We start from the raw sequence: 43,238 nt of genomic DNA on the forward strand, positions 1-43,238 counted from the left end.
GCTGCTCAGGACCGGGCCGATAGTCGGCGCACTTGGGACTGGCGGGACGTTGTGCTCACCACCATCGTGCTAGGCCTCGTCCTGGCCATCTACCTCTACTTCTCCTTCTGGGTGTGAAATGCAGCACAAAAAATGAACGTGCAAAAATTTTCTACGGAAGCTGTACAGGAGGCCTTGTGGGTGCCTAGCGAGCTGGATACGCTGTGCATTAATGCCATCCGCTTTTTAGCCGTTGATGCGGTTGAACAAGCGAAATCAGGGCATCCGGGGATGCCGATGGGGGCTGCTCCCATGGCCTATGTGCTCTGGATGCGGCATTTGCGGCATAACCCGCGTGATCCAAAGTGGCCGAATCGGGATCGGTTCGTGCTTTCGGCTGGGCATGGCTCCATGCTGCTTTACGCGCTACTCCATCTGACGGGCTATGACCTTCCGATGGAGGAATTACAACGGTTCCGGCAGTGGGGCTCGCGTACGCCTGGCCATCCAGAGTACGGTCATACGCCAGGGGTAGAGACTACGACTGGACCGTTAGGCCAAGGACTAGCCAATGCGGTTGGCATGGCTATCGCTGAGCAATATTGGGCGGCACACTTCAATCGCGAGGGCTTCCCCATTTTTGACCATTTTACTTATGTCATTGCTTCGGATGGGGATCTGATGGAGGGCATTTCGCACGAAGCGGCTTCGCTAGCTGGGCATTTGGGCTTGGGGAAGCTCATTGTGCTTTATGACGATAATGACATTTCAATTGACGGTCCTACAGATCAGACGTTTACAGAAGACATCGGGGCTCGCTTTGAAGCCTATGGTTGGCATGTGCAGCACGTGGCCGATGGGAACGATCTGGTAGCGATTGATGCAGCGCTTAGGCAGGCGCAAGCAGAAACCGAGCGTCCCTCGCTCATCATCGTACGTACGCATATTGGCTATGGAAGCCCAAATAAGCAAGATACAGCGGCTGCGCACGGTGCACCTTTAGGTCCCGAGGAGGTGCGCCTGACTAAGCGTAACTTGGGCTGGCCTGAAGATCAGGTGTTTTATGTGCCGAAAGAGGTCTATCGGCACATGCGTCAGGCTATTGAGATAGGTCGGCAGCATCAGGAAGCCTGGGAGTCGCTGCTGGCGCAGTATCGAGAGCGTTATCCCGAAGAGGCCGCTGAACTGGATCGATGGCTTGCTCGCCGTTTGCCCAAGGCTTGGGATGCGGGGCTGCCCACCTTTGAAGCAGGCAAAGCCGTAGCTACGCGTAACGCGGGAGGGGCGGTGCTTGATGTGTTAGCTGCGCGCCTCCCAGAGCTGGTAGGGGGCTCGGCTGATCTAGCTGAATCGAACAAGACGCACCCGAAGGGCCGCGCGGCATTTAGCCGAACAAACCGCCAAGGCGGCTACATTCACTTTGGTGTGCGGGAGCATGCTATGGCGGCCATCTGCAATGGCCTGTCGCTCCACGGCCTGCGCGCTTACGCCAGCACGTTTCTGGTCTTTAGCGACTACTTGCGGCCTTCGCTGCGCTTAAGTGCCCTGATGGAGCAACCTGTTATCTACGTCTTTACCCACGATTCGATTGGTTTGGGCGAAGATGGCCCAACACATCAACCGATCGAGCACCTAGCCAGCCTTCGGGCGATTCCTAACGTTGTGGTGCTGCGCCCAGCCGATGCAACCGAAACGGTAGAGGCCTGGAAAGTGGCCTTAGAACGTGAACATGGACCCACGCTTTTGATGCTTACGCGGCAAAACGTGCCCGTACTCGATCGCAACCGGCTAGCGTCGGCCGAAGGGGTGCGGCGCGGCGGCTATGTACTCAAAGAAGCCCAGCGGCCCTTACAGGCGATTTTGCTGGCTTCAGGTAGCGAAGTGCACCTGGCACTGGCGGCTGCCGAACAGCTTGAGGCCGAAGGCCTCGGTGTACGCGTGGTCAGCATGCCTTCGTGGGAACTCTTTCGTCAACAAGACATCGCCTACCAGGAGCTTGTGTTACCCCCAGAAGTAACCGTACGCGTGGCCGTAGAAGCTGGCGTGGGACAAGGCTGGGAGCAGTTTGTGGGATGTCGTGGACGTATCGTGAGCATCGAGCGCTTTGGGGCTTCAGCTCCTGCTCAGGTGCTCTTTCAGCAGTTTGGCTTTACGCCAGAGCGGGTAGCCCAAGAAGTGCGGGCGCTGCTTCATCAGCAGCCGTAAGACAGGGAGCCTTATCGAATAGCAGGGGTAAATTGTAAAAACTAACCAAGCGGCGTAAGTCATGAAATTCTTTTTAGACACAGCGGACCTGGATGAAATCCGCGAAGCAGCGAGTTTGGGCATTCTTGATGGGGTTACCACCAACCCCACCCTGATCCGTAAAGCCGGTGCACGGGATTTCCACGAGCATATTTATCGCATCTGCGAGCTGGTTGAGGGCGACGTTTCGGCCGAGGTAACGGCTACGGATTATGAAGGGATGCTACGAGAGGCGCGAGAGCTGGCCCGCATTCATCCGCACGTGGTGGTCAAAATCCCGCTGATTACCGAAGGGATCCGGGCCATTCGAAAACTTTCGAGTGAAGGCATTCGGACCAACTGCACGTTGTGTTTTTCACCTACGCAAGCCTTGGTTGCGGCCAAAGCAGGCGCCACCTACATCAGCCCTTTTGCTGGACGGCTAGACGACGTTTCGGCCGATGGCATGCAGGTCATTGAGCAGGTGGTCCGAATTTACCGGAATTACGGCTTTAAGACGCAGGTGCTGGCTGCTTCCTTGCGGCACCCTATGCATGTGTTGCAGGCGGCCTTAATGGGGGCCGACGTAGCCACCATGCCTTTTAGCGTCATGATGCAGCTGCTCAAACATCCACTCACCGACATCGGACTGGAGCGCTTTCTCAAAGACTGGGAAGCTTACCTGCAGGCGCAGCAAAGCGCGAAGGTGTAATTGCCGCGTTACGTCTATCAAGATATCAACAGGGCAGACGCATGGGTCTGCCCTGTTTTGTATTTTGTCTAGGCAAGAAGTCGCTACACCGCAAGCCAGTACGCTAAACTTCAGTCGCTCTTGCCATGGCTCGACGCTTGCGCATTGGTCTGTTAACCGGAGGCGGGGATTGCCCAGGTATGAACGCTGTCATCCGGGCTGTTACCAAAAGCCTTATTCTGCAGGCCAATGCTGAGGTTATTGGCTTTGAGGATGGATACGAAGGGTTGATTGAAGGGCGTTTTCGCACCTTGGAATATGGAGATGTGAGTGGGATCCTGACGCGAGGAGGCACCATTTTGGGGACCAGCAACCGGGCTAATCCGTTCCGCTACTACCGTCGCGGCGAAGCCGATGTGTCGGCCGAGGTGGTGGCGCTCTACCGAGAGCTGGAGCTCGACGGCATTGTGGCTATCGGTGGAGATGGGACAATGACCATCGCACATGGTCTTTCAGAACGTGGCCTGCGCTTTGTGGGTGTACCTAAGACGATCGATAACGACATTTGGGGTACCGAGCACACGTTGGGTTTTGATACAGCAGTGCACGTTGCTACAGAAGCGATCGATCGGCTGCACACTACAGCCCAGAGCCATCACCGGGTGATGATTTGCGAGACGATGGGACGCTATGCGGGCTGGATTGCCCTCTACGCTGGGGTAGCAGCTGGTGCCGATGTGATTTTAATCCCGGAGCTGCCCTTCGACATCGAGGTCGTAGCCGAAGTGTGCCGGGAAAGAGAAAGCGATGGTCGGCGCTTTACGATCATTGTGGTAGCTGAAGGTGCCCGACCTGAAGGAGGTGCAATGCACGTGCATACGCAAGTCCCCGAAAGCCCTGATCCGCTTCGCCTAGGAGGGATTGGCTATGAAGTAGAACGCCAGCTTCGGGAGCGGCTGCGCAGTGAAGTGCGCACGACGGTGCTGGGTCATGTGCAGCGTGGCGGTACACCTACACCCTATGATCGCAACCTGGCTTCTGTCTTTGGGACCTATGCAGCGGCTTTGGTTCAAGCCGAGCATTACGGCCATATGGTGGCGCTGCAAGACGGTAAGATAACCACCGTGCCTTTGGCAGCAGTTGCAGGGCGCACGCGCACCGTGCCTCTAACAGCACCTATGGTGGGTGCAGCGTTGGCCGTGGGTACTTCTCTGGGCGTACGTGCGCCCCACTTGCCGCTGCTTGCCCCTGAGCCCACGGCTCCACTTGCCTAAAAAGGGTATGGCGATGCAGGTGTACTTGACCGGCGCCACAGGTTTTGTCGGTACCTACGTCCTACGGGCGCTTCGGGCAGCCGGGTACCGCGTGCGTTGTTTAGTGCGTAGGCCTGATCGACGTATGCCTTTTGAGGATGAGGGCGTCGAAAAGGTGGCCGGCGATCTATTGCGCCCTGAAACCTTTGAAGGCACGCTTGAAGGATGCGAGGCCGTCGTGCATTTGGTGGGTATTATCCAAGAAAAGCCTCGGCAGGGCATTACGTTCGATGCCGTGCATCGCCTGGGTACGCTGCATGTGGTAGAAGCAGCACGGCAAGCCGGCGTTTCACGCTTCATCCACATGAGCGCTAACGGTGCACGTCCTCATGGGGCAACGGCCTACCAGACGAGCAAATGGCAAGCCGAGGAAGTTGTCCGAAAGGCGGGCTTTACCCATTGGGTCATCTTCCGCCCCTCGATCATTTTCGGTGATCCGGGACAAGCGCCTCTGGAATTTGTCACCCATCTTGCCCGAACGCTGGTTAAGCCCTTCCCGGTGCTGCCGGTCTTTGGGGATGGAGAATATGCCTTGCAACCGGTGGCCGTCGAATCCGTTGCTGCCGCTTTTGTCCAAGCGCTGACGCATGCCCAGGCCTGTGGCCAAACCTACTGCGTTGCTGGGCCGCAACCGCTATCCTACAAGGCCGTGCTGGACGTGATTGCCCAAGCGCTGTTTGGGCGAACAAAGCCCAAGCTGCATGTCCCTCTAAGCTTGGTGCGGCCGCTGGTGCACACCCTTGGACGCACGGGGCTGCTGCCTATCACGCCGGAGCAGCTGACGATGCTGCTTGAAGGAAACACCTGCGATCCAAAGGCCTTCTACCATGATTTCGATGTGCCCCAAACGCCGTTTACGCCCGATACGGTGGCCTACGTGCGGCGCTACGTCTGAAGTCGCCGCCAGTGGACGCGATAGACCCCAGCACTCAGCAGTACAAGTGCCAAGTTGACGATAAACCCCCGAATTGCTTGGCGTTTGCTGCGTTGCTGCTCGAGGTGCGCCATTTTTTCTTGCTCAACCCGATATTGCTTAGCCAGCACGCCGCTTGTGTCGCTAGGCACTGATGCAACAACCATCGGCGGATCGGGCAGCAGCAAATTTAATCCATGCCGCACCAGCTGCACGCTGCCAATGAGCAGCAGCAGTAGCGCGATTAGGCAAACGAGGTGCAAGTAAAGGCTGCGGGCGTCTAGCGAGGCCATGAGCAAAAATTTATAAAGCAAAATAATCCGCTACCGCATAAACGGCAAGTTGCCCAAACAAAACGAGAGGGATTCCTGTCTTTGCCAGCGGCATCTTATCTTGTTGCCGAAGTTTCCAAAACGGAATCAACGTCCATGAGCCTTTCGTCGCCTTCTTCGAAAAGATACGTCGCTATTGCCGGAAATATCGGTGCTGGGAAAAGTTCGCTCACCCAAGTGCTTAGCGAATACTTCAAATGGGAAGCGGTCTACGAACGCGTTGACGACAACCCGTATTTGGCCGATTTCTACAACGACATGCGGCGCTGGTCCTTTAATCTGCAGATCTTCTTTCTCTCTAGCCGCTTTCGGCAACAGCGCCGCATTGAAGAGCTGCCGCATTCGGTAGTGCAAGATCGCTCGATCTACGAAGACGCCGAGATCTTTGCCCGAAACCTTTACGAAATGGGCCTAATGTCGCAGCGCGACTATGAAAACTACATCGCGCTCTTTGAGATTATGACTTCTTACCTAAAACCGCCGCACCTTTTGATTTACTTGCGTGCTTCTGTGCCTACGTTGGTGCGGCATATCCAGGCGCGAGGTCGGCCATACGAGACAGCAATTCGGATTGAGTATCTCGAGCGGCTTAACCGCCATTACGAGGACTGGATTGCCCGATACGATCTGGGACCGAAAATGATCATCGATGTGGATGAACTGGACTTCGTAAACCGGGAAGAAGACCGGCAAGAAGTGATCCGTCGTATTGAAAGCCGGTTGTTTGGCCTGTTTCCGGATGAATAGTCTGTGGTTTTGGAGCGGTGTGGTGGCGCTGCTAACGCTGCCCGTAGCAGCCCAAGTGCCTGCCGATACGGCAGGCCGCCGGGTCGTTGGATGGCCCTTGGCTGCAGAAGGGATGTTGCTCAGCGATACGCTGCCTGTCCGGCTACCCCTACTTCAATTCACCGATTTGCTAGGACGCGTGCCGGGATCATTCACCTATGCCTTTCGCCTCTTGGGGTGGCCCGACGGCTGGAGCCCCTGGGGAATGCCCCCACACCTGGTTGGGTTGCGCCTCGATGGACGCGCCTTTACGGATTTACTCACCGGTCGACCCCTGTATGAATGGCTTCCACTGTTTTTTCTAGAACCCGTCCGGTTAGGGCAAGGCTTTGAAGGAAAACCGGTTACGGTTTACACCATGTTGCGCGCCTACGACACCCCTCGGCCGCTGACGGAGCTGCGCTACCGTACCGGCGGCGATGGCCTGCAAAGCATCATGGCGCTTCATGTCCAAAACCGAAGACAGGTGCTTTGGGGGCAGCCCGGGCTACTCCAGCTAGCTTTTGGCTATGGCGGACATGCTATGCAAGGGGCGTATCCAGGTAGCCGGTTGCGGCGTGGGCGCCAGGTGCTCTTGCGCCTACGCTATCAGCAAATAAACTGGGCCTTAGAGCTACTCGCGTTGCACAATCGGGGGCAGGTTGGGGCACATGGGGGCGTGCTGCCCCACGTAGGCGGCCCTTTTGAAAGCATTTATGAGCCATTCGGCGCCTCGGTGCGCTACAGCTCGGCCCGCCGCCAGACGATCCGCACCGATTTGGCCCTGACGCTCCGCGCCCGCACAGGTTTAGCCCCTGCCCCTTTCACCCTCACGGCTTATAGTACCGTGCAGCATTTCCGCTATCTCAACCCAGAGCTCGATACCCTTGCTGCTCAAGCAGACCGTTACGGCTTTTACGTGCAGCAGCCGTTGCTGGGCATCACTTGGCGTGCAGAAGCCACGCTGGAACGTCTGCGCAGCGGCCTTACGGGCAGGCGCACCGCCTTTCAGCTTTTGGGAACCGATACCCTGCGCTTGGGCGCTTGGCAGCTTGCCTTGCGGGGACAAGTGCGTCGACGTGCCACCCAAACAACCTTAGATGCTGCGTTGCGATGGCAGCAAACCTCTGGTCGCGTGCAACCTTGGCTTGAGCTCGCTCTGGACCATCCCGAGCTACCCTGGCTTGCGCAGACCGGCCTAGGCGCACTGGTTGTGCCTGCCACCCTTGTCGAAAGGGGACGCATCGCTCAGCTGCGGCTGGGCCTCAAGGTCACCACAGACGTTTGGGGACTGTCGGCAGAGACCTTTGTGCACCAACGCAAAGGCGTTCCCGATATTTACGCCGTTGGGGCTGCCGATACAGTGCGTTTCGAAGCACCTGCAAGGCCGATCCTGCAAAACGGATTGGCCTTACGCCTAGAGTGGCGGGACGCGACGTCTCGAGGAGTTTATGCACACCTCCAGCCCACACTGCTGCGCACGCTCAACCCAGCAGCTTCAATGCTGCATCGCCAGCAAGCCGAGACCTTGCCTAAGCTCTTGGTGCAGGTGCGCTTGGGTGCCCGAATGCTTCTCTTTCAGGAGTTGGGTACGGATGCATATCTGCTGGGGCAGTTCTGGACATCTTTTCGCAGCCGTGTGCTACATGCGCCTACAGGACTTCTGGCAGTTCCCGAACCCGACGCGCGGCGCTTTGGGCCCTCGGGTACGTTGGACTTTTGTGTCGAGGCAAACCTGCGTACGGCTAAGCTTTTTCTCGTGTGGGAAAACATCACCAGCGGCACCGTGCTGCAAGCAGGAACGCTGCTGGTCCCTGTCTACCCCTTGGCGGCCCGCCGCTTGCGTTTTGGCGTTTACTGGCCCATCTGGGATTAGGAGGCCAACGGGTTTAGCCGCTGGCGTAGTCTGCGGGCTGCTGTGACCATATGCCGCAGGGCCGGCTCGACTTCAGCCCAGCGGCGCGTTTTGAGGCCGCAGTCCGGGTTAACCCAAAGCCGCTGGGCAGGAATGGTCGCCAATGCCCGCTCCAACAACCCTTCCATCTCTTCCACCGAAGGCACGCGCGGGGAGTGGATGTCGTAGACGCCAGGACCGATCGCGTTGGGATAGGCAAACTGCTGAAACGCCTCCAGCAGTTGCATGCCCGAACGGGCTGCTTCGATGGAGATCACATCGGCATCGAGGGCAGCAATGGCCTCCAAAATGTCTTCAAAGTCGGCGTAGCACATGTGCGTGTGGATCTGCGTTTGGTCACGCACGCCGCAAGAAGCCAACCGAAAGCATTCTACAGCCCACGCCAAATAAGCCGGGCGGTCGCGACGACGTAACGGGAGGCCTTCGCGGAGCGCGGGCTCGTCGATTTGGATGATCGCAATGCCGGCAGCTTCCAGATCAGCAACTTCATCGCGCAGCGCCAGGGCAATTTGACGACAGGTCTCAGCGCGCGGTTGGTCGTCACGGACAAACGACCACTGCAACAGGGTGATGGGACCGGTCAAGATGCCTTTTACCGGTCGAGCAGTGCAGCGTTGGGCATAGGTGATCCAGCGCAGCGTCATGGGTGCGGGTCGAGATACGTCACCGTAGAGAATGGGCGGGCGCACGCAGCGGGTGCCGTAGCTTTGCACCCAACCGTTTTGCGTAACCCAAAAGCCTTCGAGCTGCTCGGCAAAATATTCGACCATGTCGCTGCGCTCCGGCTCGCCATGTACAAGCACATCCAACCCTATGGCCTCCTGGCGCGCAATGGTTTCGGCAATGGTAGCCTCTAGGAATTGCTCATAGGCTTGACGGGAAAGGGTGCCGCGGCGAAAAGCGGCGCGTTTTTGCCGCAGCTCTTCGGTCTGTGGAAAAGAACCAATCGTGGTTGTGGGGAGCAGCGGTAAGCCAAGGCGTTGGCATTGGAGGGTATACCGCTCGGGAAACGGAAGCTTGCGGCAGGTCATCTCAGGCGTGCGCTGCGCTAGGCGTTGGCGCACAGCCGGGTTAATCCTTCGGGGAGATGCCATGCGTTCGGCCCGGGCTTGGCGTGCTGCTTCAAGCTGCTGGCGCACAGCGTGTGGGCCTTCACGCACTAGGCGTTTCAGTGTCACCAATTCGTCGAGTTTCTGACGGGCAAAAGCCAACCAGGGGCGGATCTCCGGATCCAGGTCAGGTTCAGCCTCCAGATCGATCGGCACATGCATCAGGGAGCAAGAAGGCCCCACCCAGACGCGGTCTTGACCCAAGGCAGCAACAGCTTGCTGCAAAAGGGCGGCTGCAGCGTCTAGGTCGGTTCGCCAGACATTGCGGCCGTCGACCAGGCCGAGCGAGAGGATGCGGTCTGGAGGCAACTGCGCCAGTGCCGGCTGGAGCTGCTCCGGTGCGCGTACCAGGTCGAGGTGCACCGCGACTACAGGCAGAGACAGCGCCAGCGGCAAATTCTCTTCCAACGCGCCAAAGTAGGTGGTGAGCACCAGCCCAGGAAAGTCCGCCCCTGAAAGGACCTCATAAGCGTGCCGATAAGCGTTGCGGGCGTTTTCAGAAAGGTCGAGGACCAGGCAGGGCTCGTCGATCTGAACCAGCTGCGCACCCGCTGCTTTGAGGCGACGCAACAGCTCAGCATACACCGGAAGCAGACGGTCCAGCAATGCCAACGGATCGAAACCCGGCACCACCGACTTGCCCAAAAGCAGAAACGATACCGGCCCGAGCACTACGGGTCGCGTTTCGATGCCTAATGCTTTGGCTTCCAGGTATTCGTCCAGTGGCTTTGTAGAGGCCAGGCGAAAGGTTTGTTCAGGGTGAAATTCTGGCACCAGATAGTGGTAATTTGTGTCGAACCATTTGGTCATTTCCAGCGGGGGGATGCCGGTCCCTTCTACCCCTCGAGCTGCGAGCTCTTTTTCTTGGGCGCCCCGCGCCATGGCAAAGTAGGTGTCGAGATCCACGCTTGGGCCATGCCAGCCAAAGCGTTGGGGAACGGCACCCACCAAAGCGATGGTATCGAGCACGTGATCATAGAGGGAAAAATCATTCGAAGGAATCTGATCGATGCCCGCTTGCTGTTGCCATTGCCAATGCTGCATGCGGAGCTGACGTGCGGTTTCGTACAGCTGCGCTTCCGTATGGCGACCGGCCCAGTAGCCTTCGACAGCCCATTTGAGCTCACGTCCGAGTCCGATACGGGGAAAACCTAGATTAACTGCTTGGATCATGATCGGCAGGGGTTTAATCGTCCCAGGAAAGTGCGGCCGCTTGCTGATACTCAGTGACGCGCGTTTCAAAAAAGTTCTTTTCCTTGGCGAGGTCGATCGTTTCACTCATCCAAGGGAACGGATTTTTGGAGCCGTAGCGTGCCCGCAAACCGATGCGTTCCAGACGCCGGTCGGCAATGTACTGGACATATTCGCGAAACAGAGGTGCCGTTAGGCCCAGCACGCCCCGCGGCAGGCAATCATAGGCGTAGGCGACCTCGAGTTCGACCGCTTCTTCGATCAGGCGCTCGACTTCTTGCTGAAATACGGGTGTCCAAAGCTCGGGATTTTCGGCTTTGATGCCATTGATGAGGTCAATGCCAAAGTTCAGATGGATGGTTTCGTCGCGCAGGATGTACTGAAACTGCTCGCCGATGCCGGTCATTTTGTTTTGCCGGTGGAAGGAAAGGATCATGGCAAAGCCACTGTAGAAAAAGATCCCTTCCATGATCACGTAATAGCCAATCAGGTTTTTGAGAAAAGCTTGCGCTCCTTCGGGGGTTGCGGTGGTGAAGTTGGGCTGGAGCACCTGGCGCGTCAGCTCCATCTCGAACTCGTCTTTGCGGGCTACCGCCGGAATTTCCCGATACATGTTGAAGACTTCACCCTCGTCGAGCCCAAGACTTTCGACAATGTAGAGAAAGGCATGGGTGTGAATGGCCTCTTCAAAGGCCTGGCGCAGTAAATACTGGCGGCATTCCGGATTGGTCACGTGCCGGAAAATGGCCAGGACGATGTTGTTGCCCACGAGGCTTTCTGCTGTGGCAAAAAAGCCCAGGTTACGCAGGATGACGAGGCGTTCGTCTTCGCTGAGCTGGCCAGAGCGCCACAGCTCGATGTCGCGCGCCATAGGGATTTCATGGGGCATCCAATGATTTTTGCACCCATTGAGGTAATGCTCCCAGGCCCAGGCATACTTAATGGGCATGAGCTGGTTGACGTCCACCTCGTGGCAGTTGATCAAGCGTTTGTCCTGGACGTGGATGCGGCGCGATCCAAAAGCAGGCAGTTCCATCATGGCGTTGTGGGGTTGGGATTTTTTCGGGTTTACTGGCAAGCTTCGCAGTTTTCGCGATCGGCAGCGCAGGCCGGACCTTCCCGCTGAACGACAATATCGCTGGAAGGCGATCGGCTTTTCATCCAGCGGGGCTGGATACCGCGGCGGTTGATGTCGAGCGTGGACTTTTCGATCTGCGTGGCAGCCAGGGTGCGGAGGTAATAGGTGGTTTTCAGGCCAAGCTGCCAGGCCAGCAGGTACATTTCGCTCAGTTTGCGGCCGCTGGGTTCGGCCAGGTAAAGGTTGAGCGACTGGCTCTGGTCGATCCACTTCTGGCGTCGAGCGGCGCAGGCAATCAGCCACTGCGGCTCGATCTCAAAAGCGGTGCGGTAGCGCGCTTTGAGTTCGGGCGGGATGCGATCGATTTCCTGAACCGACCCGTCGTAGTATTTCAAGTCTTCCAGCATGGCCTCGTCCCAAAGCTCCAGTGCCTTGAGGTCGCGCACCAGGTAGGGATTCACCTGCGTGAATTCGCCCGAGAGGTTGCTTTTGACGTAGAGGTTTTTGTAGGTGGGCTCGATCGACGGGCTGGTGCCGCAAATGTTCGCAATGGTGGCCGTGGGCGCAATCGCTAGCACATTGGAGTTGCGCATGCCCTGGCGCCGGATTTTTTCACGCAGCGCGTCCCAGTCCAGCCGCGCTGTACGTGGGACGGGCACAGGCTCGCCGCGCTCAGCTTCCAGCAGGTCGAGCGTATCCAAGGGCAACAGCCCTCGGTCCCACTTGGAACCCTTGAAGCTTGGATAAGCCCCCCGCTCGGCCGCCAGGTCGGAGGAAGCTTCGTAGGCCCAATAGGCAATAAGCTCCATCACCTCATCGGCAAAAGTCACCGCTTCCTCGCTGGCATAGGACAAGCCGCGCCGATAAAGCGCGTCCTGAAAGCCCATCAACCCAAGCCCAATGGGACGGTGACGCAAATTCGACGTGCGGGCCTCGGGGATGGGATAGAAGTTGAGATCGATGACGTTGTCCAACATGCGAACGGCTGTGCGGACGGTCTGCCGTAGCTGGTCGCGATCCAACGCGCCGTGCTCGTCCAAATGGGCAGCCAGATTGACCGAACCCAAGTTGCAGACCGCAACCTCTTCGGGCGAGGTGTTTAGGGTGATTTCGGTGCACAAATTCGAAGAGTGAACCACGCCGACGTGGTCTTGGGGCGAGCGAATGTTGCAGGGGTCTTTGAAGGTCAGCCAGGGGTGGCCGGTTTCGAAGAGCATAGAGAGCATTTTGCGCCAAAGCTCCGTGGCAGGCAGGCGGCGCCAGTTGCGAATGCGGCCGGCTTCCGCTTCGCGCTCGTAATGTTCATAGCGTTCCCGGAAGGCCCGGCCATAAAGGTCGTGCAGGTCCGGGACTTCATCGGGCGAAAAAAGCGTCCAGTGACCGCCCTGACGCACCCGCTGTAAGAACAGGTCCGGGATCCAGCAGGCTGTGTTCATGTCGTGCGTGCGGCGACGCTCGTCGCCCGTGTTGCGGCGCAGTTCGAGAAATTCTTCGATGTCCAGGTGCCAAACTTCTAAGTAGGCACATACGGCTCCCTTGCGTTTACCGCCCTGGTTGACGGCCACGGCCGTGTCGTTGACAATCTTCAGGAAAGGGATGACGCCCTGGCTGCGGCCGTTGGTGCCTCGGATATGGGCACCCAAGGCGCGGACAGGCGTCCAGTCGTTGCCCAAGCCGCCGGCCCATTTGGAGAGCAACGCATTGTCGCGGATGGCCTTGAAAATAGCTCCCAGGTCATCTTGCACAGTCGTGAGGTAACACGAAGAAAGTTGGGGGTGTGGCGTGCCCGCATTGAAGAGCGTAGGCGTGGAATTCATGAAGCGGAAGCTCGAAAGCAGCTCGTAGAACTCGATGGCGCGGCGGGTTGGGTCGTCCTCTTCAAGGGCCAGGCCCATGGCCACGCGCATCCAGAGGTACTGGGGCAGCTCAAAGCGACGGCCTTCGGGCTCGTGCAATAGGTAGCGGTCGTAGAGCGTCTGAAGCCCAAGAAAGGTGAACTGCCGATCGCGCTCAGGCTTTAGGGCTTCGGCCAGCCGATCCAGGTCAAACCGGCGCAGGCGCCCATCCAGCCGCTCGAGTCGGATGCCGTGCTCTACGTAGGTGCGAAACCCTTTGCGGCAGGCTTCGGCCTGTTGGGCAAAAGGGATGGCGTAGCCAAAAACCTCTCGGTAGAGCGCGTCGAGCAAAAGGCGGGCCGCCACGTAGGTATAGTTTGGCTCCTGTTCGATGCGTGCCCGTGCCGCCAAGATCAAGGCGCGGTCCAGTTCGTCTTCGGAAATCCCCGGGTAAACGGTCCGCAGCAGTTCTTCGTAGATGCACGCGGCGTCGACGTCCTCCAGTTCCGCGCAGGCCGCTTCGATGCGTGTGCGAAGCATTTCGTGTGGGAAAGGCGCCTCGCTACCGTCGGCACGCCGATAGGTAAGCTGCTGACGGCGGCGGGCTTCCGCACGGGCCTCGCGGTAGAGGATGTAGCGCCGGGCCACAGCATAGCGCCCTGCCCGCATGAGCGTGCGTTCCACTTCGTCTTGAATCTCCTCGACGGTGACCTCAGGCCTTCCTTGGCACCAGCGTACGACGGCACCAGTAAGCGCATCGAGTTCTTCGGCCAGTTCAGGCGCCAAGGGTGCATCCGAAGGCAAAGCCAGGGTGGCACGGAAGGCGCGTTCCAGCGCAAAGCGAATTCGGGAAGGGTCAAAAGCCACCCGGCGGCCATCCCGCTTGAGGACTGTAGGCGGTGATGGGGGCGAAATGAGCAATTCGGCCATCGTGGTACCTCGGGGTTTGGGTTCTAAGGTGAGGTTCCCGCGGCCAAAGGTGGGAAAGGCAGCAGCAGCCGATGCGAAAGGCAAGTGCAGTACCTGAGCGCAGCAGCCACACGCAGCCGATCACCACCCTGTGACGCGCAGGGTGTGCCCGCTTGTGCGGGCCGTGATCGCGCTTTCGGGCAGGCATTCGGGCTGTTACCGTTGCGCGACAGCGCCGGAATTCCACCGGACTTCCCCTGAGACGCTGGCACCACTTGAGGCGGTCGCCAGCCGCCGTGCCACGACAGCACGGCCCCGAAAGCGGCATGGGTCTCTAAAAAAAGTAGAAACGCCTGCATAGCTTAGGCAAGAGGTGTGGAAGAGGTGTGGAAAAAAACAAACGGTATTCCGTTATGCGTCACTTTAGAAGAAGTTTTCAACAGGATCCAGTGGAGTGTGCGTCATTAATGCCGTTATGACAAATAACGGAAATTGGCTTTTGTGCAGGTCTGGGTATTGTGAGGGATTCCCTGACAGGGCTTTTCAGGAAGGCCGCACTTGTGCATGCAGGTTTGCCTTTCAGCGCTGCATTGTGGTAAGGCGTTATTTGCTAGCGTGATTAAAAAACCCATTGGAGAGCAAGTTATGCGGAACATACGCTTGGGGTTGGTCCTGCTGAGCCTAATGGGGGTGGTTTTCTCTACAAGTGCCCAACCGGTAACGCTGGTGTTGCCTCCGGAGGGGGGTACGTTTCGGGTGACGGGCACGTCGAGTTTGCATGATTGGGAATGCCGGGTGACGAACTGGCGGGGGAAAGTAACCCTAGAGCGGCCAGCGGAGCTGGCTTCACTTCGGGCAACGGAAGTTATCGTGCCGGTTGCGGCCATCGCGTGCAAGAACGGCACGATGGATGGTAAGATGCGTGAGGCACTGAAAGCCGAGACGCATCCGGAGATTCGTTTTGAGCTCACCAGAGTGGATTCGATCGTGGCGCAAAGTAGCGGCTATCGATTGACGGTTGAGGGTCGCTTAACCATTGCTGGCACCACTCGGCCGGTAACGCTTCAGGTGAGTGCTGTTCCGGCAGGTGAGGGGTGGCGCTTTCGGGGGCAGCAAGCGCTCTCCATGAAAGCGTTTGGCATCCGACCACCGACAGCCATGCTGGGCACGCTGCGTACGGGTGATGAAGTCGTGGTACACTTCGACGTACTGGCGCGTCCAGCTACGGCTTCAGGCTTATAAACTGCGCAAGGAGCTATGCGCTACGCAGTCTGGGGTTTTGCGTTGTTTCTGGCGGGTTTTCACTTTAGTGGGCTGCCCTGCTATGCGCCGGATTCTGCAGCAAGTCGGGTTTGGATTGAAGGGCGCTCTACGGTCAATGCGTTTACCTGCGAGGCTCAAGAAATAGAGGGGTTAGGCGCTGTGGAAGCAGGGCAAGCTGTGCAGGGCCAGCTTTCCGTTCCGGTACGCGCCTTTGACTGCGGAAAGGCGGCCATGAACCGTGATTTGCAGGTGGCGCTCAAAGCCGAGCAGTTTCCAACGATACGCTTTGTACTGGGCAACGTTCGGGTGCTAGAAGCCGTAGGGGAAGGGGCAGCGCAGTTAGTCGTGTGGGGCCAATTGACGATTGCTGGCCAAACGCGGCCAGTGCAATTCACGGCAATGGGTAAGTTGCTTCCTTCGGGTAAGGCGCGACTAACGGGCTCGTTACCTTTACGGCTTAGCACCTTTCACATTCCGCCGCCCACGGCGCTGCTAGGGTTGATTCGGGTGCGGGACCAGATCACGGTGCATTTTGATCTGCTTGTGCGCCCGCTGCCTATGCAGCCTTGTGCAGTGGTTGCGGCGGATTCCATCAACCAAAATCAACCTTAAAACCAAGGAGGTAACCGATGATGCGTGCACGGTTAACGCTTGGGCTGGTATCTGTCCTGCTCTTATGGGCATTGCCCGCAGTAGGTCAAGATAAGCCTAAAAATGAAGGTCCGGTGGTGCATGGCTTTATCCGGCCCGACTGGCTCATCCAGAAGGTAGATGATCCGTTCCGGGATGACCTGCGCGTGTTTCACTTTTTGAGCCGCACGCGCCTGTACTTGAAAGGAACCTATGAAGGCGTACGCTATCGCGTTGAAGTAGGTCTTTCAGGCCCAGAAGCCGAGATTCCCGTCTCGCGTACGGGTTTCTGGGGTATGCCGCAACTTTTGCAGGACTTCTATGCGGACGTGCCCTTCCCGGGCGTTGAGAACGTCTATGTGCGTTTGGGACAGTTTAAGGTGCCCGCTGGAGCCGAAGGGCTGACCTATTCTGCCGAATTACCCTTTGTTGAGCGCTCGATTGCCCACAAGTTCTTGGGCCTGATGCGCGATTACGGCGCCGCGCTGCATGCCTATCCGAGCGAAAATGTCTCGCTGGCATTGGCAGTGCAGACCGGCCTCGGGCGAAGCATTCCCAATCGGTACTTGCCAGAGGTGTTCGGTTTCCCGTTTGTGACCGCACGTGTGCAGTTCGGTCCCAATCAAGGTCATGACCTCTTCCGGCTCAAACCTGCCCCTTCGGGCGATGCGGTTGAGTTTCGGTTGGGTGCCAACCTCACCTATTACAAAGATGTGATTGCGGGCCATTCGACAGCACTGAACGTGTGGAATAAGGAGAAGCCCATTTTGCTGCAAGGGAGCTGGAACGCCTTTGTCGGACGGCGACCTTTTGAGGCCGGTACGCTGCTTATTGCTGGAGGGGACGTAGGGCTGGGCTATCCGACAGCTCAGGGGGCGCTCTGGGTTGAAGGTCAGCTTACCTACGGCCAGTACAAAAATGACTATGGTGACGTGACAGCCACAGCGGCGCGCGTGCAGGCGACCTACAGCCTGCAGACCGTGGCCTTCGGGTTGCGGTATGCGTTGGTGCAGCTAGACAACTTAGGAACCGACAAGATCGGCGATGATCCGATCCATGAACTCTCGCCCATGCTTTCCTACCGGCTGCGCAAGAACGTGAAGCTGATTCTAGACGGGAGCCTGCTCTTCGATGCTCCAGTGGCCGTTGAAAACGGCGTAGGTGCTTATTTGCTGACCGACCATCCAGAGGAGATTAGCCTCGAGACCATCGAGCGGCAGCAGGTGGTAAACGTGCGCGCCGCCGTTCAGATCAACTTCTAAACTCTCGTAAGGACCAGGTCTTTGAGGAAGGGGGAGCAATCCCCCTTCCGTGTTTAAAGCGACAAAAAAAACCCGCTGGCTCCGGGGGCAGCCAGCGGGGCATAGCACGTCCACGGGGGTGAGGCGCACCTATAACAATAGCACATGACAAGCATCTCGTCAAGCGTTTGCGTGTAAATGACCCCAATAAATGCGCCTAAAGCGCAGTCTGAAAGGAGATTCTGGCTTAGAGCTGAAAGCGAAGCGTGAGGTAGTGCAGAACGCCGAGGGAAGACCAGGAGCTAAAAGCATAGTCCACGTACACTGCTGCGATAGCGAGGCCGAAGCCTGCGTTTAGTCCAGCCAAGTCAAGGCGGGGGCGCATTTTCAATATGTCGTGTTGGCGGTAGCTATAGCCGAGGCGCAGTTGCAGGGCTGAACTCGGAGTGAGCTCAGCTCCTACGTTCAGGTAGTAGAGCAAGCGGCCAACAAGGGGTTGGTCGGTGGGTGGCCGGGAAAGGTGCGGCAAGTCGTAGGCGGTAATCAGGAGCGTGAGAGGGAGGTAACGTAGGCGTTTTCGGAGACTTAGGCGTATGTCGAAAGGCAGCCGGTCGGCGGTAGCGCCCAGGTGTTGCAGGGTTATTCCAAGCGCATGCAGGGTAGCGCTCAAAGAAAGCAAATGCTCAGGAAAATTGTAAAGTACGCCGGCATCAAAAGCCAGGGCTGTCGCCCGTCGATTGGCTAGGGCTGTATGGATGAAGTGCAGCGCGATCCCATAGCGGGTATTTGCCCCATAGGCGCGGCCAAATCCAGCGCTTAAAGCTACGTCTAAAGGGCGAAATGTACCTAAACGGTTGCCAGACGCATCGGCTTCGTCGATGCGTCCCCAGTCTACAAAGCGCAGTCCGAGGCCTAGCGTTCCCCAGCGGCCTTGGTCCCAGCCGTAGGCCAGCGTTGCAAAGCGCACATCCGCCACATGATTTAAATATCCAAGATGCAGGTACCGGTGCTGGCTGGGGTGGAGCAAGGCAGGATTGAGCAGAAAGAGCGCTACATCGCTATCTTGCACGGCAGCAGGTGTTGTGCTCAGCGCCGCTGCCCGTGCTGAAGGGGGAAGGCGTAGAAACGCAAACCCCCCCAGTTCGCTTTCTTGGGCTTGCGCTAAAGGGCTTACGCTGAGCAGCAAAGCCGACAGGAGACGCCGTATCCACATAAGGATAAACACTGCAGGTGACTTCGGGCGTAGCAATAGGGCAATTCCTGCCGGTTGTGGATTAGACTTTGCCCAATATACCGCCTTTTCAGAAAGAAAGCGAGCCGGTTGCGCCAGATCTCCCATACGCAGACGGCCAAAAGTGCTAAGCGGTAAGTCTGCTGCCGCATAGGTTTAAGCATGTAACCCAAGCACAACGTTCGAATGCGACGATCAAGCTTTGTCGGCTTGTGCCTTTGCGGACATCTGGGCGTGGTGGCGGTGTTGGTTGATGGGGTCAGTTACCTGGAGGGTAATCCTTTATCCCTACTGGAAGCATTTTTGGTGGCGATATGGACGCTTCCCTGCACAGTGTTCGCAGCTTGGTTTCTCGCCGAGGAGCTTTTGAGCCGGATGCCACGCACACGATCGTCAAAGCCGTACAGGTCGCGCTCGAGGGCCTCGCGCCCGCCATTGAATACACATCCACAACCGCAAGCGAGATATCCCGCAGGTACAACCACAAGCAGTATTGGTCTTTAGCCTAGTCGCTTAAAGCAGCTCATATTCCGTGGTTTCTCAAGCACGTTAGGGTTGACAGCTACGGTTGCGTGGAACGATGCGTTAAGCGACGACGCTTCTTAAGCACGTCGGGGTTGGCTTTTAGGGCCCAGAAGTAAGCAGTGTGGCAGGGGTTGTGATGAACAATGAATCGCTTTCGATTTCATTTCTTGACGCTTTCTCTATTGAACTAAAGCGACAAATCGTGTATTCTCTGTTAACCTGATGATCGGTTAGGTCGCCATGTTACTTCTGGGATTTGATCTTGGGAGTTCATTTATTAAAGCTGTTTTGCTGGATGCCGAGCGGGCAGTCCCGCTTGCTTCTGTAACGGTTCCAGAGCAGGAATTAAAAATTGAATCGATTCATTCTGGTTGGGCTGAGCAGGATCCGGAAGTTTGGTGGCGGTGTGTGCAGGAAGCGGTTGTTGCGTTGCGCGCTCAGCGGCCGTTTGCAGCGGCTGATGTGCGGGGGATTGGGCTTTCCTACCAGATGCATGGCTTGGTATTGATCGATCGCCAAGGTCGGGTGCTGCGCCCGGCTATCATCTGGTGTGATAGTCGGGCTGTGCCTATAGGGGAGCGGGCTTTTCGCACGTTGGGGCCAGAGCGCTGCTTGCGTTCTTTGCTCAATAGCCCGGGTAATTTTACCGCTGCCAAGCTGCGCTGGGTGCGTGAAAACGAGCCCGAGCTTTACCGCCAGGTCTACAAGTGGCTGCTACCGGGCGACTATATCGCCTTTCGCATGACAGGTGAGCCAACTACCACGGTTTCGGGGCTTTCTGAAGGGATTTTTTGGGACTTCTTGGAAGAAAAACCGGCCTATTGGCTGCTTGAGCATTTAGAAATTGACCCAGAGCTTATGCCGCAGTTGGTTCCTACGTTTGGGTTTCAGGGAGCGCTGACCCGTGAAGCGGCTGAAGCGCTGGGGCTGCAGCCAGGAATTCCGGTAACGTATCGGGCAGGTGACCAGCCTAACAATGCCTTTTCGCTTGGGGTGCTGCATCCTGGTCAGGTGGCAACAACAGCTGGAACATCAGGGGTCATTTATGCGGTGGACGACACGCCCCGTTATGATCCGCAGACCCGCGTCAACACGTTTGTGCACGTCAACCACACCCCTGAGCGGCGGCGTTACGGTATTTTACTGTGCCTAAACGGTACGGGCATTTTGTACCGATGGCTGCGTCAGGAGCTGCTAGGAGGCGCCCTCAATTATGAGGCTATGAATACGCTTGCGGCTTCGGCGCCAATTGGTGCCGATGGAGTGCAGGTGCTGCCCTTTGGTAACGGAGCTGAACGGATGCTTCAAAACCGCGATCCAGGAGCGTCGATCCATGGCCTGAATTTTAACCGGCACGGGCGTGCGCATGTGCTTCGCGCAGCCAAAGAAGGTATCGTGTTTGCCCTGGCTTACGGGTTGGAGGTAATCCGGCAGATGGGGCTTACAATTGAAACTGTTCGGGCGGGTCGTGCCAATTTGTTTTTAAGCCCGCTGTTTGCGCAAATCTATGCCACGGTTAACCGTACGGTCGTCCAGTTGTACGATACCGACGGTGCTGCCGGGGCAGCGCGTGGTGCAGGCGTAGGCGCAGGTGTATATGCTTCGCCTGAAGCGGCCTTCCAAGGAGTACCCCCGGTTGCGGTCGTGGAACCCGTTGCCGCTTGGCAAGAAGCCTATGCAGCAGTGTATCCACGCTGGTGTGAAACGCTTTCCCGTCAACTTCAAACCTGAACGCACCAATGGCCAACACACAGACGTTTCACAGCATCTGTCGCTGGACGTTTAATGCGGGCAAGGGCGGTTTCGTCCCTGCCAACGTACGCCCAGCTTGGGCGTCGAATAGCTTTAGTACCGTTGATTTCATCTATCTGGTGAAAGAAAAGATTGCCCCCCGTTTGCCTGAAACCATTACGCTGGGGGTCGAGCTGCACTATGACAACGAGATCAATGAGCAAAATGCGGCAGCAGTGGCACAGGCGCTGGCCGATACAGGTCTGTATCTGGCCATGATTACCCCTGGAGCGCACATCCACTTTGCCTATGGCGGCATTTGCTCACTGGATCCTAGAGAACGCAGGGCTGCTGAGGCGCTCGGGCAGCGCACGGTAGCGCTGGCTTATGGTCCTTTGCGCCAGGCCTGGCATCCTGATCCGGAAAAAGCGCCCACGCTGGTGATCTGGAATGGATCGTTTGGCTATGACCTGGCTACCGTGGGCGTCCGCCAAATGTACCGCAATCTGAAAGAAAGTCTGGCCCGGCTGTGCCAGTTTGAACAAGAGCAAGGTGGGGCGCTGTATATCGGTATCGAGCCCAAGCCGAACGAGGGGCACCCGGCCATGCTGCTCCCTACCGTAGCCAGTGCGCTGCTGCTTTGGCGCCAGCTTGCCGATGAGTACGGCATTGCACGCGCCAAAAAAGGGGTCAACATGGAGATTGGTCATTCGGAAATGATTGGTCTGGATGCCGTCTATGACGTGGTAGAGCAGCTCGAAGAGCGGGCTATGGTGCATTTTCATTTGAATAGCCAGGGCTACAACGACGGCATTATTCTGGGCGGACCTGGGCGTTACGATATCGATCATGGCACGCGCGTTAACGGCATGAACATTGCGCTCGCTGGATTGCTGGAGCAGGAAGGTTATCGTCGCTGGCTAGGGCACGATATGCAGCCGCGTCCCTACGACAATGAAGCGCAGGCTATCGATCGGGTTGTGCGCAGCATCCTAAGCTGGGAAGCCTGTCGCCGTGCTGCGCAGCAGCTTGACGTGCCGCAGCTTTTGGCGCTGTTAGCGGAGCGGGAAACCGCACGGGCCGAAGATCTGATGCGTGCGGCGCTGGTTGAAGCCCAGCGGCAGTTCGATGCGCTCTATGCGCAGGCCGTAAGTGCTTGAGGCGGATTGTTTACGTACCAAGGGGCAGGCTGAGCCTGCCCCTTTTTTGTGTGGGTTAAGGGCTATTCCTGCACAGACGGAGTTTTTAGGGATTGCAGCAAGCTTAAGGCTTCTTGGTAATGCTGCATGCGTGCTGTTTCTGTGGTCTGGGGAGCGTAGCCTAGGATTTCACAGGTTACAAGTAGGCGAAGCAAATGTTGTAGGGTTGGGGAAGGAAGGCCCTGTCGTTCCAAACGTGCCTTCAGCTGAGCATGAGAGAGACCGCGTACGTCTTCCCCTAGATAGCGGCTGATGGCCCGCCGGAGCGCAGCATCAAGCTGGGGATAAAAAGCACGGGGGGAGAGTTGGGGGGAAGGCAGATCGAATGTCTGCGAAAGGGGGTAGTTCTGGCGCAACGGGCGATGCGTGCGGTACAGCAGCAGCGCAAGCACCAGCAGCGCAAGCAGGCCTAGGCTGCTGTAGAACGCCCAGCGGTAGTTTGGTGTTGGAGAAGCCGTCGGAATGGAAGTCAAGGAAGGGGTCGCAGGGGAAGCTTCCTCAGGTGCTGCCGTCACCCGGAGGGGAGGAAGCGTAGCTTCAAGGGCGCGAAAGGTCTGGCTTTCGGGGTCAAAGTAGTGCAAGCGCACGGGAGGAAGTTCAAAGCGTCCAGCTGCCCGGGGTACGAGGGTGTAGGTTTGGGTGCGGATGCCGTAAAGCTGGTCCTTTTGTCGATCATAGGTGATCTCATGGCCGGCAGCGTAGATGGCAAAGGTGGTATCCACCGAAGGCGGGGGGAGCGTGAGGGTGGCCAGGTTACCACTGCCGGATAGGCGTAGGGTGAGCGTTACCGGCTCGCCCACGTGCACGGTTGTCGGATGTGCAGCTGCTTCTAAGCGAAAGCGTCCTACCGCACCAGAGAAATCCGTCGGGGCATTGGGTGGTAGCGGACGCACGTGTACGGTCTGGGCTGGCGCTTCAAGACGCAGGTACTCAACTTGTGTGGGTCCTGAAAAGAAGGCGGCAAAGGGGTCGCGTGGATCAGGACGGCGGGCCACTTCGCTTTCGATGATGAACGGGTCAATGCGCAGCGTTCCGCTGCGGGTCGGAAACAGGGCGACGCGCTTGAGCACAAAGGTGTAGTAGGGTTGACCATTACGAAGCACGCGCTCCGGCAACGGCCGATCGTCTACATGCAGCTCTTCACGCCAGAAGCCCTGCGTTTCCCAGGAACCAACCATACGGCTGCGCCACACCTGCAGCCCTTCATGAAAAAACAGGCGGTATTCCAGTACGACTTGCTGCTGCTCGTAGGGATTAGCGGGGGTTAAGTAGGCTTCAATGAACAGCTGGTGGGGTACAGGGGGCTCCTGGACAGGTTCGTTCATCGGTGAAGCAGTGGCGGCGTGTACAATGGTGAGCTCGATAGGCTCGGTAGCCAGCGTCTGCCCGCCAACCGTGAGCTGCGTAGGACCAATCCAGGCTAAGCCAGGCTGAATGGGGCGGAAACGCCAGGTATATCGCAGACGCTGCTGGATACGTCCGTCAACAAGCGTATAGTACCGCTGCACTGCGGGAAGCGGCTGTAGGAGCGAGAGGTTTCGAGTATGGGGCGGATCGGGTGTGCGCAGTGGCGGAGAGGTGGCCCCAATGAGCTCGACGGTGTAGACAACCGTTTCGCTCAACCCCAGTTGGGTTGCTTGTACCTGCGCTTGTACGGTAAGGGAAGACGTTTGGGCCCATGCAGCTGCACTGCTTGCAAACAGCCACAGGCTCCACAGCCAGTAGGGCATGGGCTTTACCAATCTTTTTCTACAGCTTCGGGGCGTGCGGGAAGTTGCATCGCGCGGCGCAGCGCTGCTTGTTCTTGCTGCTGCAGCGCTTCTAAAAGTCGGGCTGCCATTTCGGGCGACAGTCTGCCCATGGGTTCCTCAAAGGATTGCGCTGAGGAAGGTTGTTGCACATTGAGGGAAGCTTCAGGTGAAGCTTGGGGGTTGCCTTGATCTTTAGCGCCAGTTTCCGGTTGAGGAGAGGGGTTGCCCAAGGCAGAGGTTCCGGTATTGGGAGGAGGTGGGGTAGGTGGCTGGTGGCGCAGTAGGTATTCGTAGTTAAAGCGGGCGTCTTCAAATGCGGGGTCGGCCAGTAGGGCTATGCGGTAGTAGCGCAATGCCGCGCCAATATCCCCGTCGGCTACCGCAGCATTGCCAGCGTTGTAGGCCGCGCGGGCACGCTCGGTTTCCGAAGGCGCCAGGCGTAGGGCTGCTTCAAAAGCGGCCCGCGCTTCTGCTACATGCCCCAGCTGCAGCAGGGCTACACCTAGATTATGCTGCAAACCGAAGCGCACCGCAGGGTTTTGGGTAAGCAGTAAGCCTTGTCGGTACGCTTCTGCTGCTTCCGCATAGCGGCCAGCCCGGTAGGCTTCGTTGCCGTGGCGCCCTCGCCGAGCGCCGTCGTCTGTCAGTACCAAGAGCAGCAATAGGACAAACAGCAGACGCATGACTTAAACAAGCTTGGGCACGCGGCGACCGCCCAGGACAGCTTCCAGTAAAAGCAACAGCACTGCCAGTGCCAGTGGCCACTGATAGCGCTCAACGTAAGTATCGAACGTTTTAAGGGCAGTAGGAGTTCGGCTAAAGGTATGCAGCTTTTCAACAAGCGCTGAGACGATGTTGCCTGCGTGGTTTAGGTGGAGGTAGCCTTCGTTGCCAGCGAGTACCTGAAGCGTGGTCGGCTCCAGTCGCGTGTAGACAATGCGTCCTGCTTGATCGCGTTTAAAACCCAAGCGCTGGCCCTTTTCGTATACTGGAATTGGGGCCCCGGACGTTTCTCCAACGCCAACAGCTAAGCGCGCAATGCCAGCGTTTTCTAGAGCGCGAACCATACGCTCCACGTTGGGTGCATGGTTTTCGCCATCGGAAACAACAAGCAGCACGCGGCTGCGTGAGGTAGAGCTCGGCGGGAGGGAGGCGAAGGTTTGCAAAGCTAGCTGCAGCATGCGCACATAGTCGGTGCCTTGCGTAGGGATTAGCGAAGGATCGGCTATGTCCAAAAACAGGCGTACGGCACCATAGTCTGTAGTAAAAGGACATTGCAAAAAGGCATCGCCGGCAAACAGAATGAGCCCTACACGATCACCTGCTAAGTGGTCGAGCAAGCGATGCAACGTATAGCGGGCGCGGACAAGTCGATTCGGCGTGACGTCTTCTGCCAGCATTGAGTTGGATACGTCGAGCGCAATGAGCAGGTCTAAGCCGCGCTGCTCAGCGGTGCGCGGTTGCACCCCAGTGCGGGGGCCCATCAAGGCAAGGCTCAGGAGCAACACGGCAAGCAGTAGGAACGCCGTGCGAAAAGCGCGCATTGCACGTGACGTTTGCGAGGCCAGGCGATTGAGCAGTTCTGGATCACCCAAACGGACACGGTCGCGCTGTTGCTGCTGGGCTGCCCACCACAGCAGTAGAGCCACCAGCGGCACTGCAACAAGCGTCCAGGCGAGTTCGGGATGTAACCAGTGGATCATGCGTCTACCAAACGTCGCAGCCGCGTGCTCCGTAGTCCGATTTCCAAACAAAGCAGCAGCAGTGCTGCCAGTAAAAACCCTGCGTAGCGCTCACGCACGGCTTCGTAGCGCAACGAAGCAACAGGGCTTTTTTCGAGTCGGTCAATTTCAGCGTAGATGGCTTCTAAGGCCTTTTCGTCGGTTGCCCGAAAGTACCGCCCACCGGTTAGTTCGGCCACGCGCTGCATCATAACTTCGTCAATTTCTACTGGGACAAGCTGGCGTTGCGGGCCCAAAGGAGCTTGGCCGTGGCCGCTTAGGCCAATGGTGTAGATGCGAATACCAGCCATCCGTGCTAGCTGGGCTGCAGTGAGCGGATCGATTTCTCCCCGGTTGTTCTGGCCATCGGTGAGCAGAATGATAACCTTGCTGCGGGCTTCCGCATCTTTGAGGCGGTTTACGGCAGTGGCCAAGGCCGTACCGATGGCTGTGCCGTCCTCTAGACGGCCGAGCTGAAGCCGTGCTAGCATGGTTTGGAGGAAAGCGTAGTCCAACGTGAGGGGTACCTGCGTAAAGGCCTGCCCTGCAAAGACCACCAGACCGATGCGGTCCTGTTGCCGACCCTGTACAAAATGGGCAGCCGTACGTCGGGCCACTTCGAAACGGTTGGGCAGGAAGTCTTGCGCCAGCATCGACGAGGACACGTCGAGAACCAGCAACACGTCGATGCCTTCAACCGTGTGCGTTTCGCGTACAAACCGCTCTTGCGGTCGGGCCAGCGCAACTATGCACAAAGCGAGCGTTGCCAAGCGCAATGCAAATGGCAGCCCCCTCAGGCGGCTCCAGAACGTTTGTGGGACATGGCTAAGGAGGGTCGTGCTGCTAAACTGTACGTCGCCTTTACGCCGGCGCCAAAGCCACCAGCGCAGTAAGGCCAAGGCAGGAAGCAGGGCCAGTGCCCATAGCCATTCCGGTTGGGCCAGCGTCATGCGATGACGGGATTGGGATTAGGCCGTATTTACGAGCCTGCAGCAGGAGCGTTTCGCGAGCGGGCCTGTCGGAGAGTTTCGACCAATACCGGCAGAATCTCGCCTGCTTTTCCTAGGATAACGGCATCTACTTCGCGGGCAATGGCGCTGGGATGCAGGTTGATTTCGGCTACATAGGCGCCGTGGCGTTTTGCCTCTAGGGGCAAGCCAGCAGCCGGATAAACAAGGGCGCTGGTTCCGATGCTTAAAAACACCTCGGCCCGCTCGCAGGCGGCATAGGCTTCAGTCAAGGCTTCTTCCGGCAAAAACTCGCCAAACCAAACCACGTCAGGGCGGATCAATCCCCCACATGCTGGGCATCGCGCCGGTTGGCCTTCAGCGGCAGCCTCCAGGTCAATTTCGGTAGCTGGACGCCGGCAGTTGATGCAGTAGCTGCGCAGCAGGTTCCCGTGCAGTTCTACGATGCGCTGGCTGCCTGCTCGGCGATGCAAGTTATCCACGTTTTGCGTAATCAACGTAAAGTCAGGAATCAGGCGCTCCAGCGCTACCAGCGCATAATGGCCAGCGTTAGGTTCCACCTCTCGCACCAGCTTACGGCGGTAGGCATACCAGCGCTGCACCAAGTCGGGGTTGCGCAAAAAAGCCTGCACATTGGCGAGTTCTTCAGGCCGAAACTGCTCCCATAGGCCTCCGGCATCTCGGAATGTCGGCACGCCGCTTTCGGCACTGATCCCTGCGCCGGTCAGTACTGCAACCGATTGAGCGCCTGCAAGGCGTTCGATCAGGGCTGGAGGAAAAGCTTTCATGAGCGCAGCGTGTGTAGGTAGGTGTGCAACACGGCATACGCTTCTTCGGGTGTACGCGCTTTGCGCAGTTGCGCTATTGTAGAAGGGGTATAAGCCAAACGCACCAATTGCTCTATGCGGTGCACGTGGTTTTCTGAAGGCTCAGCATTGGGGCTTAGCAGCACCATAACAAGGTGTACGGGGTGGGCATGCTGAGAAAATTGTAATCCCTGAGCATGAATGCCTAAAAACAGCATAGGAGCAGTCAGCGTATCTACATGCGCATGGTAGAGCGCAACGTCTTCTGTAAGGGCAACAACCCCTTTTTCTAGCAGCGACGGGATTAGTGTTTCCATGCGGAAGTCTGTTTCTGAGAAGCCTGTTTGGAGCAAATCAGCCAGTGCTTCAGCAGGCTGCTCGCCCTGCAGGGGTAGGCGAATGCGCTGCGGGGTGAGCAAGGTGCTTAGCGAATCTGTCGAGAGCAGCAGGTCTTTTTGTTCTTCGGTAAATAAAGGGGGAAAGACGACCAGCAGGCTTTTTTGGGGAAAACGGCGGGCCAAGAGTCGGGGAAGCCGTTCCAGGCTAGGATGCCAGCTTAACGTTCCCGATCGGGCTGAAATAAGGCAAAGTAGATCATGGGGCTGGCTTTCGGCTTGGTAGGCAACGATAACTTGTGACCAAGAAGACAGGGGGTGGTAAGTTGTGGGCACCGTAGGCTTTTGCGTTTTAAGGAGGGTCTGTATCTGGGGTAGACGTTCTTTGGGTGTAAAAACAACAAGCTGCGCGCTTTCCTGGTAGGTCAGGGTTTTTAGGGTGCGGATGGCTTCTGTAAACCCAGGTTCGGCTTCAGCATACGGAGGGATCAGAAGAACAACACGGTTGATGGTGGCCAGAGGTTGCTCAATTTTACTGACCAATACCAACTCTTGGCTGCGTTCTAACAGTTGATCGAGTACGCTTTCAAAAATGTGGCGACGCCCAATTTTCCCGTTCCATCCAATCACTACTGTAGAAATACGCTGTTCCTGAATGGCTTGCTGTAGTGCAGTAACCACGTTATGCCCAATGCGGACCAGAGGGGTTACCGGAACGTTGGCTGCTACAGCATGTGCTGTGGCGTGCCCTAAGAGTTTTTCGGCTTCGACCACAGCGCGGTTGACGTCGCCTCGATTGCGTACAACTGTAATAGGGTATAGCGGCTGCTTGAAGGTAGGCTGGCGGATCAGCAAAGCCAGTTCCATCAACAAAGGAGCTGTTTCGGGATTGGCCAAGGAAACCATGATGCGCTGGGGCGCGTGGCTTGCCTCTGGTGGGGCATGTTCCATAGCCCGAGCAATACGGCGACCATAGTGGCCAGCCACCCAGGGTCCCAGCACGCAGGTAATCAGCATCATGAGAATCGTGCCATTCAGCACGTTGATGTCAAATAGATTCGCTTGGTATCCGACCAAGACGGTGGCCAGCGTTGCAGCGGCTTGAGGTATGGTTAGGCCAAACACGAGCCAGCCATGATCGGCGCTGTACCCAAACAGCGGTCGCGTAAGCTGGGCCGCAGACCATTTGGCTACCAAAACCGCTCCGAGCATTGCGAGCGTGACTGTCCAAGCCTGCGCACCCTGGAAAAACACGCGCACATCGACCAACATGCCTACGGAAAGCAAGAAAAACGGGATAAAGAGAGATTCCCCAACAAAGCGGATTTGATGCATGAGGGGACTGGGTTCTGGTACCAAGCGGTTCAGCGTGAGGCCCGCCAAAAAAGCGCCTACAATAGGTTCCACGCCTGCTACTGCCGCGAAAAAGGCGCACACGAAAAGAATGGTGAGCACAAAGATAAATTCATAGGTGCCTTCGCTGCGGATTTTTTGGAAAAACCACTGCCCAAGTCGGGGAACGGCCCAAAGCACCCCGAGCACGTAGAGTGTAAGGGCACCGCCAATCTGCAACCAAAACAGCGGGGTAAGCTGTCCGTTAGCAGCTTGAACCACAAGGGCTAAGACCAGCAGTGCTGCCGTATCGGTCAAAATTGTAGCGCCTACGGCCACGGTCACGGATTCTACGCGTCCGAGCCCCAAGCGGCTCACAAGGGGATAGGCAAGCAAGGTATGGGAGCTAATGACAGCCCCCAGAAGCACGGCGCTGGGCCAGCTAAAATGCAGCACCGTAGTGCCAACGAGTATACCTAATCCTTGGGGAATGACAAACGTTAAAATGCCAAAGAGCAAACTCCGATGGCGCTGGCGCTTGAATTCATTCAGGTCTATTTCTAGGCCGGATATAAACATGATGTAAAGCAGCCCAACTGTGCCGAGCAATTCGATGGAAGCATCGCGGGCAAGGATATTGAGGCCATGTGGACCAATAAGCACACCCGCAATGATAAGTCCGATGAGGCCAGGCAGCCGCAGGAGGCGCTGAAAGATTAAGGGCACGACTAAGATCAGCAGCAACGCTATAGCAAAAACCAAGACCGGGTTCGTAAGGGGCAGCGAAAGCTCAAGGGTGTGCATAAGACTGCAACGATGGTTTACAGAAGGCGGGCGTTTGAGCCTTCGGATGCTCAAAAGGCGAAGCGCCTTGTGCTGTTAAACGCAAACGACAAAAGCTTCAAGACGGTTCAGTAGAGGGAGGAAGCCGATCAGCAGCTAGGGTGCGTTCGAGGCGTTCAAGGAGGGTATGCGTTACGGCTAGCATGTGGTGGTTATACGCTGGGGGATATTCTCGACAGGCAAATTTTGCTAAGTCGGCAGCTTCAAGTACCTGGCGCAAAGGTTCGGCCAGGGCAGCGATGGTCGGTAGGGGGTAGCGCTGCAGATGTGCAATGAGCTCGCGTGTCGTCATTTTGCGGGCGGCAAGGCCCAGGCGGTCTTCGAGATAGCCCCGTAAGGTTTCGGTAAGACCGACATAAAATGGCTTCACCGGTATCTGATCCGCCAGCGGCTTTAAGGCCTCCAGATGTTTTAAGGCAACTTCGTAAGGATCAGAAGCAGCGTTGCGCGCAGCTAAAGGAACGCTGGGAGGTTGCTGACCGCGGCGTCGCCAGAAATAGACGGCCAAGCCTAGCAGCAGGGCCACTACGGCGAGACCAAGCAGCCAGGGCCATTGGGGGGCTGGAAAGTCGACGATGGGTGCTAAGGCGCGAATGCCTGAGGCATCGGGTGGTACGATGGAGCGCACCACGACCCGCAAAGGTGGGGTGTGGAGCGTTTGGTGTTCGGTTTCCGTGCGTAGGCGAAGGGATAAGGCCGGAACGCGGGCAGTGTCGAGTGCAAAAGTGGTTACCGTGTAGACCAGGCTGTCGCGCAGGCGGCCTGGGCCGGCCGGGTAGCTGCGGTGTAGGGGCGTGCCAACGACATAGAGGTCGCCCAGGAGGCTATCGGTTGGCGCCTCAAGCTGCCAGCCCGCGTCGCGCTCTACTACCAGCGTCAGCGTAAACCGTTCGCCGATAAGTACCGTGTCGGCCGAAAGCCTAATGGTAAGTTGAGGGGCTTGGGCTGCTGCCGAAGGTAGCCAATAGCCAACCCAGAAGCCAATCCAAAAGTACCAACGCATTAGCGGCGACGGTTCCGTTGGTGAAAAAAGTGCAGCAAAGGTTCCACGTAGTCGGTATCGGTACGGAGGCAGACGTGGTCGATCTGCAATTGGCGGAATTGGGTTTCCAGTGCAGCCTGGCGCGCTTGGGTGTGCGCAGCCAGCCACTGTTGCACGCGTTTGCTACGCGTATCCAGCCATCGATGCTGGCCTGTTTCGATGTCTACCACTTCGACAAGCCCTACGGCGGGCCATGCCTGCTCAACGGGATCTTGAAGCTGAAGGGCTATCACGTCATGCCGGCGTGCCAAAGCGCGCAACGACCGCTCAAAGCTAGGCATGTCCAGGAAATCACTTAAAAGGAGTATAATTGCACGGCGACGCTGCACGCGCAGCAGGTAGTCGAGCGCTACGCGCAGGTTGGTGCGATGCGAGCGGGGTGAGCAAGCATACAGGTCACGCAAGAGACGTAGCACATGGCGACGGCCTTTTCGTGGTGGTACAAATCCTTCAATGCGGTCAGAAAACAAAAGAAGGCCGACTTTGTCGTGGTTTCGAAGCGCGCTAAAGCCGAGCACGGCGCAGACTTCAGCTGCAAGCTCTTGCTTGGTACGCCTACGCAGGCCAAACCGTTGTGAGCCCGATACGTCGACGACGAGCAAAAGCGTTTGCTCCCGCTCTTCTTCGAAAAGCTTGACGTAAAGCGTACCCATACGGGCCGAGACGCTCCAGTCGATCGTTCGCACGTCGTCGCCCATCTGATAAGGCCGCACTTCGGCAAACGTGATCCCCTGGCCTTTGAAGGCGGTGTGGTACTCACCGCTAAAAAGACTGTCGACCAACCCCCGGGTGCGTACCTCTAAGCGACGGATTTTTTGGAACAACTCGCGCGGGATCATACCGTAGACGCTTACACCTTGCTGCAGCGTAGGGCAACGCGATGCATCCAATTCGGTTCGCCTGTGCGGCAAGCTAGCGTAAATGCGCTAAGACAAAAAGGGGAGTAGCCTTTGAATCAGCGCCCGGGCTTCGGTCTCAAGGAGCTCAGAGGCTTCTAGGCCGCGTCTCCAGGATTCTGGAAATGCAGACCATCCGTGGCGCGCGCCTAGCAGTGCTCCGACCATGGCTCCTATGGTGTCGGTATCGCCGCCTACGTTAATGGCCGATAGCAACGTGGCTTCGATCAGATCTGGGTTGCGCACAAACATCGCTACGGCAAACGGCCAGCTTTCGTCGGCTTGCGTTCCGGTGCCGTTGCATAGGTCCTGAAGATCTAAAGGAACGTCATGTAGGTGGGGTTGCAGTAGCCGAAGGCGGCGAGAGCAGGCTGCCGACACGTCGCCTAAGGCCGATTCTGCCCAAGTAGTAAGCTGGAGAAGATGCTGCCAAAAAAGATGCGCAGCAAAAGCATTGGGCGGTGTGCGCAATACTTCGGCTACAGCAAAGGCCTGGCCGAAGCCGGCCACCAGCGCTGTAGGATGCCGATGGGTAATGGCAAGGATGGGGTAGATAAAAGCCAGTGCCTCTTGGGGAGAAGCGCCAGTAGCGGCCCACCAAAGGCCTAACGGTGCAGCGCGCATTGCTGCACCGTTGGTTGGTTGACAAGCATCGCCAGATGCATTCCAGGCAGCGCCCTGCATAAGGCGCGCCACAGCAGCCCGGCTGGTGGGACCCCATCGCCGGGCTTGAGGGAGCTGTGCGACGTAGGCTGCGGCCAGGCGTTCGCCAAGGGCTGCATCAAAACGCTTAGGGTGTTCGTTGGCCTCTAGCCATTCCGTTAGGACGTGCACCAGGGTGAACGTAAACTGCGTGTCGTCGGTCCACTGGCCAGCCTGAAGATCACCGCGGTAGCGGTCAGGCTCATACTGCTTGATGCCCCGGTAGTAGCGCCGTACGTTGTCGTGACTAAGCCCTTCGACAGGCATGCCTAGGGCGTCGCCTATAGCCGTACCCAGCAAGGCGCCTAGCATGCGATCCGCTGTCATGTGCGTTTCCGTGTGGATTGTCCTATCTTTACATAGATCAAACTACAATGCGCCACAGCGAAATGAAGGTCTGGTTGCGTGGATTTTGGGCCGTTTTCGAAAAGGATATCAAGCTGGAACTCCGGGCGCGCTATGCCATCCACATGCTCCTGCTGTTTGCACTTAGCGCGTTGGTTGTGGTGGCTTTTGCAGTAGGGCCATCGCCACTGAGCGCTCAAGTGCAGGCTGCGCTGTTGTGGATGGTGATTTTGTTTGCGGCAGCTGTAGGGTTGGGGCGCGCCTTCATCAGTGAGGAAGAGCGGGGTACCATTTTGCTTCTTCAGCTCAACGTGCGGCCGGGTGCCGTCTACAGCGGCAAATTGCTGGTAAACTTTGTGCTCCTGTTGGCTTTGAACCTGGTAGCCGTGGGGGCGTTTGCATTGTTGCTAGGCGCCGAGGTTGCCTGGCCCGGACTGCTTGTGCTGACGTTGATCCTGGGATCTATAGGACTGGCGGGTGCGACAACGCTGCTAAGTGCGCTCATTGCCCGGGCAGCTGGAGGGCGCGGCGCTTTGCTTCCCGTGTTGTTGTTTCCTGTGTTGGTGCCGTTGCTGCTGGCTGCTGTCGACGCCACGCGAAGCGCACTCCTTGTGGCCGAGGGGTGGACGGTAGCTGCCGATGCCTTACTGACGCTGCTGGGGTTTGGGGGCGCTGTGATTACAGCGGCTGTACTTTTATTTGAGTATATCTGGCTGGACTAGCCCATGAGCGAAGTTATCAACCTTAGGCGGTATCGCCACATTCGCAACGGGGTTTTGGGATGGCTGACATTGGTGCTTTTGGGAGCGTTTTTGCTTCGCATCCCGCGTATCCATATTCTGGAGCACACGGCACGCAATCTCTATTTTCACGTGCCGATGTGGTTTACCTTAATGGCTGCCGCATTGGTTTCGGCTTACCATTCGCTGCGCTATTTGCAATCTGGCGATCCGATCCGTGACGTGCGCGCCCGGGAGGCAGCACGGGTAGGGCTGGTCTTTGGCCTGTTAGGGCTTATCACCGGTATCGTATGGGCCAGGTTTACGTGGTATTTGGGTACGTCCCTTTGGTGGAATTTTGATCCTAAGCAATCGTTTGTGCTGATTCAGCTGCTCATTTATGGCGCTTACTTTGTGCTGCGCAGCGCGGTTGAAGATCCTGAAAAACGTGGTCGGGTGGCAGCGGTCTACAACCTGTTTGCTTGCGTGACGACTCCGTTTTTGCTCTACACGTTGCCGCGCCAGATGGAAAGTCTGCATCCCGGCGCTGAGGGCAATCCAGCCTTTAGCGACATCACGCACCCGATCATGCGCCTGGTGTTCTACCCGGCCGTAATCGGTTTTATTGGACTCTTCTGGGTGCTCTATACGCAGCGCGTGCGGCTGGCTCTACTGGAAGCGCGTGCAGTGCTTTTGCGTAAACCGATGCTGGAGGCCGAGCTATGAAGGTGCAACCTGTAAGCGATACAACCGCGGCAGGCATCGCAACGCCCTACGACACGATCTGGGCTACAGCAACCGTGCCCACAAAGCCTCCTCAAGGCATTGAGCGCGTGATGCTTGCCGAAGATAAGCTCTACGTAGTGCTGGCCGTCGTGCTGATTATCTGGCTAGGACTGGCGTTGTTTTTGCTTCGGACCGATCGCAAGCTGGATCGTCTGGAGCGTATGCTTCAGGAACGTCTACCCGAAACCAACTCAGGAACGTCTCCATGAATAAGCGGGTGCTCAAAACCCTTATGGGCGTTGCCTTGCTCGGCGGATTTTTCTCGTTGGTGCTGCTGAGTTTTGGCAAAAAAGTAGGAGGGTACATGAACTTTGCCGAAGCGGCCGCTTCGGGTAGTGAAGCACACGTGGTGGGGCAGTGGGCCCGCGAGCAGCCTGTAGGCTACGACCCCAGTCGGAACGTGTTTACGTTTTACATGCGTGATGCTACAGGCAAGGTGCAGCGTGTAGACTACCCTAACCCTAAACCCGCTAACTTTGAGGAAGCAGAGCAGCTGGTGGTGATTGGACGCATGGAGGGCGAAGTCTTTCACGCCCGGGAAATCTTGATAAAGTGCCCTTCCAAATATAACGACATGCGTCAATTGGAAGCGGCTGGGGCCGCATCGCCGCACACCCTTCCTGCACCGCAAAATTAAGATGACCGTTCAGGCCGCAGTGTCCAAACCTGGCAGCTGCTGTCTCATTCTTGCACGATAGGTAGAAAGTCAACTAGCCCAATGACCCTTTTAGAACACGACGTAGCGTTGGCTGCCGTACGGGAAGCGGCTTTGCTGTGCCGCAACGTGCAGGCTGCACTGAAGTCCGAGGTATTGGAAAAAAAAGACCACAGCCCGGTTACCCTAGCTGATTTTGGCAGTCAGGCGCTGGTATGTCGCTATCTGGCAGAAGCCTTTCCGGAAGATCCGGTTATGGCTGAAGAAGACAGCGCGGTTTTACGCGATCCAGCGCAGGCAACGTTGCTTGCGCGCGTGGTAGAGGAAGTGCAGCGCCTCGTGCCCACGGCTACGGCCGCAGAAGTGTGCGCCTGGATTGACCGGGGTAATTTGAAAAGCTATCGACCCCGATTCTGGACGCTAGATCCGATCGATGGTACAAAGGGCTTTTTGCGTGGGGACCAGTACGCCATTGCGTTGGCGCTCATCCTTGAAGGCGAAGTGCATGTTGCTGCGCTGGCTTGCCCCAACTTGCCGCTAAAGGCCGCCCCAGGCGCACCGCGTGGTGTGGTATTTACAGCAGTGCGCGGTGAAGGGGCATGGGCTTGGCCGCTTTGGGAGGAAGGCGAGCCCGTGCGCATGCATACGAGTGCGGTGACGGATCCCACACAGGCGCGTTTCTGCGAGTCGTTCGAATCGGCACATAGCGCCCATGACGCGGCCGCAGAAGTTGCTCGGCGTTTGGGTATAGGAGTGCCGCCTTTGCGCCTTGATAGTCAGGCTAAGTATGCACTGGTAGCCCAGGGTGAGGCAGATTTGTACTTGCGGCTACCTACGCGGCCAGCTTATGTGGAGCACATCTGGGATCATGCTGCGGGAGCACTGCTGGTAACTGAAGCCGGTGGGCGCGTGACCGACATCACGGGAGCGCCGTTAAGGTTTAACTGCGGTCCGAGGTTAACAGCCAATCGAGGTGTTGTCGTCTCCAATGGTCACCTGCATGCAGCTGTTTTAGAAGCCTTGGCAGTGGTGGGCGTAGCGTAGTTATAGCCAAAGGACGGCAACACTGTCGAGAATCAGGTCGGGCCGAATCGGGGTCTCGAGGTCAGATGGCCGAAACTTACCGGTGCGGACCAGCACGCCTTTGAGTCCTGCCGCTTGCGCTGCGCCCACGTCGGTCAGGATGTCGTCGCCCACCATAGCCACCTGCACTGGAGGCAGGTGCAGCGTTTCACAGATTGCGCTAAAGAAGCGGCGATCAGGTTTTCCGAAAATAAGGGCTTCTCGGCCAGTAGCATACTCCAGCGCGGCAATAAACGGGCCTGCATCCAGCTGCAATCCAGTATCGGTTTGCCAGTAACGCGTACGGCCTAAGCCAATTAAGCCTGCGCCGCCTTCTTGAATGAGACGGAAAGCATGGTTGAGGCGCTCAAACGTCCATGCCGCCCCTAAGTCGCCCACGACCACAAAGTCTGGTGTGGTGTTGTTCTCCGGAACACCAGCAAAATCCTCTTTGGCAGCTTCGGGCACAAGTAAGTAGGCTGAAGCGCCTTGCTGGCGCAGGAAGGCCCCTGCCAATGCAGGTGGGCTAAAGATTTGCTCAGGAGCAGCCTTAAATCCAAGCCGCTGGAGCTTTTCAGCCAATTGGCGACGGCTTTTGGAGGTTGTGTTTGTCGCAAAGCGGACGACTACGCCAGCGCTCTCGAGTGCATGGACCACTTCGACAGCGCCTGGAAGCGGCTGATTGCCTTGATAGAGCGTACCGTCCAGGTCGAACAGTACGGCACGTACCTCAGCAAGGGCAGGAAGCAGCGCCACGGCAGATTACAAAGGTTTGAGTTGTTCTGGGTAGGTTTCCCGAATCAACGCTCGTGCTAGGGCTAAAGCAGGGTCGATCATCGGCAGGCCGTCGAGCTCTGGCTCTGGAATAGCCAGCGGAAGTTCCGTGCAGCCCAGTACTACAGCTTCAACCCCCTTTTGGCGCAAGTGGGCAATGGCGGTGAGCAGGCTTTGGCGAGCAATTTTAGACACCGGATGGCTTTGTGCTTTCAGCCCGTAGACAGGGTCAAAAATGGTTCGGTTGACGATTGTTTCTTGCACGTTTTCGTCGGGTACGACAACTTCATAGCCTGCTGCCTCTAGGGCGCTGCGATAGAGCCCAAGCCGGTAGACCGCGAGCGTCGAAAGTACACCAACGCGTTTAACGTCAGGATACTGCTCCCGCACAAAGCGAACCGCTTCTTCGATGAGATGGAGCACCCGAACGCGGCTGCCGCAGCGCGCCAGCTCTTCTTGAATGACGTTAAAGATGGCCGGCGCGTGGGCGGTATTGCAAGGAATACCGGCAACCACCACGCCTACGGATTCGGCCATACGAATCTGCTCGGCAATTGCAAATGCCGGATTTTCTTGAGATTTACCAAATAAAAATATACTGCGGTCTGGGATGCGATCTGGATAAGAGAACATGACAACAGGCAGGTGATCCTGGTCGGTTGTGGCAACGGTTTGGTCAAAAATGTGGCGAACCAGCTCCAGGCCAGCATGGGGTCCCATCCCACCGATGATGCCGATAGCTTTATCTTTTACCATAGAGAAAGTCCTCCATACGTCTTGGGGGGTGTAAACAACGCGATTATATTCAAAAAACAGGCGTTTCGTCAAACGACACTTTTGCGAAGGCAGAAGCCGCTTGGGTTATGCGGCGTTAAAAGGAATGCATGAATCCCTGAAGAAAGCGGATCCACAAGGAATTCTTTGCGTTGCAGCTGCGCTCTAGGATGCGTTATCTTTAACATTCTCAAACCTACTGCCCGGTCGTCTAATGGCAGGACAGCGGCCTTTGGAGCCGTATGTGGAGGTTCGAATCCTCCCCGGGCAGCTTAACGTGTGTGGGCTGGCGTGTGCCGGCTGTGCCCTGCACCATGGGTGCAGGTTTTTTGTTGATCCAAAGTGAGTTCAAGCCCATGTTACTGAGTGCCCGCAATGAGCGGCCGATCATGCTATTTGCTGGCCGCTCAAATCCGGCATTGGCCAGGCGTATAGCCGAAGCCTACGGCCAGGAGCTGGGTCAGGTAACGATTAAAAATTTTTCAGACGGCGAGATCTACGTTCGCTACGAGGAGTCCATTCGGGGTGCAGACGTTTTTATCATTCAAAGTACGCATCCTGGAGCGGAAAACTGGATCGAGCTGCTTTTGATGATCGATGCCGCTCGGCGTGCTTCGGCCGCTCGGATTACGGCGGTGATTCCGTATTTCGGTTATGCCCGCCAGGAGCGTAAAGATCAGCCGCGGGTTTCCATTGCGGCCAAGCTGATGGCCAATATGCTGACCACAGCGGGCATCGACCGATTGCTCACGATGGATTTGCATGCGCCGCAGATTCAGGGTTTTTTTGATGTGCCCGTCGATCATCTCTACGGCTCGGCTGTGTTTGCTGAATATGTACACCGGCTCCATATTCAAAATCTGGTTGTCGTAGCGCCCGATGTTGGGGCGCTAAAGACAGCCCGTTCTTATGCTAAGCGCCTGCAGACCGATCTGGCACTGATCGACAAGCGCCGGCCGCGTCAAAACGAAGCCGAAGTAGTGAACATCATCGGGGAAGTCAAAGGTCGGAATGTGCTCCTGATTGATGATATTGTGGATACAGCGGGGACGCTAACCAATGCGGCGCAGGCGTTACGGGAAGCGGGCGCCAAGGAAATCTACGCTGCCTGCACCCATGCGCTGCTTTCGGGTCCGGCCTACGAGCGCATTGAATCCTCTGTGTTGACCAAACTGGTGGTAACCGACACGATCCCGCTCAAGCGACCCTCAGAAAAGATTGAGGTGGTTAGCGTGGCCGAAATTTTTGCCGATGCGATTCGGCGTATTTATACCGATGCTTCGGTTTCAACGCTATTTGTGGAATAAACCCTTTGAAAGCTATGCAGACGATAACCCTTGAAGCTAAGCCGCGCCAGACGGGTAAGCGTGCAGCCAAAGACATCCGGCGCCAAGGCTGGGTACCGTGCATTCTTTACGGGCACCACGTAGCGCCTATTCCTTTTCAGGTGCCTGAGTTGGCACTACGGCCGTTGATTTATACGACCGAAACCCACGTGGTGCAGCTTCAGCTCGACGGGCAAACGTGGGAATGCATCCTCAAAGACGTGGAGTTCCATCCCGTAACCGATCGTCCTATACATGCCGATTTTCAGGTGTTGCAGCGGGGTGAGAAAATTACCGTCTCGGTGCCGGTGCAGGTTTTGGGTAGTGCGATTGGGGTGCAGCGGGGAGGTGTGCTGCACGTGGTGGCGCACGAGCTGGAGGTGCGCTGCTTGCCACAGCACATTCCGGCCCATATTGAGGTCGATGTAAGCGCATTGGATATTGGCGATGCCATCCATGTCGGCGACCTGAAGCTCGAAGGGCTGGAATTTGAAGACTCGCCGGATCAAGTGGTTGTGGTTGTGGAGCCCCCAACGGTTAGAGGCCTGTTAGAGGAAGAAGGTGAAGCAGCCCCTGGAGCAGCAGCTTAAGGCTTTACCAGACTGGGCATGGCGGTACGTGCGTTGATTGTGGGGCTGGGTAATCCAGGGCCACAGTATGCGCAGACGCGTCATAACGCTGGCTTCATGGTCGTCGACCGTCTGGCTGAGCGGTACGGGATTACCTGGCGATCGGAGCGGGGACCTTCGCTCCTTGGATGGGGGCAACTTGAAGGATGTCCAGTGGGGTTGATGAAACCCCTCACGTTTATGAACCGAAGCGGCGTAGCGGTAGGCGAAGTGGTGCGTTACTATCGCCTTCCCCTAGAACGGCTGCTTGTCATATACGACGATCTCCATTTGCCTCCAGGGCGAATCCGTCTGCGACCGGGGGGGAGCGCTGGTGGGCATAATGGCGTCGAAGATATCATCCGCGCCTTAGGTACAACGAACTTTCCGCGGCTTCGCATTGGCATAGGCCATGCGTATGCCCGAGGGCGACAGGCCGACTACGTCCTCTCGCCTTTTACCCAAGAAGAGTGGCCGTTGGTAGAAGCCGCACTGGAGCGCGCCTGCCAGGCTGCGGTCACGTTTGCCTGCGAAGGCTTAGCCGCCGCCATGAACCGCTACAACCGTGCGGCGTCGTTAGAATAACCTCCTTCATGCACTTTTTGCGTAGCTTAAGCAGCCTTTCGATCCAGGAATAGCTTCGGTTTTGTATCTTGCCGCGCGGCTATCCTAAGAAACATTCAAGGCTTGCCGTCTCTGGCAGCATAAACGGTTCGTTTTAGGGACAACTGTGCAAAACTTATGGAAATGGTATTCACGTATCTCGTTCCCCTGGCTGGACTTTTAGCGCTGTTGTATGCTCTAGGACGCACGCGCTGGATCGCCCGCCAGGATCCGGGCACGCCGGAGATGCAGCAAATTGCATCGGCCATTGCTGAAGGCGCTCGGGCTTTCTTAAAACGGGAATATCGGGTATTGGCCATCTTTGTGCTTGTGGTGGCCGTATTGCTGGCCATTTTTAATGCCAGGCAACCGGAATCTTCCTGGCTGATTGCCCTCTCGTTTGTGGTGGGAGCGGTGTGCTCGGCGACCGCAGGGTTCATCGGCATGACGGTGGCTACCAAAGCCAACGTGCGTACAACGCAAGCAGCACGCCAGGGTTTGGGTCCGGCGCTGAACGTAGCGTTTTCCGGTGGGCTAGTCATGGGCCTAAGCGTAGTTGGCTTAGGGTTGCTGGGCTTGGGCTTGTTGTTTTTGCTCTACAGCGAAATTCTGATGTGGGATTACGCTAAGGTCGTTAACGTCATTTCGGGTTTTTCGCTGGGTGCTTCGTCGATTGCCTTGTTTGCTCGTGTGGGTGGGGGGATCTACACCAAGGCTGCCGACGTCGGTGCTGACCTAGCGGGTAAGGTCTATGAAGGCATTCCGGAAGACGATCCCCGCAATCCAGCAACCATTGCCGACAACGTGGGCGACAACGTCGGCGATGTAGCAGGCATGGGGGCTGACCTCTTTGAAAGCTACGTGGGTTCTATTATCGGCACGATGGTGCTGGGAGCCTCGTTTGTGCCGGTTTTCCAACACATACCCGGTGTGCACCCGCTAGCTGGCGTGTTGCTGCCGTTGGTGCTGGCGGCCGTAGGCATTGTGGTCTCGATCCTTGGAGGCTTTTTTGTTAAGGTCAAAGAAGGCGGCAATCCGCAAAAGGCTTTAAATCAGGGGGAGTTTGGTGCAGCGATCGCTATGGCCATCTTGGCCTATTTTGTTATTCGCTGGATGCTGCCCTCCGCATGGACAGCTGAAAGTCCGCTCATTCCATTTACAGACTATACTGCCGCAGGGGTTTATGTTGCGGTACTCATCGGATTGGCTGCAGGGGTGCTTATCGGATTCATCGCGGAATACTATACCTCTGCGCATACGACCCCTACATTACATATTGCCCGGCAAAGCGTAACCGGGGCCGCAACAAACATTATTGCTGGGCTTGGCGTGGGTATGTTCTCTACCGGGCTACCGGCACTTGTCTTGGCCTTGGGCATCATCGGGGCATATACCGCTGCCGGATTGTATGGGATTGCGATTGCTGCGCTGGGTATGCTTTCGGTAACAGGGGTGCAGCTGGCGGTCGATGCCTATGGGCCGATCTCTGACAATGCTGGGGGGATTGCCGAGATGGCGCACTTGCCCCCAGAGGTGCGCCAGCGTACCGATAAGCTCGATGCCGTAGGCAACACGACAGCAGCCATTGGAAAAGGCTTTGCTATTGGATCAGCTGCCTTGACAGCCCTGGCTTTGTTTGCGGCCTACATGCAGCAAGCCCATGTCCCTACGATCGACGTATCGCAGCCTAAGATTCTTGCAGGCCTGCTCCTGGGGGCTGCCTTGCCCTACGTTTTTAGTGCAATGGCTATGGGTGCTGTGGGGCGCGCGGCCTCGGACATGATTAAAGAGGTAGGGCGTCAGTTTCGTGAGATTCCAGGACTGCGTGAGGGCAAAGCACGTGCTGAGTATGCCCGTTGCGTTGATATTTCAACCAAGGCAGCGATCCGCGAAATGGTACTCCCCGGTTTGCTGGCAGTAATCACACCAGTGGTGATCGGGCTTATCGACAAAAATATGCTGGGCGGACTGCTAGCTGGCGTTACCGTCTCGGGTGTGTTGCTGGCCATTTTTCAAGCAAATGCTGGTGGAGCTTGGGATAATGCCAAAAAGCGTATTGAAGGCACCATCGAAATCGACGGCGTTACATATAGCAAGGGAAGTGACGCTCACAAGGCTGCTGTCGTAGGTGATACCGTAGGTGACCCGCTCAAGGATACTTCAGGACCAAGCTTGAATATTTTGATCAAGCTCATCGCGATCGTTTCGCTGGTGATTGCGCCGTTAATTGCTTGAAATATTGAACATTCAGCCACTGCCCGGCGTCTGCTTAGGTAAGATGCCGGGCTTTGTTGTTGAAAATAAGCTATGCGCGCGCTACGCTGGACGTTTGTGGGTATGTTGCTCGCAGGAAGCCTTTGGGTAGGATTCCGCCTAGGGCGATGGTGGCAACGCGGACACTTGGAAGAGGCGGTGCGCCAACAGGGGATTACTACCTTGCAGCGGGTGTCGGCTGAAGCGTTTTTGGTGGTGGGCAGTCTCGACATCGTCGCGACGGTCGAAGCCAGCAGCCATAAGCAATGGCTGGGGATTGATTTAGGAACGACCACTGCCCGCGTACGTGTGCCAGGACGGGTTTATTACGGCTTTGACGTGCGTGCGCTGCAACCCACCTCCATTCGTTTGACAGCCGACCGCGTAGTTGAAGTAATGCTGCCTCCGCTAACGCTTTATGCTGTAGAACCCAACCTGGAAGCGCTTTAGATTGAAACCGAAGTCGGGTGGGCACGCCTGTACCGTAGCAGCGGACGTCGTATGGAACAAGCTGCGTTGCGACAGATCAATGCTGCACTGAGGGCGCAAGCCGAAGCCTACCTGGCCACGCAGGTGCAGCTGCAGTATCATGCAGCCCAAGCAGTGCTTACTGCGCCTGGTACTGGAAGGCTTAGGATTGGGTTCGTGGCAGGTGCGTCCAGTGACGGCTTCGCGAATTCTTGTTGAGGAATCGCTGTAGCCAGCTTTCCCCACCCTTTAAACCGTTGCCGTATATTTTACTTCAGCAGACCAACGAGCATACCAAGCAGAGATCTACCATGGCTATTGTTGAGGTTGTGATGCCCAAGATGGGCGAGAGCATTACGGAGGGGACGGTGGTGACGTGGTTGAAGCGGGTAGGGGA

Annotated in this window: 38 protein-coding genes, 1 tRNA gene and 1 riboswitch; of the genes, 23 read left to right on the forward strand and 16 right to left on the reverse strand. The window is 57.1% G+C overall.

From position 1 onward, the window contains the following. Positions 1 to 132 precede the first annotated feature (132 nt). The 4 genes from tkt to J8E65_RS12220 all read left to right on the forward strand — a co-directional run bounded on the left by tkt (position 133) and on the right by J8E65_RS12220 (position 5,101). Complete coding sequence (tkt, locus tag J8E65_RS12205) at positions 133 to 2,184, forward strand: transketolase (protein WP_210376453.1); 2,052 nt, start codon at positions 133 to 135, stop codon at positions 2,182 to 2,184. A gap of 61 nt (positions 2,185 to 2,245) precedes the next feature. Continuing rightward, the gene (gene fsa / locus J8E65_RS12210; RefSeq protein ID WP_210376454.1) at positions 2,246 to 2,914 is read left to right on the forward strand and encodes a fructose-6-phosphate aldolase; all 669 of its coding nucleotides are present in this window, start codon (positions 2,246 to 2,248) and stop codon (positions 2,912 to 2,914) included. A gap of 125 nt (positions 2,915 to 3,039) precedes the next feature. Next, the gene (locus tag J8E65_RS12215) at positions 3,040 to 4,167 is read left to right on the forward strand and encodes a 6-phosphofructokinase (RefSeq protein ID WP_210376455.1); all 1,128 of its coding nucleotides are present in this window, start codon (positions 3,040 to 3,042) and stop codon (positions 4,165 to 4,167) included. Positions 4,168 to 4,174: 7 nt separating this feature from the next. Beyond that, positions 4,175 to 5,101 carry an SDR family oxidoreductase gene (locus J8E65_RS12220; protein WP_237182015.1) on the forward strand — a complete coding sequence of 309 codons (927 nt, stop codon included), beginning with the start codon at positions 4,175 to 4,177 and terminating at the stop codon, positions 5,099 to 5,101. Here the strand turns inward: J8E65_RS12220 and J8E65_RS12225 are convergent. Further along, positions 5,092 to 5,412: a hypothetical protein gene (locus J8E65_RS12225; protein ID WP_210376456.1), complete on the reverse strand. Its 321-nt coding sequence runs from the start codon at positions 5,410 to 5,412 to the stop codon at positions 5,092 to 5,094. The two genes, J8E65_RS12220 and J8E65_RS12225, sit on opposite strands and share 10 nt — an antisense overlap. 135 nt (positions 5,413 to 5,547) lie before the next feature. On the opposite strand from J8E65_RS12225, the gene J8E65_RS12230 reads away from it, so the two are divergent. Continuing rightward, positions 5,548 to 6,198, forward strand: coding sequence for a deoxynucleoside kinase (locus J8E65_RS12230; protein WP_210376457.1), 651 nt, complete (start codon positions 5,548 to 5,550; stop codon positions 6,196 to 6,198). After that, complete coding sequence (locus J8E65_RS12235) at positions 6,191 to 8,092, forward strand: hypothetical protein (RefSeq protein ID WP_210376458.1); 1,902 nt, start codon at positions 6,191 to 6,193, stop codon at positions 8,090 to 8,092. The genes J8E65_RS12230 and J8E65_RS12235 overlap by 8 nt, the downstream gene beginning before the upstream one ends. On the opposite strand, the gene metE is transcribed toward J8E65_RS12235, so the two are convergent. From metE to J8E65_RS12250, 3 genes are read right to left on the reverse strand one after another with little or no spacing between them, the layout of a single operon-like run. Next, complete coding sequence (metE, locus tag J8E65_RS12240) at positions 8,089 to 10,413, reverse strand: 5-methyltetrahydropteroyltriglutamate--homocysteine S-methyltransferase (RefSeq protein WP_210376459.1); 2,325 nt, start codon at positions 10,411 to 10,413, stop codon at positions 8,089 to 8,091. The two genes, J8E65_RS12235 and metE, sit on opposite strands and share 4 nt — an antisense overlap. A 13-nt stretch (positions 10,414 to 10,426) precedes the next feature. Beyond that, the gene (locus J8E65_RS12245) at positions 10,427 to 11,509 is read right to left on the reverse strand and encodes a ribonucleotide-diphosphate reductase subunit beta (protein WP_262896833.1); all 1,083 of its coding nucleotides are present in this window, start codon (positions 11,507 to 11,509) and stop codon (positions 10,427 to 10,429) included. Next, positions 11,500 to 14,274 (reverse strand): ribonucleoside-diphosphate reductase subunit alpha, encoded by a 2,775-nt coding sequence (locus J8E65_RS12250; protein ID WP_210376461.1) that lies wholly within the window; start codon positions 14,272 to 14,274, stop codon positions 11,500 to 11,502. The genes J8E65_RS12245 and J8E65_RS12250 overlap by 10 nt, the downstream gene beginning before the upstream one ends. Before the next feature lie 180 nt (positions 14,275 to 14,454). Beyond that, a riboswitch (adenosylcobalamin-variant (AdoCbl-variant) riboswitch) is annotated at positions 14,455 to 14,513 on the reverse strand. A 385-nt stretch (positions 14,514 to 14,898) separates the two neighbouring features. Here J8E65_RS12250 and J8E65_RS12255 point away from each other — a divergent pair. Genes J8E65_RS12255 through J8E65_RS12265 form a run of 3 tightly spaced genes read left to right on the forward strand, consistent with a single transcriptional unit; the run spans position 14,899 to position 17,408 of the window. Further along, positions 14,899 to 15,495 carry a YceI family protein gene (locus J8E65_RS12255; protein WP_210376462.1) on the forward strand — a complete coding sequence of 199 codons (597 nt, stop codon included), beginning with the start codon at positions 14,899 to 14,901 and terminating at the stop codon, positions 15,493 to 15,495. Between the two features lie 15 nt (positions 15,496 to 15,510). Beyond that, a complete protein-coding gene (locus J8E65_RS12260) occupies positions 15,511 to 16,128 on the forward strand; it encodes a YceI family protein (protein WP_210376463.1) in 618 nt (205 codons plus the stop codon). 17 nt (positions 16,129 to 16,145) lie between these two features. Next, positions 16,146 to 17,408 (forward strand): porin, encoded by a 1,263-nt coding sequence (locus J8E65_RS12265; RefSeq protein ID WP_237182016.1) that lies wholly within the window; start codon positions 16,146 to 16,148, stop codon positions 17,406 to 17,408. 226 nt (positions 17,409 to 17,634) lie between these two features. Here the strand turns inward: J8E65_RS12265 and J8E65_RS12270 are convergent, their stop codons facing one another. Next, entirely contained in the window at positions 17,635 to 18,600 is a 966-nt protein-coding gene (locus tag J8E65_RS12270; RefSeq protein WP_210376464.1) for a PorV/PorQ family protein, read from the reverse strand. A gap of 783 nt (positions 18,601 to 19,383) precedes the next feature. Between J8E65_RS12270 and J8E65_RS12275 the strand changes: the two genes are divergently transcribed. Together J8E65_RS12275 and J8E65_RS12280 are read left to right on the forward strand one after the other, a co-directional pair. Then, the gene (locus J8E65_RS12275) at positions 19,384 to 20,874 is read left to right on the forward strand and encodes a xylulokinase (protein ID WP_210376465.1); all 1,491 of its coding nucleotides are present in this window, start codon (positions 19,384 to 19,386) and stop codon (positions 20,872 to 20,874) included. An 8-nt stretch (positions 20,875 to 20,882) separates the two neighbouring features. Next, positions 20,883 to 22,034, forward strand: a complete 1,152-nt coding sequence (locus J8E65_RS12280) for a TIM barrel protein (RefSeq protein WP_210376466.1) — start codon at positions 20,883 to 20,885, stop codon at positions 22,032 to 22,034. A 62-nt stretch (positions 22,035 to 22,096) separates the two neighbouring features. Here the strand turns inward: J8E65_RS12280 and J8E65_RS12285 are convergent, their stop codons facing one another. From J8E65_RS12285 to J8E65_RS12325, 9 genes are all read right to left on the reverse strand, one after another. Beyond that, on the reverse strand, positions 22,097 to 23,803 hold the full coding sequence (locus J8E65_RS12285) for a BatD family protein (RefSeq protein ID WP_210376467.1): 1,707 nt from the start codon (positions 23,801 to 23,803) through the stop codon (positions 22,097 to 22,099). A 5-nt stretch (positions 23,804 to 23,808) separates the two neighbouring features. Next, positions 23,809 to 24,507: a tetratricopeptide repeat protein gene (locus J8E65_RS12290; protein WP_210376468.1), complete on the reverse strand. Its 699-nt coding sequence runs from the start codon at positions 24,505 to 24,507 to the stop codon at positions 23,809 to 23,811. A gap of 3 nt (positions 24,508 to 24,510) precedes the next feature. After that, on the reverse strand, positions 24,511 to 25,527 hold the full coding sequence (locus J8E65_RS12295) for a VWA domain-containing protein (RefSeq protein ID WP_210376469.1): 1,017 nt from the start codon (positions 25,525 to 25,527) through the stop codon (positions 24,511 to 24,513). Next, positions 25,524 to 26,495 carry a vWA domain-containing protein gene (locus J8E65_RS12300; RefSeq protein ID WP_210376470.1) on the reverse strand — a complete coding sequence of 324 codons (972 nt, stop codon included), beginning with the start codon at positions 26,493 to 26,495 and terminating at the stop codon, positions 25,524 to 25,526. The genes J8E65_RS12295 and J8E65_RS12300 overlap by 4 nt, the downstream gene beginning before the upstream one ends. A gap of 29 nt (positions 26,496 to 26,524) precedes the next feature. Then, complete coding sequence (locus J8E65_RS12305) at positions 26,525 to 27,301, reverse strand: SIR2 family NAD-dependent protein deacylase (RefSeq protein ID WP_210376471.1); 777 nt, start codon at positions 27,299 to 27,301, stop codon at positions 26,525 to 26,527. Further along, a complete protein-coding gene (locus J8E65_RS12310) occupies positions 27,298 to 29,790 on the reverse strand; it encodes a cation:proton antiporter domain-containing protein (protein WP_210376472.1) in 2,493 nt (830 codons plus the stop codon). The genes J8E65_RS12305 and J8E65_RS12310 overlap by 4 nt, the downstream gene beginning before the upstream one ends. 97 nt (positions 29,791 to 29,887) lie before the next feature. Then, entirely contained in the window at positions 29,888 to 30,832 is a 945-nt protein-coding gene (locus tag J8E65_RS12315; RefSeq protein ID WP_210376473.1) for a BatD family protein, read from the reverse strand. Next, a complete protein-coding gene (locus J8E65_RS12320; protein WP_210376474.1) occupies positions 30,832 to 31,710 on the reverse strand; it encodes a DUF58 domain-containing protein in 879 nt (292 codons plus the stop codon). The genes J8E65_RS12315 and J8E65_RS12320 overlap by 1 nt, the downstream gene beginning before the upstream one ends. 87 nt (positions 31,711 to 31,797) lie before the next feature. Next, positions 31,798 to 32,796 (reverse strand): ADP-ribosylglycohydrolase family protein, encoded by a 999-nt coding sequence (locus tag J8E65_RS12325; RefSeq protein WP_210376475.1) that lies wholly within the window; start codon positions 32,794 to 32,796, stop codon positions 31,798 to 31,800. Positions 32,797 to 32,858: 62 nt separating this feature from the next. On the opposite strand from J8E65_RS12325, the gene J8E65_RS12330 reads away from it, so the two are divergent. The 5 genes from J8E65_RS12330 to J8E65_RS12350 all read left to right on the forward strand — a co-directional run bounded on the left by J8E65_RS12330 (position 32,859) and on the right by J8E65_RS12350 (position 36,018). Continuing rightward, positions 32,859 to 33,536, forward strand: a complete 678-nt coding sequence (locus tag J8E65_RS12330) for a heme exporter protein CcmB (RefSeq protein WP_210376476.1) — start codon at positions 32,859 to 32,861, stop codon at positions 33,534 to 33,536. Positions 33,537 to 33,539: 3 nt separating this feature from the next. Then, complete coding sequence (gene ccsA, locus J8E65_RS12335; RefSeq protein ID WP_210376477.1) at positions 33,540 to 34,259, forward strand: cytochrome c biogenesis protein CcsA; 720 nt, start codon at positions 33,540 to 33,542, stop codon at positions 34,257 to 34,259. Further along, on the forward strand, positions 34,256 to 34,528 hold the full coding sequence (locus tag J8E65_RS12340; RefSeq protein ID WP_210376478.1) for a CcmD family protein: 273 nt from the start codon (positions 34,256 to 34,258) through the stop codon (positions 34,526 to 34,528). The genes ccsA and J8E65_RS12340 overlap by 4 nt, the downstream gene beginning before the upstream one ends. Before the next feature lie 23 nt (positions 34,529 to 34,551). After that, on the forward strand, positions 34,552 to 34,956 hold the full coding sequence (locus J8E65_RS12345) for a cytochrome c maturation protein CcmE domain-containing protein (protein WP_237182023.1): 405 nt from the start codon (positions 34,552 to 34,554) through the stop codon (positions 34,954 to 34,956). An 81-nt stretch (positions 34,957 to 35,037) separates the two neighbouring features. Next, the gene (locus tag J8E65_RS12350; RefSeq protein ID WP_210376480.1) at positions 35,038 to 36,018 is read left to right on the forward strand and encodes a 3'(2'),5'-bisphosphate nucleotidase; all 981 of its coding nucleotides are present in this window, start codon (positions 35,038 to 35,040) and stop codon (positions 36,016 to 36,018) included. Here the strand turns inward: J8E65_RS12350 and J8E65_RS12355 are convergent, their stop codons facing one another. Beyond that, positions 36,019 to 36,792 (reverse strand): TIGR01458 family HAD-type hydrolase, encoded by a 774-nt coding sequence (locus J8E65_RS12355; RefSeq protein WP_210376481.1) that lies wholly within the window; start codon positions 36,790 to 36,792, stop codon positions 36,019 to 36,021. 6 nt (positions 36,793 to 36,798) lie between these two features. Beyond that, positions 36,799 to 37,566, reverse strand: a complete 768-nt coding sequence (locus J8E65_RS12360; protein ID WP_210376482.1) for an aspartate/glutamate racemase family protein — start codon at positions 37,564 to 37,566, stop codon at positions 36,799 to 36,801. 218 nt (positions 37,567 to 37,784) lie between these two features. On the opposite strand from J8E65_RS12360, the gene J8E65_RS12365 reads away from it, so the two are divergent. The 7 genes from J8E65_RS12365 to J8E65_RS12515 all read left to right on the forward strand — a co-directional run bounded on the left by J8E65_RS12365 (position 37,785) and on the right by J8E65_RS12515 (position 43,060). Beyond that, positions 37,785 to 37,855 (forward strand) — tRNA-Gln (locus tag J8E65_RS12365). An 85-nt stretch (positions 37,856 to 37,940) separates the two neighbouring features. After that, positions 37,941 to 38,891: a ribose-phosphate diphosphokinase gene (locus tag J8E65_RS12370; protein WP_210376483.1), complete on the forward strand. Its 951-nt coding sequence runs from the start codon at positions 37,941 to 37,943 to the stop codon at positions 38,889 to 38,891. 14 nt (positions 38,892 to 38,905) lie between these two features. Beyond that, on the forward strand, positions 38,906 to 39,499 hold the full coding sequence (locus tag J8E65_RS12375) for a 50S ribosomal protein L25 (protein ID WP_210376484.1): 594 nt from the start codon (positions 38,906 to 38,908) through the stop codon (positions 39,497 to 39,499). Positions 39,500 to 39,517: 18 nt separating this feature from the next. Further along, a complete protein-coding gene (pth, locus tag J8E65_RS12380; RefSeq protein WP_210376485.1) occupies positions 39,518 to 40,102 on the forward strand; it encodes an aminoacyl-tRNA hydrolase in 585 nt (194 codons plus the stop codon). A 156-nt stretch (positions 40,103 to 40,258) separates the two neighbouring features. Next, positions 40,259 to 42,355: a sodium-translocating pyrophosphatase gene (locus J8E65_RS12385; protein WP_210376486.1), complete on the forward strand. Its 2,097-nt coding sequence runs from the start codon at positions 40,259 to 40,261 to the stop codon at positions 42,353 to 42,355. A gap of 72 nt (positions 42,356 to 42,427) precedes the next feature. Beyond that, a complete protein-coding gene (locus J8E65_RS12510) occupies positions 42,428 to 42,823 on the forward strand; it encodes a DUF4230 domain-containing protein (protein WP_237182025.1) in 396 nt (131 codons plus the stop codon). A gap of 51 nt (positions 42,824 to 42,874) precedes the next feature. Beyond that, positions 42,875 to 43,060: a hypothetical protein gene (locus J8E65_RS12515; protein ID WP_237182028.1), complete on the forward strand. Its 186-nt coding sequence runs from the start codon at positions 42,875 to 42,877 to the stop codon at positions 43,058 to 43,060. The last annotated feature ends 178 nt before the right edge of the window (positions 43,061 to 43,238 follow it).

This window comes from Rhodothermus bifroesti (assembly GCF_017908595.1).
Taxonomy (GTDB): domain Bacteria; phylum Bacteroidota; class Rhodothermia; order Rhodothermales; family Rhodothermaceae; genus Rhodothermus; species Rhodothermus bifroesti.

Excerpts from the sequence above, each read along its gene's own strand:
- tkt (WP_210376453.1), top strand. The coding sequence starts at position 133 with ATGAACGTGCAAAAATTTTCTACGGAAGCTGTACAGGAGGCCTTGTGG.
- fsa (WP_210376454.1), top strand. The coding sequence starts at position 2,246 with ATGAAATTCTTTTTAGACACAGCGGACCTGGATGAAATCCGCGAAGCA.
- J8E65_RS12215 (WP_210376455.1), top strand. The coding sequence starts at position 3,040 with ATGGCTCGACGCTTGCGCATTGGTCTGTTAACCGGAGGCGGGGATTGC.
- J8E65_RS12220 (WP_237182015.1), top strand. The coding sequence starts at position 4,175 with ATGGCGATGCAGGTGTACTTGACCGGCGCCACAGGTTTTGTCGGTACC.
- J8E65_RS12225 (WP_210376456.1), bottom strand. The coding sequence starts at position 5,412 with ATGGCCTCGCTAGACGCCCGCAGCCTTTACTTGCACCTCGTTTGCCTA.
- J8E65_RS12230 (WP_210376457.1), top strand. The coding sequence starts at position 5,548 with ATGAGCCTTTCGTCGCCTTCTTCGAAAAGATACGTCGCTATTGCCGGA.
- J8E65_RS12235 (WP_210376458.1), top strand. The coding sequence starts at position 6,191 with ATGAATAGTCTGTGGTTTTGGAGCGGTGTGGTGGCGCTGCTAACGCTG.
- metE (WP_210376459.1), bottom strand. The coding sequence starts at position 10,413 with ATGATCCAAGCAGTTAATCTAGGTTTTCCCCGTATCGGACTCGGACGT.
- J8E65_RS12250 (WP_210376461.1), bottom strand. The coding sequence starts at position 14,274 with ATGGCCGAATTGCTCATTTCGCCCCCATCACCGCCTACAGTCCTCAAG.
- J8E65_RS12255 (WP_210376462.1), top strand. The coding sequence starts at position 14,899 with ATGCGGAACATACGCTTGGGGTTGGTCCTGCTGAGCCTAATGGGGGTG.
- J8E65_RS12260 (WP_210376463.1), top strand. The coding sequence starts at position 15,511 with ATGCGCTACGCAGTCTGGGGTTTTGCGTTGTTTCTGGCGGGTTTTCAC.
- J8E65_RS12265 (WP_237182016.1), top strand. The coding sequence starts at position 16,146 with ATGATGCGTGCACGGTTAACGCTTGGGCTGGTATCTGTCCTGCTCTTA.
- J8E65_RS12270 (WP_210376464.1), bottom strand. The coding sequence starts at position 18,600 with ATGTGGATACGGCGTCTCCTGTCGGCTTTGCTGCTCAGCGTAAGCCCT.
- J8E65_RS12275 (WP_210376465.1), top strand. The coding sequence starts at position 19,384 with ATGTTACTTCTGGGATTTGATCTTGGGAGTTCATTTATTAAAGCTGTT.
- J8E65_RS12280 (WP_210376466.1), top strand. The coding sequence starts at position 20,883 with ATGGCCAACACACAGACGTTTCACAGCATCTGTCGCTGGACGTTTAAT.
- J8E65_RS12285 (WP_210376467.1), bottom strand. The coding sequence starts at position 23,803 with ATGCCCTACTGGCTGTGGAGCCTGTGGCTGTTTGCAAGCAGTGCAGCT.
- J8E65_RS12290 (WP_210376468.1), bottom strand. The coding sequence starts at position 24,507 with ATGCGTCTGCTGTTTGTCCTATTGCTGCTCTTGGTACTGACAGACGAC.
- J8E65_RS12295 (WP_210376469.1), bottom strand. The coding sequence starts at position 25,527 with ATGATCCACTGGTTACATCCCGAACTCGCCTGGACGCTTGTTGCAGTG.
- J8E65_RS12300 (WP_210376470.1), bottom strand. The coding sequence starts at position 26,495 with ATGACGCTGGCCCAACCGGAATGGCTATGGGCACTGGCCCTGCTTCCT.
- J8E65_RS12305 (WP_210376471.1), bottom strand. The coding sequence starts at position 27,301 with ATGAAAGCTTTTCCTCCAGCCCTGATCGAACGCCTTGCAGGCGCTCAA.
- J8E65_RS12310 (WP_210376472.1), bottom strand. The coding sequence starts at position 29,790 with ATGCACACCCTTGAGCTTTCGCTGCCCCTTACGAACCCGGTCTTGGTT.
- J8E65_RS12315 (WP_210376473.1), bottom strand. The coding sequence starts at position 30,832 with ATGCGTTGGTACTTTTGGATTGGCTTCTGGGTTGGCTATTGGCTACCT.
- J8E65_RS12320 (WP_210376474.1), bottom strand. The coding sequence starts at position 31,710 with ATGATCCCGCGCGAGTTGTTCCAAAAAATCCGTCGCTTAGAGGTACGC.
- J8E65_RS12325 (WP_210376475.1), bottom strand. The coding sequence starts at position 32,796 with ATGACAGCGGATCGCATGCTAGGCGCCTTGCTGGGTACGGCTATAGGC.
- J8E65_RS12330 (WP_210376476.1), top strand. The coding sequence starts at position 32,859 with ATGAAGGTCTGGTTGCGTGGATTTTGGGCCGTTTTCGAAAAGGATATC.
- ccsA (WP_210376477.1), top strand. The coding sequence starts at position 33,540 with ATGAGCGAAGTTATCAACCTTAGGCGGTATCGCCACATTCGCAACGGG.
- J8E65_RS12340 (WP_210376478.1), top strand. The coding sequence starts at position 34,256 with ATGAAGGTGCAACCTGTAAGCGATACAACCGCGGCAGGCATCGCAACG.
- J8E65_RS12345 (WP_237182023.1), top strand. The coding sequence starts at position 34,552 with ATGGGCGTTGCCTTGCTCGGCGGATTTTTCTCGTTGGTGCTGCTGAGT.
- J8E65_RS12350 (WP_210376480.1), top strand. The coding sequence starts at position 35,038 with ATGACCCTTTTAGAACACGACGTAGCGTTGGCTGCCGTACGGGAAGCG.
- J8E65_RS12360 (WP_210376482.1), bottom strand. The coding sequence starts at position 37,566 with ATGGTAAAAGATAAAGCTATCGGCATCATCGGTGGGATGGGACCCCAT.
- J8E65_RS12370 (WP_210376483.1), top strand. The coding sequence starts at position 37,941 with ATGTTACTGAGTGCCCGCAATGAGCGGCCGATCATGCTATTTGCTGGC.
- J8E65_RS12375 (WP_210376484.1), top strand. The coding sequence starts at position 38,906 with ATGCAGACGATAACCCTTGAAGCTAAGCCGCGCCAGACGGGTAAGCGT.
- pth (WP_210376485.1), top strand. The coding sequence starts at position 39,518 with ATGGCGGTACGTGCGTTGATTGTGGGGCTGGGTAATCCAGGGCCACAG.
- J8E65_RS12385 (WP_210376486.1), top strand. The coding sequence starts at position 40,259 with ATGGAAATGGTATTCACGTATCTCGTTCCCCTGGCTGGACTTTTAGCG.
- J8E65_RS12510 (WP_237182025.1), top strand. The coding sequence starts at position 42,428 with ATGCGCGCGCTACGCTGGACGTTTGTGGGTATGTTGCTCGCAGGAAGC.
- J8E65_RS12515 (WP_237182028.1), top strand. The coding sequence starts at position 42,875 with ATGGAACAAGCTGCGTTGCGACAGATCAATGCTGCACTGAGGGCGCAA.